This is a genomic window from Azospirillum isscasi, from assembly GCF_030849505.1.
GTDB classification, from domain to species: Bacteria; Pseudomonadota; Alphaproteobacteria; order Azospirillales; family Azospirillaceae; genus Azospirillum; species Azospirillum isscasi.
On record NZ_JAUJFI010000024.1, the window covers coordinates 1 to 45956 of the forward strand.

The following is a 45956-nucleotide window of genomic DNA, read 5'->3' on the forward strand; positions in this document are numbered from 1 at the left end:
CATCAGCGCCGCCAGCCGCTCGATCCCGGCGACCTGCGGCGCCCGCGGCCGGTCGAACGCCACGGCGGCCCACAGCACGGTTTCCGGTGGCGGCAGGTCGGGCGCCAGGACCAGGAAGCGCCGCTCGCAGGCGCCGTCGGCGATCACCACATGGAGACCGTCCGGCGTCGCCAGCACCGCCCGCCGCCCCGGCCCGGCCAACGGATCAGCCGCGGGAGCCACGGGGATCGGCTGCGTGGGAGCTGGGATCAGCCGCACCAGGTCCGGCAGCAGGTCGGGCGTCCAGAAGATCGCCGTGTCGTGGGCGGTCCGGTCCGGGTCCTCGGCGAAAGGACAACCCCCAGCGCCGGCCGACGGCGGCGTGCTCCGCCGAGCGCGGCGCGGCGGCCCGCGTCGCGGCCCTGTACTCGGGGTTGCGGCGCAGGAACTCCCACGCCCAGCCCGCCACCGGCAGCGATGCCGTGTCGGCGTAAGCGGCGGCGGACCGCCAGTCTCTCGTGCCTGTCATGAAACCGTCCTCGTCATGGATGAAGGGACGGATGCGCATCCAAACGCTCAGGTTGTGAAGCGCCGAACGCGCCGGTAGGCCGGCGCGGCGTATCGGGGGATCGATGCAACCGGCACACCCCGATCGAAAGGGGAGGAAGCGCTTGATCGGACAGGGAAAGAGCCGCCCAGCCGGCGTTCGGCGATGCCGGACGGGCAATGCGGCGATGGCGGCTTAATTCAAAACGAGCAGATGGCGGTAGCCGCTTTCGGTCATCCAACGGGCACGGGCGAGATGGCTGGCGTGGGCACGCCGGGCGCGCTCGGGTTCCTCGTCCGGGTCGATGCGCAGGACGATCCGGGCGACCTCGTCGGGGTCGGCGCCGTCCGCCGCGGCGTCGAGCAGGCGCAGGTAGGTGACCAGATGCAGCCGGTCGTAGTCGGTGAGCGTCTCGCCGGTGGGCGCCACGTCGAACACCGGCGCATCGATGCGCGGCTTCCTCATGCGCAGGCTCCTTTCCGTTCGGCGATGCAGACCACCCGCAGGCCGTCGGCTGGCATCGGAATGGTATATGTATCCCGTGGAGACTTTTCCCGCAATGGGGCTCCATCCTGGCGATGGAGGACCTGCCCGATATACTCGCCGCGAACATCCGGCGCCTGCGGCGTGAGCGCGACATCACGCAGGAGGAGCTCGCGCATATCTCGGGCATCGACCGCAGCTACGTCGGCCAGATCGAGCGGGCCGAGCACAAGGCGAGCGTGGTGACGCTCGGCCGGCTGGCGCGGGCGCTGAAGGTGCTTCCCGGCGATCTGCTGGCGCTGCCCCCCGATCACCCCTTCCTCTCCGAACTGGCCGGTTCCACCCGGGACGGCGATGGCGGTGCGTGACGACATACGTGGGTAGGACGCCACAGTTCCGCCACCATTGCTTTTGGGGTGAAAGGGTTGGCAATGCCAACGGTTTCCGGGAGAGGTGCGTGACTTTTTAGGCATATGCCAGCCAATCGGGGCGGCGGCCGAGGGTGCATTCCCATGTTCACGGCGATCCGGAGTCCCGGATCGGCGGATGTCAGGATCAATGGACAGCCGGATATCCAGATCACCGGTTCTCCTTAAATCCGGGTGTGGAAGGGGCCGTGCTCCTGAGCAGCGACCGAGGGTAATCATCGGCACGCCGCCGGATAGACCCACGTCGATGGCGGCGCACCAATGCACGAGTCCACGAATAAAAGAAAATCCCGTTCAACGATTAAACCCGAATTACTCGCCGAAGCGGCGCTATCGAGCATGCGACTTGGCCCCAGGAATTTAGATATATCTAAAACGCATTTGCCAGATAGATGTCACAATAGAGATGCGCTGATCGCGCCCGATCGGCAACGCCGACGCCCCAGTCACTGTACTTTACTTTTTCCCGGGCCTGCCAAAGAGGTGTAACTTACCCGTTCGAATCAGCTCGGCATGGAGAGAAACAATCTCACTAGCAAGCGCATGTAGTTGTTTTACCACACGCCAGAAGTGATCCGGCTGCGTGATCTCCCAATCTTGGGGTATCCAACGGCGATCAACATTCATTTCCGTTGAAGACGTCTCAGTGGCGATGACATCAAGATATTCGTCCGCTTTCGCCCAAAGCTTCAGCTTTGCCGTTTCGATCTCTGGTGTGAGGAACTCACGCTCCGGCTTGTTCCATTCGTAGTAAAACTCACGCAGGGGATCGAGCTTTGCATCGGAGAACGAGAACCCGGCCATGTTGTGCTGATCGATGAAGCCGATAACACCGTTCGATGATAGGAGCTGAGATATTTCATCGAACAGCTTTTGGTCGTGCTCCCGCGCCCGGTCGGCAGACGGCCTGAACTGCGGAAAGTGCTTAAAGAAAACCGCGTCGTCAGCCGCCAAGTCCTGACAGATGTCCTCCCAGAACAGGACAGCCACCGGAAACTGGCCCGCCTTCTTTCTGCGCTGAGAAATGAGCCGAACTTGTTTCTGAATGGCAACGTCACGCTTCGCCGTAGTGGCGATGTAAAGAGCGTCGATAGGAGGCTGAAAGGTCTCAGCCTGCTTAATTTCAGCTTTTATAGTGGTGATGGCGACGCCATCTACCGTGTTTTTGCCCTGGACACCGATATGCCGCCCGTCAGCAGCATGCCCGAAGATGTCAACGCCATCCTGGCGCTGGCCCTGTCGGCCGTGGCGGTACAAGTCGGTCGAGTTCCATCGCAGCTTGGCTGCCGAAAGCGCAATCTCCTCGAACTCATCCCATGAGCGGGGCGGCGGCAGCACCAATCCTGCGAGCGTCGGCATCAGGCTAGCGCCCATACTGCGAGCACAAGCCCGACGATGCTGGCCAGACCGGCCACCACCTGAAACGTCCTGTTCTCGGCCATCCAGATCAGCGCCGTCCGCACCCTGCCGCCGTGCATCTCCCACCAAGTGGTGTTGGTCTTCAGATTGCGGTCATGCGCGCGGCCTGCGATGTTGGCGATCACATCGACCTTGCGCAGCGTTGATTGGTGGAGCGCGGCGAAGTTGCGCTCTTCAAATGCTTTCGCCTCTTCGGCCCCGTTCAGGAAGTCGCGCGGCGCGATATGGTTCTTGGCGAGCAGCTTCTCCATGCGGGGATGATCGATATAGCCGACGCCATAGATGTCGATCAGCAGTCGGGACAGGTCGTACTTCTTGTCGTCCTCGACGAAATAAGCAGGATCTTCGCCCAGCACCCGGAACCGGTGCTCGATGGCCTGAAAGCCGTAATTCACGTCCCGCATGTTCCAGTGCAGGTACTTCATGCCCCGGTGGCTGCCGAGATGGACGAAGAAGGCCGCGAGCATCTCCTTCTCAAGATCATCGTAATGCTGCTCGATTTGGTTGAACGGAATGCGCCGCCGCTCGGCCACCTGATGGATCGAGAACGAGACCGTCTGCGCGGAATCGAGTTTGCGCAGCGCTACTGACGTGATCCGTGGAGAACGCCCTTCAACCCGGTCGTAGAAGCTCTCGCAGGAATAATGGATGACCCAGACATTCGCGGCGTCTGCGAAGAGTCTGTCGAGCGCGGACAGGGCGACCCTTTGCCTTGCCGGGTTTGGCGCTGTCATGACCGGCCCTGCTTTGAGAGGAACGTGCACACGGCGCAGGCCACGCTGACAACAAGCTCGGCCTCTTCCGATGAAACCGCCTGCCCCTCGCGGACATGACGTGCGCGTTCCGACGCATAGCCCCAAAGCTTCTCGACCGCCGTATCCAAGGGCGGTGTGAGTGCAAGGCGCGGCACGAGACGCCCCAGGGTGAGGTTCGGCGCTCCCGTCACATTGCGGGCGGTGCATTCGAGCGCGGCGATGGAATGCTGGATTGCGCCGGTTACATCCGGCTTCGGCCGCCGCGAGATATCGGCAAGCGCTTCGTGGACTTCATTCGCCGCCGCGCTGCGCCCGGTCTGCGCGAGGACGGCAGCGGCCTCGCGGGTCGCCTCAGTAAAGACCTCCGAGCCCCGGTAGACGATCCGGCCATCCGTCATCTGCCAGCCGATACCGTTCTCCCGGAGATACCCGTTAAGCCTCTCCTGAAAGATATCGGCCCCGCCCGAATACTGCGCCGCGAACGCGGCGTGGATCGCCTCAGCGATGTCGTACACCTTGAACCATGGGCAGTCCTCGATGAGGCCGTTCACCTCATCCCAGATGTTCGGATACTCAGACCAGTTCGATGGGTCGGGGCGGACCAGCAGGACCGCGCAGATTACCTTGCGCATCGCGCCGGGACTCATCCCCGCGTCCTGCGCGATCAGCGGAATGGCGAAGCGCAGCCCTTCCGGCGCGTCCTCGCGGACGACGATCTCCTGCTCCGTTCTGCGATATCCGTGGCGATCTGAGAAACGTCCCTGCATGCACTGCTCCGCGCCGTCAGATAAAGAGACGGTAATCATAGGAGGAAGCACCGAACCGCTGGAGCAGCGAACCAATGCGGGCGATTTCACCGGACGATTGAAGGGTCGCCGGGAACTTGGTGTAGAGGTCGAACGTGTTCCAGTTCATCTTGGAAAGGCCGAGTATCTCCGCCGCTAACTGGTCGAGCAGTGTTGCCCCGGCGTGCTGCCGCAGCGCGAGCGGGGCGGGAATCCGCCTTTTGCCTTGAAAGTACTTGAGGCTCGGATTGACGGCGGCGGTCGCGCCGTGGACCCACAGCAAGGCCGAAAAGTCGTCGAGATTCATGACAGTCCCGCGTCTTACTGGGTAACCGACATTCCCCAGATGGACGGACCATCCACCCATCTGGCCGCGAATTATATCCACTCCAATGGGGCGCAGGAAGCGTGTGCCGCGCCCCTCTTCGTCCAAAACGTCGCAGATGGTGGTCGCTCCAGCTTCTGAAGCCCGCCTTTGGGGCGCTGGCAAACCATTCTGCAACACGCCGGACGCACTTTGCCTTTCGGGAGACACCGCCGATCCACCCGGCTGCCGTCACCATGGTGCGACAGGCCGTGGTCGGAGGTTGCCGATTCGCTCCAGCAAGTCCCGGAACAGATCGCGGGGCACCGCCACCTCGGCCATCTGGAAGACGGTGTAGCGGGCATGCGCGATCACCTTGGTGCCGATCTTCACCACCTTCTCCCGGATCGTGGTCAACGACCAGCGTGCCATCTCGTCCGGCAGGACCAGAGTGCGCAGGAAGTTGGCGAGATTGTAGGCGAGCGCGTGGAGTTGCAGGTGGACGGCGTTGGCCTTCATCGCGTGGCAGGACAACCGCATCCACCTGACCGCGTTCTTGCCCTCCTTGATCCACTGCTCGGCCGTACCGCGCTGGTTGTAGAAGGCCACCGCCTTCGAGGCGGGCCGGGTCAGGTTGGTGACCAGGAAGCCGACGGGGGGGTAGAGTTCGCCCGGATGCCACTCGACCGCCACCACCACCCGGCGCTTCCGGCTCCACGATCCGGTCTGGTAGGTGAAGCTCGCGTGGAAGCGCCGAAGATGGTTCGGCGGACGCCCGACGGGCCGCTTGAGCAGATGGGCGATGCGCCCCTGGAGCACGCTGTTGGCCTTGAGGCGGATCACGCACTTATAGCTCTCGGCCTCCAGGAACTTGCACAAGTCCGGCAGGGCGAAAGCGGCGTCGCCACGGAAGTAGCGCCGCTTGGTCGTCTCCCGGTACCGCGCGACCACGGGTTTCAGCACCACCCGCCAGCCGTCGGCACTGTGAACGTTCCCCAGACGCAGGGCGCACCGCTCCAGGTCGCCGAACTGGTTGAACACGAACAGCGGATGGTAGCAGGTACAGCGAAGTGGCCGTTGTAGGCGGTCCCCTCCTGGTCTCCGTGGGTCGGGCTGACGCTGGAGTCCATGTCCAGCACCACAGCCGTCGTCGGGCGGCGGGCGTGCACGGCGTCGATCCATCGTCCCGACAAATCGGCCAGCGCCATCAGATTGGCCTCGCTGGTCAGCGTTCCGGTCTCGAACCGCCCCATCTGGCTCGTGGAGGCGGCCTCCTCGGTTGTTACTCACCCGCCGACGATCCAGCGCATGGCCGGATCGCGGCCGAGGCGGTCGGCGTCGTTCACGTCCTCGTATCCGGCCAGTGGCCCGAACACGGCATGTCGGAACTGGGCAAGCAGGGTGTGGCGGCCGTTGCGTCCCGTCCGCACATCGGCAAGGTTCACGATTTGGGGAGCCATGCGACCGATAGTGGCGACCGGCGGTGACGGGAAGAGCGCGCCGGCAGGCGTCCTCCCGCCACACGACGAGGCTCCTGGCCGCGACGCACGGCGCCGCCTCAGGCGGGCGGCGCCTCCTTGATGAACACCGGCGCGTCGGTGGCGCGGTCCATCCCCGCCTGCCGGGCGAGGAGCCGGTCCAGTTCGGCCCGGGCCTGGGCGCGTTCGCGGCGGGTCAGGGCACAGGATACCAGCTCGGCCCGCAGTTCCCGGACCTGGTCGTGAATGGTGAGCATCGTCCCCTCCTCTGGTTTTGAAGACGAGGGGGCGTCACGATGCCGGAACGGTCCGGGTCGAGGATCGCCGCAGGCGACCGGCCTGCCGGCGAGCGGGGGAGCCAAAAGGCGCAGCCTTTTGGGGGGACCGCTCGTCCTCGAGGCGGGCCGCTCCGGCATGGTAGGCTGGGACGTCCGAAGAGACAGACGGACTTTCGGGAGCGCAGGGACTCCCCATCTCGGCCCGCGATCGGTCGCACGGCCATCACGAGCGGCGGCGATGGCCCGGAGCCGGCCGCGGCGCTCCCCCGGGGCGCCGCAACCGGCGGCCGGCCTCAGCGGGACCAGATCAGGGCGTAGCCACCGTCGATCTCGACCAGGCTGGCGTAGATCGGCGCGGGGAAGCTCGGGTCGTCCAGCTTGACCGAGTGGTAGTCGCGACCGGTTTCCTTGGCGGTCTTGCGCCAGCCGGCGCCGATTTCGATCCCGTTGCTCTGGGCGCGCAGGTCGGGAGCCTTGTCGCTGTCCTTGGCGGCCGGGACGAAGCGGGCCTTGATGTTGAGGGTGAGCGTCCGGATGATCCCGGTGAAGGTGCCGTCGTCGTTGCGGGTGAAGGTGCCGATCTGAGCCATAGTCGCCTCCTGCGGGGTTCGGCCGCGACCACCGCGGCCTTGATGGCGATCACAAGGGCGCCGGGCGACCGGCCTGCACCCGAAGGGCCGCAGCGCAGCGGAGGACGGCCGGGGGCCAGGCTTCTTGCCTCGCGAGGAAGCCGCACACAGGCGCAGCCGAGCACGGCGGGGAAGAAGGCCGGCTCCCGCCGGTTGCGGGATCGAGGTCGGGCTGCTCCGCAGCCGCACCCGGCGTCAGGGTCGCCAGCTGGAAAGGCCGCCGTGGTCGAGCCGCGAGCCGTTCCGCCGGAGACGACACCGCTCACGGCGCCGCAGCGCAACGCCGGATGCAACCGTGCCGGAAACTGGGCAGTTTCCCGGTCACATGGCCTCGGTCCCGGAGAAGGACCATGAACGGCTCCCACCCGCCGTGGTAGCGTCGCCTGATAGAGCGATTCGGCGGAGATGGATGCATGACCCCGGAGCGGTGCCGGTTCTTCCGGCGTCAACTGGGATGGTCGCAGGAAGCCCTCACCGAGAAGGCGACGCTGTCGGTGTCGGCGGTGCGCGCCTTCGAGCTCGGCAGGGGCTCGTCGCGGGGCTACGTGCCGGGCAGCCTCCGGCGGGCCTTCGAAGCCGTGGGTGTCCGCACGGACAGCGACGAAGCACCGCGAACAGCCACGGCGGATTGAGACCTTCAGGCACAGGGAATGGCCGGTGGCGGGTGATCGCCATGGGAAAGGGCCAAAGATTGACGGTGATGGATCGTCATCGGAGGCGCCCGACGTTCCCGCCGTGGTTGGGATCGCCCTGCGCCCGGAATCGGGCCCCGCCGTCGCCAGCCTTGCAGGAGGAAGGCACGTCGCGGGAGATGCGCCAGGGATCGACGGTCGTCAGACTCGAGACACCGCAGGTGACTCGATTCACGAGAGCCCGGCGCGCGGGCCTGCCCGCGCGGGCGCCACATCGCCTCGGTCACGAAGGACCCCGGTCATCCTTTGCCGGATAATGGGAGCAGCAGCTTTGTGCCATCATGCGGGAACGTCCGCAGGGCGTGCATTCCTGGAGATGCCCCCTGCCCACGGCACGGCTTTCGGCTGACGGACACCATCATCCGCGGCATAGATTGGCACGGCACGGCCCCGCCGATGTGACCTATACGCCGCCCGGGAGTTTGGACCGCATCGCCTCTCTCCGGTCGAAACGCCGGCCATCCGCCACGAACGTGCCGTCGCCGACGGCGTGGATCAGTCTCTTCTCCTTGCGGCCGCCGTCGATATGGGCGGCCACCCCCCGGAGCACCACGATGTCGTGATGCCCGATGACGTCGGCGACGCGGCATTCGATGTTGGCAAGGCACTCGGCGATGAGCGGCGCCCGGACGTGCTACGCCGTCACACGGGTCAGCCAAACCTCGCGAACTTGTCCGTGTCCCTCCCAGAACAGGTTCCCCCCCGACGACGGTGTCGAGAAGATCCACCGTGGGGACCGCGATCACGCACTCCTTCGTCCTGGTGAGCGCGGCGTAGGAGTGGTTCCAGGCTCCGGTGGTGATGGCGAACTTCGCCGTGAAGTCCAGCACCGTCGTCCAGGAGATGGTCATCACGTTGTCCGTGCGGCCGTCGCTCGTCGTCACCAGGACGACCGGCCCCGGCTCGATCAACGTGAACGCCCTGCTGATCGACAGATCTTCCAACCCTGCCTCCCCCCGCAGACGATGCATTCCGGCGAAAGCCGCAAGGTGGAGAAGGCGACGGACTCCGTGGACACGGGAGGGCCGCTGCACATGGTGCCTTGACTACGCCGGCATACACCGTCTTCCAGATGGCCAAGGAGCGGTACTACAGGAGATGCTTGGGGCCTAATGATGCGAATGGACGCCCCCGGCCAAGAACGACGACGCGATGCTGACGACGGAGGCCACACGATGAGGATGGGCGCTCGACACCCGAAGTGCGCCTTCGGTGTTGCGGAATGGACCGCCATCGTGACTTCCGGCACCGGGTTGGGCACGCCCCCCAGTTATCGTAGCTGATGCCGCACCATCGGTCACGCTTTCGCTTCCCGACAGGACGTCGCTTGGTCTATCCTGCTCTCAGCAGTTGCCGAAAGTTGCGCCAATCTGGGAAATGGCGGATTATTCATAAGGTGATCTCGCGGAGAGGAGGCAATACGTGAGCACTATCACCGCCAACGTTGAAGATTTTCTTCAGCTTCTGGCTCAGGCATCGTTTGGATGGTTGGCCGAAGAGATTCGAGACTTCATTGAAGATGGCCTGATCACTGTGCCGTCCACCGGAATGCTAAAATCAGGAGACGAGCTTGAAGGACAATCACGCCCCTACATCCCCTTAGAACAGGCCGATATCGTCTGTCGCTTTCTGACGCTTCGACTGATCGAGCCTTTCAAAAAATTCAAAGAAGGGGAAAAAATTTTCTGGGAAATTGCAGGTAGAAACTCCAACATCTTGATTTTAACATCGGCAAGCACTGTCAATTTTTATGATGGCAACGCAGAAGGCCATATCCAAATGCTGGAACGCAAACTCCCCGAAATCAGGCGAGAATTGTCGGTCTAGGAGACAAACATGCCACTCCCTATCACCTTAGTTTCGGATCTGAACACCATATTTTCCGGATTGGCAGGAGCTGGTTCCTCATATTCAACGCTTAGAGGGCAAGGAAAGCAATTTGAATTCTGGTTGACAATGCGTTTTGCCCAGCGATGCATCGCCGAAGGGCATACCGTCGAAGTGCGTCGTGGTGACGATACCGTCATCGATGCGGCAAATCCTGGTGTGTTTTACGTACGAGGCGGACCGGGGGCTATACACGGGCTAAACCCCAAGGCGCCTGGATTTATCTGGGTAAAAACTTCATCTGACGAATATGAAATTCACGGTAGTCTTCAATACATAGGACGCAGCGGAGCTCGCCATGAATATGACATTTCTGTCCTGCCCCGCTCGATCGGCGACGCTCTGAGAACCGCGCCAGGGGGGCGAGCACAAGGAGGACGGCCGTATGGATTGCCGATCATCGGCATCGAATGCAAGGATAAGGCGAACAACGCGCCTTTGGATGAAATGCGCGCCTGCATTGCTCGCCTGTTCGACAATACCGTGCTGAACAAAGGAATGTGCTGCGCAGATAACCAATGGACGTCCTTAACCTATGGTGCTGCACAGGTTCGATACGTTGATGCCTTCAAGGCCGGTTTCTTTGCAGTGGCAAGGGTGGGAGGGTTTCAAAAAGGAGCGGAGACGCTGGCATCCCACTTCCATATCGACACCCTCGAGAACATGTACGCGCCAAGTGCCAGTGATCTCGTGGCATTGGAAGACGGTATTGCCAAACACCTGCCTTGACGCCCCGCGAGTACCGCGGAAGCGACGGGCCGCGGTGCTCTACACTTCGAACGCCCGGTCATGCGTGACCGACGGCACCATGCCATACGCGCCCTCCATCGCATCTAGTGACGCGAGTCAAACAGGGGGTTACGTTCTATAAGGGATGTCGGCACGCTGCGGGGCATGGATGTCTCCCGCTGGGCCATTTACCTGAAGCTCGCTCCCGCCGACCGACGTCGGCTGGAGGATCTCGTCCACAGCGGCAACACCCCGCAGAAGCTGGTGCCGCGTGCCCGCATCGCGCTGCTGAGCGACGGCACGCGCCTGAACGGTGCCATTGCTCAGGGAGCGCACCCAGCCGGGGTTGCCGATGGCTGAGGGCCAGCCCGCCACGCAGACCAACGACTATACCCGCCATGGCAGGACGACGCTGTTCGCGGCGCTGAACGTGCTGAACGGCACGGTGCTTGGACAGTGCGGTACCCATCCGGTGAGAGACGCGGATGCTCAGCGGCTCGGTCAGGAATCCATCCTGAGGGTGTGGATCAGGTCCTTGAGGTTCTCGATGCCGTGTACGCCTCCGGTGAGCGCCGCCTTGGCAAAGTGGGGTGCGACGTCTGAGGTTTGCGTGGCGCGTCATCGCGCGGACGCAAACGAGTTGCAAACGTCATGGCTTATCAGCGGGTCGAGGTTCTGACGGGAACGGAGCGGCGGCGGAATTACACGCCGGCGGAGAAGGTGCGGATGGTCGAGGAGGCGTTCCGCCCCGGCATGGTGGTGACGGACGCGGCCCGCCGGCTGGGTGTGCACGAAAGCCTGCTGTATCGCTGGCGGGGGCTGATGAAGGCCACAGGGACTGCCGCGGCCGAACCGTCCAGTTTCGTAGCGGTGACCATCACGCCGGAGCCGACCGTCACGGAACCGCCGGTCGCAGAGCCCCCTGGACCGGTGCCGCCTCCGGCGACGGCCACGAGCCCGGCGATCCTCGAGGTCATTCTTCCCAGCGGGGCGCGCCTGCGCCTAGAAGGGCCGGTTGACCCGGCCCTGGCGGCGGCCGTCGTCGGTGCCCTGGCATGATCCCGGTGCCGAGCGGGGTGCGGGTATGGCTGGCCAGCGGGCACACCGACATGCGCAAGGGCTGGGCGAGCTTGGCGTTGCTGGTTCAGGAGCGCTTCGCCCAAGACCCGCACAGCGGCCATCTCTTCATCTTCCGTGGGCGCCGCGGCGATCTGGTGAAGATCATCTGGTATGACGGCCAGGGCAGTTGCCTGTTCATGAAGAGGCTGGAACGGGGCCGTTTCATCTGGCCCACGCCGGCGGACGGCGCGGTGTCGATCTCGGTCGGGCAGATGGGTTATCTGCTCGAGGGCATCGACTGGCGCAACCCACAGAAGACCTGGCGCCCCGAGGCCGCGGGGTGACTGCGACACGGTGAATCGACGGGGCGGTTCAGGGGGGATTGCGGCGGCTCGCCGGCGCGATCCCAGGTAAACTGGCGCCATGACCGCCGCCCCGCTCCCCTCCACCTCGGCCGACGACATCGCCAGCCTGCGCGCCGCCTTGGTGCAGGCCGAGGCGCGGGCGGACGCCGCGGAAGCCGAAGCGGCCCGGGCCAGGGCGGTGGCGTCGAACACCGAGGCCCTGATCGCCAGCCTGAAGCTGGAGATCGAGAAGCTCCGGCGCGACCTCTACGGCACGCGCTCCGAGCGCAAGGCGCGCCTGCTCGACCAGCTGGAGTTCCAGCTCGAAGAGCTGGAAGCGACGGCCAGCGAGGACGAGCTGGCGGCCGAGCAGGCCACCGCCAAAACCACGGCGGTGGCGGCCTTCACGCGCAAGCGGCCATCGCGCCAACCCTTTCCCGACCACCTGCCGCGCGAGCGCGTGGTTGTGCCGGCCCCGGCGAGTTGCCCGTGCTGCGGCTCGGACAAGCTGTGCAAGCTGGGCGAGACGATCACCGAGACGCTGGAGGTGATCCCGCGCCAATGGAAGGTGATCCAGACGGTGCGCGAGCGGTTCTCCTGCCGGGCCTGCGAGACGATCAGCCAGCCGCCGGCGCCGTTCCATGCCACCCCGCGGGGTTGGGCCGGCCCCAACCTGCTGGCCACCGTTCTCTTTGAGAAGTTCGGCCAGCATCAGCCGCTGAACCGGCAGGCCGAACGCTTTGCGCGCGAGGGCGTGCCGCTCAGCCTGTCCACCCTGGCCGACCAGGTGGGCACCGCCGCCGCGGTGCTGAAGCCGCTGCACGACCTGATCGCGGCGCATGTGATGGCGGCCGAGCGGCTGCATGGCGACGACACGCCGGTGCCGGTGCTGGCCAAGGGCAAGACCGACACCGGGCGGCTGTGGGTGTATGTGCGCGACGACCGGCCGTTCGCCGGCCAAGCCCCACCGGCGGCGCTGTTCCACTATTCGCGCGACCGCAAGGGCGAACACCCCGAACGGCAGCTGGCCGGCTTCATGGGCTGGCTGCAGGCCGATGCGTTCGCCGGCTACAACCGGCTGTACGAACCCGACCGCCAGCCGGGGCCGATCCGTGCCGCGCTATGTTGGGCGCATGCACGGCGCGGCTTCTTCAAGTTGGCCGACATCGCCGCGAACACCAAGCGCGGTAAGGATGCCCCGCCGATCTCACCGCTGGCGCTGGAGGCCGTGACGCGCATCGACGCCCTCTTCGATCTCGAGCGCGCCTTGAGTGGCAAGCCGGCGGCCGAGCGGCTGGCGGCCCGCCAGGAGCACGGCGCCGCTCTGGTAGGCGCGCTGGAGGACTGGATGCGGGCGGAGCGCGCCCGGCTCTCCCGCCATGCCCCCGTGGCCAAGGCGATGGACTATATGCTGACGCGCTGGGACGGCTTCACCCGGTTCCTCGGCGATGGCCGGCTGTGCCTGACGAACAACGCCGCCGAACGCGGCCTGCGCGGGATCGCCCTGGGCAGAAAGGCGTGGCTGTTCTGCGGCTCCGATCGCGGCGGCCAACGGGCGGCGATCATGTACGGCCTGATCACCACCGCCAAGCTCAACGATGTCGACCCGCAGGCGTGGCTGGCCGACGTGCTGGCCCGCATCGCCGACTTGCCGCAGAACCGCCTGCCCGAACTGCTGCCTTGGAATTGGAAGGCAGCCTGACCGCGGCACTCACCGGATGCTTACGATGCCGTCGTCGGTGAGGGCGTAGAACCACTGCTCGCCTGGGCGGGACCGACGGTTCCGGCGTCGGCACGGCTGAAGTCTCCGCCGGCGGCTCGCCGGTGGCGACGGTGACCGGCAGGAAGGCGGGCAGCCGCGGCTGCGGACCGAAGAACTGGCGGCGCCAGCGGTACAGCAGGCTGACGTCCACGCCCAGGCGCCGGGCGACCCCCGTCGCCTTCGCGCCCGGCCGGAACGCCTCTTCGACCAGCCGCAGCTTCTCCTCGTCGCTGAACTGCCGCCGCCGCTCCACTCCCGTGATCACCTCGACGCGCTGGATAGCCATAGGGACTGCCATAGGGATAGCCATAGGGACAGACCCGATGATTCAGCTTCCGGCTCCGGTCACAAGGCGGCACTCGGCGGAGGGGTACACAGTGCGCCGCGTGCCACCGGCATCAGGAGTTCCTTCGCTTCCTCAACGCCGTCGAGACGGCGGTGCCAGTCGGCAAGGTGGTGCACGTGATCCTGGACAACTACGCCACCCACAAGCACCCGAAAGTCCGCGTCTGGTTGGAGAAGCACCCGCGGTGGGTCTTCCACTTCACGCCGACCTCGGCGTCCTGGCTGAACGCGGTCGAGGGCTTCTTTGTCAAACTGACGACCAAACGCCTGCGCCGGGGCAGCTTTCGCGACATCGTGGACCTGCAAGCCGCCATCCACCGCTTCATCAAGGAACACAACAAGACCGCCAAGCGCTTCGTCTGGACAGCTGACCCCGACCACATCATCGAGCGCATCAACGAAGCGAAACAGGCGTCAGATTCGATCCACTAGAGTTCCACCGCGACCGGCGCATCCTCTTCTGGAAGTCCTGTCTCGGCGGCTTCCTTTTCATGGCTCACGAGGATTTGGCACCATGGGATGCTTCCTTTTCGTCGCACGAACTGTAGGGTTGTAAGGATGCCGAATGCTTCCTCTCCATCAAGCTGACCATCTCGACATAGTTTGTCGACGAATAGCATCTGGTTGCCCGGTTGCTTAAGGGAGCCGACCTGAGTCTTGGCATCGGCGTCCAGCTCTTTGTCCGGAATGGTCAGCAGCGCATCCAAAAGCGCGGAGGCGAAGCTGCGGTGGTAGATGACTCGGGGCTTGTCGGAGGATCCCCGCTTGGGAATGACGGCGCAGGACGCGGTATCGGGCATCGGCAACCGGAGTTCGACGGGCTCGCCTTCATCGCGCCTTACAACCACTTTCGCTTGGGCGGTCATCGCCATGGCGGGGGCCACAGCCAGCCCGACCCGCCCAAGATCTGCCAACACGCGCCGCTGCAATTCATAGGCATAAAGTGGTCGCAGCGTACCAACGAGGCGATAACCATCGTCTCCGATATCGGGATAATCGATCGTCCGAATATCCTTGGCATTCCAAACGATGTTGAGTGGTTTGTTGTCCAGCATGAAGAAGTCGGCAATTGAGCTGTCCGGAGCGTCAATCGCCTGAAGTATTCCTGAAACGACCGTCAACCTCTTGGCGCTTCGCTTGTTTCTGCGCAGGACGAGGTCACACTCGGGGGTGACCGTGGCAAGGAGTTCGTCAGGACGATCCTTGTGAACGTATAAGTCGCCCGTTCGAAGATCAGTGCCTTGACGGGTGGGCCTGGCGTCCACCCGGGCGCGAAAATAGAGCTCGGCGATATGAAGCGTCGGGCCGTCGAATGCGCCTTCGATCTGGCTTCCGGGCTTGTTCTTGAATGCACCATCATCCAGCGTCTTAAAACTCTGATCTCCCCATTTGACGGACCGCGCTATACCATCGATCAGGACTTCTCCAAATAACCACTCAAGGTAGGAGCTGAGCGGCTGACCTTCCTCGGCCAAGCGGAACCGTGCAAGATAGGCGAAGTCCTTCAACTCCAGTTCGGTGATCAGGTCCCAGACCGTGGCGGCAGCCTGATCGAGACCACTCTTCCACTGGGCCAACCCCTCCTCGACAGCCCCTGCGAATCTATGGCGTTGCGCAATATCGAGAAGGGCATCGACTGCATCGCCAGACACTCTGATCGATCCATCGTCCTCTTCGTCGAGCTCCTCCTTGGAGAGATAATGAAAGCGGCTGGCGAATACCTTTCTTTCTTCCCGAATTTCGCGCCGGAATGCATGCGCTTCCTTCCGCACAGAATGCGATGACATCAGCATAACGGAGGGGCCTATGCCCGGCTTGTTGAGGAGAACCCGGCGAAGCATCTCGAGGGAACCTCGCCGCGCCGCCTGCCCCTGCGCTTCGTCCGGATTGCCGTCGGGGGACAGCGTTGCATCGAGATAATAGTCGACAAAGACGACGTCGGGTTTCAGCGCGTCGAAATCGACACCGCTTGCGTCCGAGCCGATACGCGTGACCGTCAGCTTGCTACACGTAGCAAGAAGGAGAAGCAGTGGGCGGACACGGCGGAGATTGTCGCCCTTTAGGACCGAAAAGCTGCCCGCAGGATCGAACTTGTCATCGAATTTTTCAACATATTTGGCATAAAGCTTGGAAACGACGATCTGCAGCTCGTCCGCGGTATACTCCGATGCCGTGATTGCATCTCGGGCAGCCTTCGCCTCTTCGGGGGTCACGCCAGCCTTTTTAAGCACCGCAGCGCTTGCCTCTTTCTCAAGCAGATCGAGAAACTCGCCGGCCACCTCGTCACTTAGGGCCGGCGGGTCGAACGCATCATCAATGATGACGACCTTGCGGATCTCGCCCTTCTCTATGGCTGCCCGGATACGCGCCTCCTGCTTCATCCCTCAGCCCCCCATGTCCAAGACGAACATATTCAGGCGTCCTGGCCGCATGCGGCCCGCCACCTGATCCATGTAGAGCTGCCAGTCATGATGGTTAGCAAGCTCGCGCGAGATATAGAGTCCCAGCCCACGCCCCTGCGCGGCCGGCTTCGAACTAATGAAGGGCTGAAAAATCAGTTCCCGGCGCTCCGGTGCCACCCCAGGCCCATTGTCCTCGATTGTTAGGGTGCGTTCGTCCGGATCGATCCTGACCCAGATCTTGGGCACAAATCCAGTCTGACACTTTTCTTGTTGCTTGAGCCAGTACATTGCATTTGTGAGCAGGTTCTCAACGATCTGGATCACCATGCCCCGGACTGCCCTGATGACTAAGTGATTGCGCTCGAATTCGATGGTGACGCCGTGCCGCTCGAACTCGTTTTGATGGGCCGCCAGAATGTCGTCGACGACTGCTTCCAACTCGAAGCGGCTCTTGGATTGCCGGCGTTCGCCGGTCAGCTCGTCGAAGGCCGAAATGCGCTTCTGCAAGGTGAGGAGCTGCGCCTGGAGCGAGCGAAGTGCCGCGTCGCGGCCTTGTCCCTGACTATCGGCGAGCACCTTCAGCGTATAGGAAACCGAGCGATCGAGTTCGTGGAAGATGAAATCGGTCATCAGGCCGATGCCGGCGAGATATACAAATTTCTCCCGCTCGTCGGTGACCTCCTTCACTGCCTCGTCGATGCGGCGCACGAGCCCCGCACACTGATCCGCGAGCCTGTCGACGCCGACGGCGACCCGATCGACCAGCGACCTCGCCGACGGATCGACCCGGGATCGCAGCTGATTGATGACGTCCTGGACCTGATCCTGAGTGTCGCGGAACGCCAGGGCCCGCTCTTCAGCTTCCCGCTTCGAGATCCGTTCCTGCTCGTCGATGTCGTTAATGAGTGAGCGTAGCTCGACGTGAAGCACCCACATGAGAATCGTCTTCAGCGCCGTGGCGGCATCAGAGTCGACAAGGCCTTGGCGGTTGGTCTGCTCGCTAAGGGCGGTATGCGGTGCTCGGACACGGACACGGCCGATGACCTGCTGACGATTGAGTTTAAAGCCCGACAGACCGAACGCCGTCGCGTCCAGGGCGAGCCAGTCGTCGGAAGGCTCACCATAAGGCAGCACCCTGAACCCGTAGCGGTACAGCATCGGCCCGCCGGACCATTGCGCGACCTGTTCGCGGGTTTCGGATGACGTGAGAGTAAGACCCGGGACTTTCTCGACGATACGCCGATTGAACCAGTAGATATCGAACTCGAATGGTCCCAAATCGCGCAGAGCTTGCGGGCGCAGCGGGACGTTCTGAATGGCGGCATGCCCGCGCTTCCCCCGCCGCTTGATGGCGTCCTGGGCAAGCGAGTAGATTTCGGCTCCGCGCTGGTTGATTGGCCTGTCGGCACCATAGCGGTGGTAGGCGATCGTTCCCTCGAGGACGGGCTCGTTGCCTGCAAAGTATAGCTTTCCCTTCGCGGACGCATGAGCGGCATCCAGCAAGGTCTTCGGTACCGAAGGCACCACCAGACGCGTCGTGTTGTGATAGACGGTTAGCAGGCGATTGGCGGCTCCCGATTCGAAAGGATCCACCATTCTCGCGATCTTGCCTTGGAGCAGGTCGCGGAAGCGATCGATGTCCCAGTCACCATGAAGACCTAGGATGCGTACCAGCGTGCCTTGCTGTGCGGTGTCATCCTTCGCCGCGCCATCTTCCGGATTGAACGAGATTTCGTCGATGTCCATTTCGCGATCGTGCGAAAATAACGACCAGTCAATGTCGAGAAAATGCCAGTGTGTTTCGCCGGTCTTGGTCGTGACGACCTCTAGACGATCGCCCAGCCGCATCGTCGAGAGGCGACCCACACCCTTGTCCCCGAGATATTCGGCACCGCCTATATTGGCGGCCCGGCGGGACCGTGTGCCGATCCGCAGGAACACGCTGGAGAGTTCCCCCAGCAACATACCAGTGCCGTCGTCATCTACCTCGATCCAATTGCGCAAGGCATAGGCGGAGGCGAGAGCTGTCGCAAAGTCATTACGGGAGCTCGATGCTTTCCGGAGTTCCTGCATGAAAGCTTCTGCATCGTCGGCGTCGGCATTGGAAGGGATCGCAGCCTCGATCTGGTCGAGCACATATGCAATCGTTGCACGCTTACGATCAGGCGTAAGAGCATCACCTGCCAGCAAGTCAAGGGCACGTTGATAGTCCTTGCGTGCCAACATGATGTGCGCATTGATTCTTACGGTTGGCGAGCCGGCATCGACCGCATTCTTGATCAGCTCATAGAGTGCAACCTCGTCGGAACTGATAAGCTCCTTGCCGAGTTCAAGAATTGTCCTAGCGGAAAATGTAAAGGAAGCCATTAGCCCGATGCCTCTCACTTCTACCACAAATTGATAGGGCGTTGAACCATCGGAAGCCGTGCAGACAAATCGCCTTCGAGATACGACAGCTCACCGCAGGGTGCAAGCACTGTCAGAGGCTGCAAATCAGGCAACCTTCCGGTTCCTCCTCTTCATGCTCAGCTCCTCCCAGCACAGCTGCCAGAGGAAGATTCTCCCGTCGGGCAGCGCGACGCGCGGAAGAAGCTTCCCAGTTACGCTCAATCTGTGCCATGCGTTCGGGGCGTTCCAACTCGGAAAGCGACTCCCTGCTGCACCAAGTGAAACCTTCGCTCACTAGAGCACTACGTTCCTCGTATTCCTTGGCCCGCTCGAAGAGATCCGGATGGCGCCGTTTCAGACGCACCCATTCGACCTTCTGTTGGTAGAAACAGAAGTAGCAGCCCGATCGCGATCTGCCCCATTCCATGTAGGGTGGAAGCCCTAGGCCGCTGTCTTCAAGAATCCTAATGATGTCAGCGCGCACCAGTCCGTCTTCTTGAAAAGGATACACTGCCGTGATGTTGGGCTTCGTACTGATGTAACCGACCCGCTTCTCGTCAGCCCGGAGCCCAACATAGTTAATGGTTGGATCGTCGCCGATGTACGCCTCGAATGGCTTGAGCTTCAGCATCTTTGTGCACCAGCGCCGGTGGTTCGACGGCAGCATGTCACCGTATACGGCTAGCCAGTGATCGAAAGTATCTTCCGGCGTGGTGCGGGTGACGGGACGGCCGAGGATGCTTTCGAGACGCGCCATATAGTCGTACGTCTCGGGAAGTTCCTTGCCGGTATCGTGGAATATGTACTCCATGTCGGGCACGCGGTCGCGCAAATAGACGGCCAGCGCCGCACTGTCCTTGCCACCGGAGAGACTAAGAACGTGCCTGATCATGCGCGATCCCGCTTCTGTTCTTCTGCATCGAGCAGACTGTTTTCTTTTTGCATGCTCTCTATAGACAGTAGTGCCGCAACGGTATCTAGGTTCAATTTTGCGTCTGCCGCCATGCGCTCAATGGCCCTCAGCGCCTTCATCTGATCTTCGTTAAGATTTACAATGTCGACGATCACCGATCGCTCCTGCCCATCCGGGCGGGTGAGAGATATCCGCACGGCATCGCGCTTTGAACGTGCCCCGCCGAAGGCTGCAGCCTCGACACGGAGGAACTGCCCGGCCAGTTCAGCAAGCTGCGACCGCCATGCGTCAACATCATGATCGAGCCAGCGCGTAGGCTGCTTCCCAATCACAGCACCGCCCAGTGCCTCGGCCCACTGGTCTTCACCAAGCGCTCCATCTGCCAGCCGCATCGCAAACGTCCGCAGCTTCTGCTCGCGCACCCGGAAGCCCAGCGCAGCCGCCCGCTCTCCGATTGCGGCACGGTCTGGAGCTACCACCGCTTCAAGTACGCCTACACGGATATCCTCGAGAAGTTTCGGATAGCAACCCCGCAGTTCCGAAACTGCCGCGTCAAGGCGGTCAACAAAGAGGCTCGCCCGATCGGCGTCTGGTGGCGCGTCCGGGGCGAACGGTTCCATGCCGCAGGCAAGGGGAAGCTCGGTGAACACAAGGTTGACCGGGCTGGGCGACCGGGCAAGCGCCCGCCTCACAGCGCGCGCCTCGGGTCCGAGCGCCGATGAATGCTGGACGTAAAACGGAAGCTCCACGCCGAAGCGGATAAGCGGATCTACGACCAGGCGGATCCCCGACTCCTCAGGAGGTTGGTGGAGCAGGATGGCGAGTCGATGGAAGACTTCCGCTCGCACCCCCTCGAGCGCAACCCATTGAAGCGCGAAGTGCTCGGGCGCCTTAAGGATGCGCATAAATGCGGCGCCGTCCAGTTTAGTGCAGTACGTGCCCCGTTCAAATAGCGCGACACGATGACCAGCCGCGACCAGCGTGATGGCGAGAAGGAGAGGAGCGAGGCCGCGACGCACGCCGTAGGGGCGCGCTTCGATCAAAGCGTAGAGTTCGGGCAGCGGTACCCGCTCTCCATCCTGGCCGAGACGGGCCTCGATCGCGTCGAGCGCGGGCTTTAGCCTGAGCGGATCGTCACCCTCAATCGGCGGCAAGATCTTCCACTCGCCTTGCTCCTGGCGATGTACGCGGCCGCGACGAAGAAGCGAGAGGTAAAGAGCTCGTTCTGGCGGGTTCTTGCCGGTCCTGAATCCAAGTTCCGAGTCGTGCGCGTGATCGAACATGCGCTCGATGAGCCGCTGTCGTGCTCCGGCACCGGCGCTTGTTAGCGCATGCCGATTGACAAGCTCGTTCTCGACCTTCGGCGCTTGGTTGTAGATGCGGTCGCACAGTGTCGAAACAATCGAATGGATCGGCGCGTCCAGAGTTATAGCGTCACCGTTCCAGAAGGCGTCCAACTGTACCGTAGGTTCGTATCCCCGCAGACCGAGTGTGGCTTCGATTGACGACACAAGCCGTGTCTCCAGATCGGCCACGGTCCTTTCAATCTCTGCCATCGCATAGGAGTCCTCCTGGAGCGCAGCGGCATTCGAAACGACCCAACGGTGGCGCAAAAGATCCACCATCTGAGGTCCGAGCTCTGGCCTTGGTGGAACCACGATCGTGAGCATCGTCGGACATTGCGCAGTGACTTCCGCTGACCATGCACGCGCGATCCGCAGATCCTCAGTGTCGCCGCACATTACTGCGACCACGCCGCCGTCCGCTTCGCCGTGCCCGCCATAGCCCGCCAGGGCCGACGGATGGGTGCACCTCACTGCGAAACGGCGGCTGGTGCCCGTGGTAACAGAGTGGCGTCGGGCGAGCACGTGCGGTCGGAGCGGTACGTTAGCCAGATGCCGCGGGAGGTTCCGAAGAATCTCTCGCGAGTCCACTTCACGTTCCGCATCTGTCCAGATCACAGCGAGATCGACACGCCGACTTGTCCAGAGGCGGAGTTCCGAACGTCCCGGCCGTCGAAAGACCATTCCGTCCGAGATGAGACGGGAAATCGCCTCGTCGGCTTGGCTCGCGTCGAAGGAAGGAACAAGCGCTTCGCGGACGCTGTCGGCCGTCGCCGTAAGTTCGGGCGCGTCCAGAAGATTCAGGATGCCGATGGTCTTTAAAGCGGCGCTCTCGACCGGATCAGCGTCTGCGGCACGGTCAAGCACCGCGCCAATACGGTCCCACTCCCCGACGCCCGCTCGGGACGTCAGTCGATGGCCGAATGAGGAGGCCACATAGTCGAATAGGTTGTGGATCCCGTACAATCCCGCGTCCACCCCGGTCTCAGCGGCGAACGCCCGCAGGCCATTCGGTTCCTCGCTCGCCGCGAAGCCGAACAGGGAGCGCTCGTTCTGGCCAAACCCTGCGAAGAAGCGGGCCATGACCGGAATCGTGGCAGGGTGTACCGGCCAGCATCCAACATCGCCGACGCCTTTACGGGGGCCAAGCCATCCAAGAGCGCGAACGCGCTTGATTGCTTCCTCGTGAGCTTTGCGGACTTTCAGGGGGATCGACGATACGTCGACCGCAAGAGCAGCGGACAGCAACGCAGCCGTGTGAGAGAGGGGATGGTCGAAGACCATCTCCTCGAAGCGCTCGGCGACCTTCTCCCATTCGCCGCGGCGTGCGGTGCGCCAGTCTTCGGCATACGATTGGAAGCCCTTGTGTAGGATGAGCAGAACGCCGAGCGGAGCATCTGCCGAGCGCGCGGCAGCCTCAGCGAGCGATTGGAGGCGGAAGATGTCGAAACCCTCTTCCTCGTCGGCTGCCTCCAAGAACTTGCCCATTTCGTCCACGACGAGCAACAGGCCGTCGAAACGCTTTGTCGCTCGCAGCCCGTCACGGAGCGCGATGATCGCGTCGAACGGATCGGTGATCGCCTGGATCTTCCTGGACCAAACCGCCGAAATATCTTTATTAGATTTGATGGCGTGGGCAATTGCGGCTGATAGACCCGCCGCGAGACCTTTGCGGGAGCCTGTGACGAGTAATGGAAACATGCGCGGCATGGCGCCGAGACGCTCGACCAGACGCCGCATTGGCATCTCGGCGTCGCTGGTTCTCGGATCGAGTGCTTGGACGAGGGCAAGCGCGAGGGCCGACTTCCCCACGCCGAAATCGCCGATGATGCGCCATGCACGCCGGGTCGAGCCTTCAAGCATTCCGGAGAGGATCTCGGACGCCCCCCGCTCAAGCCATGGAGTGAGCACGAATGACCTGCCCGCCGAGAGATCGTTGGCGTCACGCTCGAGGGCAACGGAGCGGTAGAACAAGCCGGAACGACCGAAAAGCTCAGCAATGGTCGACGGGCGTTTCATGCGTAGACCTCCCGAAGCAGGCGGTCTGGGTCAGGTATCACCACTGAGCTGACGTTCCCGGCGTCGCCCGACAGACGATAGGACCAGAGCCCCGAAGAACGCTCCAGATGGTCGCGGAGGTCATCCGGCTCGAGGCGCAGCGTCGAACCTGGCGAACCCTCGCCGTATGCGAGATCTCGAAACGTGATAACTGTTTCACCAGCGCGCCTCGCGCGCCAGAAGCTCGCGATTGCGTAGTCAACGACAGTGCTTCCGATGTCGGCAAGCGGAATGCGAGAGAGTGCGAACACCGGCTCTATCCTATCTGCGCCGCCGCGACGGCGGCCAAGTCGGCGCACTAGGCCCAGATCTACGAGCGGACCATCGAGCGCATCTTCAGGCGATGCAGAACTTAGGGATCCAACATAACTGTGGAGGAAGACGTCGGCGTGCTGAAGGAGAGTGACATCCGAATGGTCGTAGCCTAGGCGTTTTCCTTCGTCCCGCATCTCAGCGAGCAGTTCGGACCGCGTGAAGTCGGTGCGCATGCGACGATAGAGGATGTGCCGCCAAGCAAAGAGCGGGTTCTCGACGGCCGTGCTGAGTTGCCAATGTAGCAGCCACTGCGTTTCAACCCGTTCAATATAAGGGTCAAGCCCGTTTTCGCCGAATACCATCTTCCCGAAGGGAAGAAGTGCCCACGAGCCGTCACGCGCCGAAGCGACGTCGAACGCCTCAAGCCAGAATCGCAGCGCACGGACCATATTCTTTCCGAGCCCAAGCTCCAGGATAGCCCGCTCGTCGTCGCTTAGGGCTAGCGGATCGCGGGCGATGAGCCTGACTGCCTTCGGCAACCATGCGAAGCGACAAGCGAACGTCTCGTGCCCGCTGAAGCGGGGGCGGATGGCGAGGGCCGCGCTCATGCATGCCTCCGGGCTGGTTCGGTGGCGTTCAGGGCGGCTGCGATCAGTTCGCCCGCCTCCTCGACTTCGCTCTCGGTGTTGAACCGTCCAAGCCCGATGCGTACCGCGCCTTCGCGAGCCCACTTAGGAACGTCCATAGCCGAAAGCACGTGCGAAGGGCCCGGCACGCCCGACCGGCATGCTGCTCCGGTGGACACCGCGACGCGTCCCCATAGGCGGCCGACAGCTGCTTCACCTGGGATATGAGGTGTCGACACGTGAAGACTACCGGCAAGTCGCGAATTGAGGGCGCCGTTGACACGGATGCCGGGTACGGCTGCGACGAGTTGTGCCTGCAAGGCGTTACGCATAGCGGCGAGCCGCGGCTCGTCGATGATGCGCTCCACCGCGCGGAGTTCCATTGCGAATGCAAGCGCGACGGCGGCGGGTGCGTCCGGGCTGCCGAAGAGGTCGTGGGCTAGGCTTACCGCCTGCCTACCGAGCGAGCCGATGAGCGCTCCGGCGCGGCGCGGGCCGTAGATTTTGGCTCCGCTCACAACGACGAGGTCGGCAGCAGCCGCACCCGGCATCTCAATATGTCCTGCCGCTTGGCTTGCGTCGACGAGATGGCGCGAACCAAAGCGGGCGACCATCGTGGCGACTGCCGTGAGATCGGTCACGGTCCCGACCTCGTTATTCGCGGCCATCGTGCACAATAGGTCGACGCCTTCCGCGAGCGCGGCCTCAATGGCTTCAAGCCGTGGCGAGGCAGATTCATCGACGGAAATCAGCGTAAGCCGGATCCGGCCTTCCCGTTCGGCCCGTCGAAGCGCGGCAAGGAGAGCGGGATGCTCGACGGCGGTTGCTGCGATACGTGCTGGCCGACCGGCCACCCGTGCGATTGCGTCCTCGACGGCTATCCACAGCGCGGCGGAGGCGCCAGGCGTGAACGTAACTTCTTCGGCTTCGCTTCCGAGCGCGTGAAGAAGGGAACGGGCCGCATGATCGATAGCGTCCTGCGCCTGAGCACCCACTGAGTGTTCAATGCTATGCGCGTTGCCGGGATGATCCATCATTGCCGCGCGATGGCGCTCCGCAACCCGGGAATCGACCGGCGTAGCGGCCATGTTGTCAAGGTAGATCGACAAATTATGCTCGGATCAGTGGTCGTTTTTTGGCAGGATACACCACGGGGAATCGCAGGTCACCAGACTGTTGCGGATGCCGTGCGCCTTCTCAGGGGGGTATCACGGCGCGATGCGGGGGCATTCAATCAATGACAGACGCTGGGCGAAAAGCGGCGCCCAACCGCGGGCGGAACCCGAATTGGTCACGCGACGAGACCGTCCTTCTTATGGACATCTACCTAAGCGCGCCTCGGGCAGAGAAGACCAACCCGCAGATAGTCGCGTTGTCGGCGCTCTTGCGGGCAGCGGGCAGACGGGACGGACGCGCCGCACTCGCCTCGTTTCGCAACCCTGCTGGCATAGCGATGCGCCTACGCAACTTTGGCCGGCATGATCCCAATGCGCCTTTGGGCCGCGATTCAGGTTTGCGGCCTGGCGGAGCAATCGATGCCGAGGTCTGGCGCGAGTTTATCCATGACCGTGTCGCGCTGAAGACCGAGGTCGAACGCATTCGGCGTTCTATCGTGGCAGACGATTGGCGACCCGGGCCGACCAGTTCGCGGGGGCCAGTCCCGTCCTTCGGAGCGCGCACGACGGTGACTACTGATGGCAGGACGGGCGCATACCTGCTACTAGTTGACGGACCAATCAATGTCCTGGTGCCGAGTGTCGACATCGTAGATGGCCGATCGGTTATGAAAATCGGGCGCACAATTGATCTAGATCGTCGTATGGCGGAATTGGCTGGTGGTCTGCCGCCATATGCCTCGATCCGGTATGTGCCTATCGCCTTTCGCATGTTTCATTCCGCGGCCGAGGCCCATACTTTTGAGCGAGCGATTTTGGACCTTTGTGATGCCGAGGGCTGGTCCGTTGGTGGAGAGTTCGCATACGCTCCACTTGATGATCTTAGGCGTAGATTTTGCGAAAATTGGGATAACCATGGAAAATCTCGCCCCCCGACTCCCTAAACATGCAAGATATCTGCTGGAATGCCGATGCTATCGGTTTTCCGACGATTCGCTTCGGAAGGCAAATGCCAAGCGGTTTCAACTCGTCTGGCAATGCACCTCAGCATGCATTATGTTGCTATGACATGGAGAGCACAGCCCTCAATTCCGAACCTACCTCTCAAGGAGCCCTTTGGCGGGGGGACACTTCTGCCGGCACGGCCGCCGAGCGGCGTGCGAGTACCATTGCGTACTACGAGCAGAAAGCGGACAGCTATGCGGCGATGACGGTCGCCATCGACACTGTCGATCGGATCACGAGGTTCACCGCGCTGCTGCCAAGCGGCGGGCACGTGTTGGACGCGGGCTGCGGTGCTGGTCGAGACCTGATCGGCTTCAAGGCGGCCGGCCTAGAGGCCAAGGGCCTTGATATTTCACATGGACTCGCAGCGATTGCCCAGAAAAACTCGAGGCTGCCGGTGAGCGTGGGCGATCTTCACTATCCGCCCTTTGCACCGGCATCGTTCGACGGCATCTGGGCGATGGCTTCGCTGCTGCACATTGAGCGCGACAACATCCAAAGTGTGCTCTGCAGCCTGTACGACCTTCTGGTTCCCTGTGGGGTGCTTTTTGCTTCCGTAAAGCGGGGGGCGGGACTGGTTTGTGATCGGAAAGGGCGCTGGTTCACGCTGTACGACGAAGCGTCCTGGAGTTGCTATCTCAGGCTGGCAGGCTTCGAGATCATAGAGGCCTTGGACGAACCGCCGATGATCGACGGTGACGTTGGGTCGGTTGCTCCAGGGTGGATATCTAGCCTCGCGCGACGACCAAAATGAGAACATTTTCCTATCGTAGCGCAATTCTGCTGATCCTACTCCTGATCGCGTCTGGTACGGCGACTGCGCAGTCGCCGGCCGTTAATAGAACATCTCAGCCCAACGGAGCCGAACTCGTCGCCAACATCACGACTGCTGCGACCCAACCGGAGGCGCCTCCGGCCCCATGGTTAAACCCTCTGATTTCGGCGTCGGCTGCACTTCTAGGTGCGTTCATCGGCGGCTACTTTGCGTCTCGAAATGCGAAGGCCGCGATCATTCAAAAGACTAATGAACTCGAAATCGAGGAGATCGAAAAACGCATCGGCGACTTCATCGCGCCATATGAGCAGTTGAGTCTTGAGAACTTGAAGCTCTCTCGCGAGCTCAAGCGGCGGCACGGGGGAAACGGTTTCCGAACTCTCTCCGCATTGCTTGACCCAAACTGGAAGACGGCACTATCGCCAGGTGACAGGGCACTCGTAGATGCCATCGTGGAGAACGGGGTCGCCCTGCGCCGACTGATCCTGGAGCATGGCGGCGCCGTTTCCACGAGCATCCGCCCTCATCTGGCTGCGGCCAGCATGCACTTTCGCATGCTCGCACTCGCCAACGCTGGAAGTCTCGATCCAGATTCCAAAAGGTACGAAGCATACGTCTACCCCCGTCAATTAGACGATGTGCTGGCTCGCGAGCGGAAACGACTCGAGGCGCGCCGCGAATTGTTGCGGAGCAAGCCGGATATCGCTCATGCTGAGATTGAGGAACTCACGATTCCGCAAGAGCTGACATTGCCTGATGCGTGAGCGGGCAGTTCGCTTGCGCGACAGCACTGCTTCTGTCGATTGTTCAATAAGGAATATTTGGTAATGAGAGCTGCTCGTATCGGGCAGATGACAGCATTTTGCCTGGTTGGCTCCGAAAAGCCACTCAACCGCTAACAGCCCAATTCAGCCATGCTGGTCATCTAACAGCCGCCGATTCAGCTGTCCGGAGCAACGGATTTACGGAAAGTCGGCGATCCGCCGAAACGGATCGCCGGAACGACGGCGCTCAGGCGCCGCCGTCGCCGAAGCGCCAGACCGGAATGCCGAGGCGCCGCGCCTTGTCGGCGAGGTTGGCGGCGATGCCCGAGCCGGGAAAGGCGACGATGCCGATGGGCAGCGCCTCCAGCAGCCGGTCGTTGCGCTTGAACGGGGCGGCCTTGGCGTGACGAGCCCAATCGGGGCGGAACAGCACCTGCACCACCTTGCGGTGCTCGGCCCAGCAGGCGGCGATCCGCTCGGCCCCCTTCGGGCTGCCGCCGTGCAGCAGCACCATGTCCGGGTGCTTGGCGCGGACCTTGTCGAGCACCGCCCAGATGCGGTGGTGGTCGTTGCACTCCACCCCGCCGGTGAAGGCGATGCGGGGACCGGCCGGCAGCAGCGGCTCGGTCTCGGCCCGCCGCTTGGCGGCGAGGAAGTCGCGGCTGTCGATCAGCGACGCCGTCAGGGTGCGGTGGCTGACCAGCGAGCCGGCGCGCGGCCGCCAGCTTGAGCCGGTGTGGACCTCGAACAGCTCGGCGGCGTGGTCGCGGAAGGCCTCCATGGCGGTGCGGCGCTCGATCAGCGTCAGCCCTTCGGCCAGCAGGCGCTCCAGTTCGACCGAGCGGATCTCCGAGCCGTCCTGCTCGCGCTGGCTGCGCTTCTGGGCGTCCTCGTTGTCGTCGAGCTCGCGCTGCACGCGATCGGCGGCGCGGTGGAACAGGTTGACGGTGGACCACAGCAGGTCGGCCAGGTCGGGTTCGAGGCGGGTGTCGGTCAGGGTGGAGACCAGGGCGTCAAAGACGTCGGCCAGGGCGGCGCGGATGGCGGTCTCGCCGGGCAGCGGCCGGGGATCGGGATCGTCCTCGAAGGGCCGGTGGCCGTAGAGCTGGAGTTCGGTCAGGGCGTGGTCGGTGGGGGAGGAGGCGTGGTGGCGCCCGGCGGCGTCGGTGTCGGTGACCATGGCGGCTGCCCTTCGGCTGGAGGATCGGCCGCGCCCACCGCGGCCTTCGTGGCGATCCCCCTGCGGCGGGCGGGGCGGGTCCGCACCCTCTTGGGCCGCAGCGCCAGCGGAGGACGGCGGGGGGCGGCTTTCTTGTCCCGCGAGGAAGGCCGGCTCTGCCGGCCGGGGAAGAAAGTTGCTGCCCGCCGTTGCGGAACCGGCCCGGCTGCCGCCCGATCGCCCGCTGGAAGGCCGTGGCTGCGGCCTCCCGTCGGCCGGACCGGCATCCGCCCGTTCCGACCGGCGCCCGTCCGCCGAGGCTCAGGCTCCCCATGACCGATCACGGCCGGCCCAGAAGCGCGCCACATCCTCCGGGGCGAACTGGGCCCGCAGGTGCGCCCGCAGCGCCGCCACGCCGAACGCCAGCAGGTCGTCGTTGAGGTCGCCCAGCACCGGTGCCAGGACCAGCGCCTCAATGCCGAGGGACTCGGCGCGGCTCCCCAGCCGGTTCACCGCCCGGCGTCCGGCGGCGTCGTTGTCGCGGGCGATGTAGAGGCGGCGCAGCGTCGGCGGCAGGCACAGGGCGGCGAGGTGGCCGGCCGAAAGCGCGGCGACCATGGGCAGGGCCGGCAGGACGGTGCGCAGCGCCAGGATGGTCTCGACGCCCTCCCCCGCCGCCAGGACGTCGCGGGCCACGCCAAAGCGGACGCCGTTGCCGAGCAGGTGGCCCAGCGCCCGGCGCGGTGACGGCATCGCCGCCTTGCCGCGGCCGGACGGGTCGAGCCAGGCGCGCTGCACGCCGGTGAGGCGGCCGTCCAGAGCGGTGACCGCGGCGATCAGCGCCGGCCCTTCGGCGAGCCGGTCGTCGGCGTCGCGGTACCAGCAGCGCGGCTGAAACCGCAGGGAGCCGTCTTTCCGGACATCCGGAATGCCGCGGTTGCGCAGATACGCCTCGGCCAGTGTGCCGGCGAGCGGCCGGGAGCGGGCGAACAGGCGGTGGGCGGCCTCCGGCGATCCCACCGGGGCCGCGGGTTCCCGGTGCCACTCCGGCGGCGCCCGCGGCAGGCTGAGGAACGCCCGCGCCTCGTCGAGCACCGCGGCCAGCCGGCCGAGGCCGCGGTTGAGCCCGATGAGGTCGAGCAGGTCACCGTGTTCGCCGGCGGCGGGATCGGCCCATCGGCCCGCGGCGGTCCCGTGCAGCCGGACGTAGAGGCTCTCCCCCGGCGTGCCGTGGACGTCACCGACCCGCCAGTAGCGTCCCTCCCGCCGCCCATGGGGCAGGTAGTGGCGGCACACCGCCTCGGCCTCCCGCGCGAGGCGCTGCGCCATCTCCGACGCAACGGACATGGCGCCGGCCTCTCACGGCCCCGTCCGGTCGACAGCACGGAGCAGCGGGTGGCGGGTCAGCAGGGCGGCGAACACCGCCGGTCCGCGCTCGCCCACCGGCACGAACAGCCGCAGCGTCCAGGCGATGATCTCCGACATCAGCCCCAGCGCCTTCAGCCGCTCCACCATGCCCTCGGTGAAGCCGGACAGCTCGATCCGGTGGGCACCCATCACCGTGACCCGGCGCAGCCGCAGCCCGTCGGCCAGATGCAGCACCGTCCGCCCTTCCAAGAGCGCGGCCCAGGCCTGCTCCGCCGACGGCGCCGGCACCGCACCGGTGCCGGCACCGAAATTGCGCTCGACCTCGGCCAAGGCGTCCGGCGCCACCACCCGGCCGATGATCCGCTCGCCGTCGTCGGTCTGCAACCGCACCACCCGCAGGTTCGTGTCCGGCAGACGCTGCCACACCGGCAGCAGCAGCCCGGTCACCAGGTGCAGGGTGCTGGTGGCGAACTCCGGCACCGCGGCGGCCTCCGTCTCCCAGACGGCGGCGAGTTCCTCCGGCTTGGCCGGGCGCCAGTGGCTCTGCGCCAGCTCGGTCACCGTCACCGTCAGGCGTTCCAGCGGGCGCAGCAGGCGCACCCGGCGCTCCACCGTACCGTCGTCCAGCATCAGCCCGGCGGCGGGCACCGCCACCGCCGCCCGGCCCGAGCGGGCGTTGACCAGCAATGTGGCCTGGCGCTCCAGCGCTTCCTCCAGACCCATCGGCCGGTTGCGGTCACGCCGGGCGAGCGTGAACAGCCGGGTCTCCGCTCCGGTCGCCGCGTGGGTGTAGAGGGTGCGCCGCGCCGTGACGGTGAAGCTGTCGGCCACCAGCGTCTCGACGCCGCGGTCGTAGGTGCCGGACGCGATGGCGCCTTCGATCTTCGCGGCGAGCAGCTGCTCGAACACGGTGAACAGCGTGTTCTGCAAGCCGATGGTCAGCGCCAGCAGCCGGTTGAGGAAGGTGGTGATCGGCGGCAACTCCTCGCGCAAGGTCCCGTCGCGGTCACACAGCGCCAGCCCGGTCACCGCCTCGAACTCGCCCAGCGAACAGCCCTCGACCTTGCCGGCGTGCAGCAGACCGTAGAGCTGGCGCAGAGCGGCGCGGGCGTAGACGGATTCCAGGTTGTCGTCGGCGCGGAACAGCCCCTGCCCGCCGGTCTGGCGCTGGCCGCGGGTGATGGCGCCAAGCGTGTCGAGCCGGCGGGCGATGGTGGACAGGAAGCGCTTCTCCGCCCGCACATCGGTAGCAACCGGGCGGAACAGCGGCGGCTGGGCCTGGTTGGTGCGGTTGGAGCGGCCCAGCCCCTGGATGGCGGCGTCGGCCTTCCAGCCCGCCTCCAGCAGGTAGTGCACCCGCAGCCGCCGGTTCTTCACCCCGAGATCGGCGTGGTAGCTGCGGCCGGTGCCGCCGGCGTCGGAGAAGACCAGGATGCGTTTGTCGTCGTCGAGGAAGGCCCGGGTCTCGGCGAGGTTGGCCGAGCCGGGGCGGCTCTCCACCGCCAGCCGCTCGTCCCCGCCGGGATCGGTCTTGCGCACGATGCGGCGCGAGCGGCCAGTGACCTCGGCGACCATGGCGGCGCCGAAGCGCTGGACGATCTGGTCAAGCGCCCCCGGCACCGGCTCCAGCGCCGCCAGCCGCTCGATCATGCGGTCGCGCCGCTCCACCGCCTCGCGGCAGGGCACCGGTTGGCCGTCCCGCCACACCGGCCGCGACGACAGGGTGCCGTCAGCGTCGGTGAAGGGTTCGTGCAGCTGGGTCGGAAAGGAGTGGGCGAGGTACTCGAGGACGAGTTCGCGCGGCGTGACGTCGATCGACAAATCGTCCCACTCTTCGGTGGGGATATCGGACAGGCGGCGTTCCATCAGCGCCTCGCCGGTGGAGACGAGCTGCACCACCACGGCGTGGCCGGCGGCAAGGTCACGTTCGATGGATTTGAGCACGGTCGGCGTCTTCATCGCCGAGATCAGATGGTTGAAAAATCTTTGCTTGGCGCTCTCGAAGGCGGAGCGGGCGGCGGCCTTGGCGGCGCGGTTCAGGGTGCCGCCGGCCCCGGTGACGTTGGCGGCTTCCAGCGCCGCGGTCAGGTTGGCATGAATCACTTGAAAAGCAGCGGCGTAGGCGTCGTAGATGGCGACCTGCCCCGGAGTCAGCCGGTGCTCGACCATCTCGTAGCGGACCCCCTCGAAGGACAGCGAGCGGGCGCTGTAGAGGCCGAGGGCCTTGAGGTCGCGGGCCAGCACCTCCATGGCGGCCACACCGCCGGCCTCGATGGCCTGGACGAACTCGGCCCGGGTGGCGAAGGGGAAGTCCGCGCCGCCCCACAGGCCGAGGCGCTGGGCGTAGGCGAGGTTGTGCACGGTGGTGGCGCCGGTGGCCGAGACGTAGAGCACGCGGGCGTCCGGCAGGGCGTGCTGGAGGCGCAGGCCGGCCCGGCCCTGCTGCGAGGGGGTGACGGGACCGCCATCGCGGCCGAAGCCGGCGGTGCCGCCGGCGTTGCGCAGGGCGTGGGACTCGTCGAAGACGATCACGCCGTCGAAGTCCCGGCCGAGCCAGTCGACGATCTGCCGGACGCGCGGCACGGCGCCCTCGCCACCGTCGCCGCGCAGGGTGGCGTAAGTCGTGAAAAGGATGCCCCGCTCCAGGGTGATCGGCACGCCGGGGCGGAAGCGCGACAGCGGGGTGACCAGCAGGGGCTCCTGGCCCAGCGCCGACCAGTCGCGCCGGGCGTCCTCGATCAGGGTGTCGGACTTGGAGATCCACAGCGCCCGTCGGCGGCCCTTCAGCCAGTTGTCGAGGAGGATGCCGGCGACCTGCCGGCCCTTGCCGGCGCCGGTGCCGTCGCCAAGGAACCAACCACGGCGGAAGCGCACCGCGTCCTCGGCATCGTCCGGCGCCGCCGAGACGACGTCGAAGGTGTCGTCCACCGTCCAGCTGCCGGCGAGACGGCCGGCGTGCGCCTCGCCGGCGAGGATGACGCTTTCCAGCTGGGCGTCGGAGAGGGTGCCGCCGGTGACCAGGGCGGCGGGCAGGTGCGGGCGGTAGCCGGGCTTGGGCGGGGCGACCGAAGCCATGGCGGCGGACTGCACCAGCGGCGTCGGGTGCGGCTGGGCGCCGGGGATCATGATGGACTGGAGCGCGTAGGGCTCGTAGAGCGCGGCGGTGAGGCAGGCGCCCGCCTCCGGTGTCCAGTCGCGCCGCTCGTAGACCAACTCGACGACCGCCGGGTCGGATGCCGGCACCGGGACCACCGGCATGGTGGCCGCCCGGCGCACAGGCTGTGCCACCGTGGGGGGGGCCAGCACCGACAGCGGAGCCACTGCCGAGGCGGAAGCGCGCGGCGGCACATCGCGCCGGACCCAGTCCAGCAGCGTGGCGGCATCCGGGGCAATGCCCGGCGAGGCCGGGAAGACCGCTGGGTCGGCGGCGGGCACGCGGTCGATGACGGTCAGCCGGGTGTCGACGGTGGTGCCGTGGCGGGCGTAAACCGTCCCGTCGATGGCGGCGGAGAAGACGACGCGGCCCCGCTCCTGCAAGCGCACGAAGGCGTCGCGCCACGCCGGATGATCCGGCGCCAGCCCGGCGCCGGTAACAGCGACGAGGCGTCCGCCCTCGGCCAGGCGGGCCAGGGCCGAGGCGAGGTGGCGGAGGGCGGTGTCGGCCACCCGGCCGTCCACCGCCGCCAGCGCCGAGAAGGGCGGGTTCATCAGCACCACCGTCGGCCGGACCGCGACATCAAGATGGTCGTGGATGTTGGCGGCGTCGAAGCGGGTCACCGGGACGCCGGGAAACAGGTCCGCCAGCAGGCTGGCGCGGGTGTCCGCCAGTTCGTTTAGGACAAGGTTCGCGCCGGCCAATTCGGCGAAGACGGCGAGCAGGCCGGTGCCGGCGGAGGGCTCCAGCACGCGGTCGGCCGGGGTGAGCACGGCGGCGGCGGCCACCACGCCGACCAGCGGCAGCGGGGTGGAGAACTGCTGCCGGGTCTGGCTCTCCTCGGAGCGGCGGGTCTGGCTGGGCAGCAGCGCCGCCACCCGCTCCAGCATGGCCAGGAACGCCGCCGGGCTGGCGGCGCGGGCCTGCATGGCTGGGCCGAAGCGGCGCAGGAACAGCACCTGCGCCGCTTCGCCGGCATCGTAGGCCAGCTTCCAGCTCCAGGCGCCCTCGGCGTCGGAGCCGCCGAACGCCGCGGTCATCGCGGCGCGCAGCGTGCCGGCGTCGATGGCCCGGCCGTGTTCGAGGCCGGGCAGCAGCCGCTCCGCGGCGGCGAGCAGGGCCGCCGGGGTGTCCACCGGGGGCGGAGGACAGGGGGCGGCGGCATCGGTTCGGAGGTCGGCGGTCAGGGTCATGGCGGAGGATCCGGGAGAGCGGGGAGACCAGCAGCCGGTGGACGCTCTCTCGATCCGCTCCGGCTCACCCCGCCCCCTCCCTCCTCGCCCTCTACCCGCCGCCGGGATCGAACGGCGGGTGGTAAAGCTCATAGGGGTCAGCGTCGGCGAGGTGCCCGAAGGGGGTGAGCACCACCTGTCCACCGTCCCGACCGACAGCGCACAGAATGAAGCGGGTCTCGCCGGTGCGGGCGTCGGTGCCCTGCACCAGCGCCAGATCGCCGGCCGCCGCGGCGCGCAGCAGCGTCTCGAAATTCGCCTTCACGAAGTCGGGAATCGGCATGGTGGTTCTCCCAGAAGACAGGAGCCCGGCACGGCGGCCGGGCTCGACAGTGGACAAGACGGCGGACGGTCCGGCGGGTACGGATCAGGGGGCACCGCCAAGGCGGCGTTCGGCCGCACGGATGGCGGCCAGCGCCGCCCGGAACCGCGCGGCGCCATGCTCTTCGCCGATGTCGGTGTCGCCGACCATCTCCGGTGCCAGCCGAGTCAGCGTGTTGTCGGCCTCGATCACGGTGCGGATCTCTTCCCGGACCTCCTCCTCGGCCAAGCGAAGCAGGACGTGCTCCCGCGGGACGTCCGAGTCGAGAAGAACGGTTCCCTGGCTGGCCGGCATCACGACGAAGGCGGCCTCGGCGGTGATCACGAGGACCGGGACGCCGTCGGCGAGAGCGGCGGCCGGCAGACGCACGACCATGGTGACGAAGGGCTCGGTCATGACGAACCTCCAGCAACGAGGACGAAGGCGGAGCGGCCGGAGCCGCTCCGCGGCGTGCGCGTCAGGCGGCGGCCGCCTCGGTGCGGTCCGCGTCGTCCCCGGCACCGGTCAGGAAGGCCGGCAGGGAGGCGTCACCGCCCTCCGCATCGCCGTCCGCACCGGCATCAGCACCGGCCGCCGGCTCCAGCGGCCGGCGCAGCGGCTCAGGCAGCCAGCCGCTGCCGGCCAGCAACCGTTCGGCCTCCTTGGCCATGTCGGGCTTGCGCAGGTGGTCGATCAGCTGCGCCGCCTCCGGACCGCGGGCCTCGCGCACCGCCTCCAGGATGCGCGCCTTCGGCACCCGGCCGAGGTAGCTGTCCACGGTCGCCGTCCAGCCGGCCGCCGCCATGTCGAGGCCGACCGCCCCGGCCAGCAGGTCGGCGTGGGCGACGCGCTGCGGCGCCCGGTTCCACGGCTCGTGCACCGCGTTGACGCCGAAGGAGACGCAATGGGCGAACAGGGCGGCCCGGCTGTCGCCGTCGAACCCCACCAGCGTCTCCCACAGTGCCGCCGGTTCGCTCGGCAGCTGGGTGCTCCAGGCGCGCTGGCGGGCGTCGATCGCCCGGGCCGCGGCGCTGGCGGCGAGATCGGGCGGCTGCACCCCGAAGCTGGCGCTCTTCAGCTCCAGCTCCAGGCAGGAGGTGCCGGGGCGCTGGGCGAAGGTGCGCAGGCACAGCGCGTGCAGCGCCGCCAGGAAGGCGGTGTCGGGATCCTGGGCCAGCGCGTCGCGCAGCGCCAGCGTACGGTGCACGCTCAGCTCGATCAGCAGCCGCTCGGGCAGCGGGCGCAGCCCCTCATCGTCGTCCGACATCGCAGTCCCGGCGACCGGCACCGGGGCGGACACGCTGGCACCGCCGGCGATGGCGGCCGGCTGGGCGGCCACCGCTCCGCTCCCGCCGTTGGCCGGGCCGGCGGACGTCTCCTCGCCGCCGGCCGGAAGCACCGGCTCGACCGGCGCCTCGTCCTCCGGGCGCACATAGCCGCGATCGACCTGGAGCCTGCCCTCGACATCGACGCTGACGAACACCCCGGCCCGCGCCACCTCGGCGGTCTCGTAGACCAGCGGCCGCTCCTCCAGCGCCCGCAGTTCCACGTCGATCTCGGCGAGGCGGTGCGCCACCCGATCCAGCTCTTCCGCTTCCGCCGGCTCGCTCGCCTCCAGCCGCTCGTACTCGGCGTGCAGCGCGTCGTAGGCCGCCTGCTCCGCCTCGCTCAGCGGCACCGGCTCGCCGGCCAGACGGCGCAGCCCCCGGCTGTGCCCGTAGGGGAAGGCCAGCGCCACCTCCACCCACGTCCAGCCCTCCGCCCGCACCGTGGCGGCCTCGGCCTCCAGCTTCTCGGCGACCAGCCGGTCGAGCAGGGCCGGGTCCTGCAGCCAGCCGCCATCGTCGTGCTGGAACAGGTCGCGCATCACCGCCCCGCCGGCCGCCTCGTAGGCCTCCACGCCGACGAACAGCGCCCGCTTGTCCGATGCCCGCACCGCCCCCTCGGTGAGCAGCCGGCGGATCTGGTAGGGCTCGCGGCTGTAGGCGCGCGACAGCGCCTCCCACACCTGCTCCTGGCGCGCGTGGTCGCCGCTGACGGTGAAGGCCATCAGCTGCTCCAGCGTCATGCGGTCCTCGGCGTAGGCGTCGAGCAGGGCCGGTGCGATGGCGGCCAGCTTGAGGCGCTGCTTCACCACGCCGGGGGCGACGAAGAAGCGGGCGGCGATCTCCTCCTCGCCGAGCCCGGCCTCGCGCAGGGTCTGGAAGGCGCGGAACTGGTCGAGCGGGTGCAAGGGCGCCCGCTGCACGTTCTCGGCCAGCGAGTCCTCCTCGGCGAGGCCGGCGGTGCGCACGACGCAGGGCACAGGCTGGGTCCGGCTCATGCGCTTCTGCTTGACCAGCAGCTCCAGCGCCCGGAAGCGGCGCCCGCCGACCGGCACCTCGAAGACGCCGGTCTCGGCGCCCTCGGCGTCGAGCACCGGGCGGACGGCGAGGCTGTGCAGCAGGGTGCGCCGGGCGATGTCCTCGGCGAGCTCCTCAATGGAGACGCCGGCCTTCACTTTGCGGACGTTGGCCTGGGACAGCACCAGCTTGTTGAAGGGGATGTCGCGCGAGGTGTTGAGGACGATCTTGGGCCTGGCCATGTCGAACTTCTCCGCGACGGACGGCCGGGAGCCTCTCTCCCAACCTCCTCATCCGTCGTCCCGATGTCCGCCCTCCTCTCCCTCTTCGGTGCCGAGCGTGGCTTCGCAACGGGCCGGTACTTCGTGTCCTGCCCGAACAGCCGCTTGCCGGGAGAGCACCGCCACGCGCATCATCCCGGCCGGGGCAACAGAAGCGTTTGGGAGATCCTCCGGTGTTCGTGGTGGACGAAGCGATGGCCGAGGCGGTGCGCCGGGCCTTCGACGAACGGAGCGAATGGCCGGCGGTGGCGGAGCTGCGGCACCACGTGTGCATCGACGACAACGTCGAGGCCCTGCGGGCGGTGCGGACTATCGCCTCGTGGCGCCGTTCCCCGGCCCCATCAAAGTGACCGTCCGCCTGAACGCATGGTCCCCGTCATCACGGTGCCATGCTGTACGCCGGTTCCGGCGCAAGGCACCGCGGGAGGAGCGCGGCCATCACATGGCCGCCTGCCCGTCATCGGTCATGGCGGCTTCGGGCGCAAAGCCGAGGAGGTAGTCGGCTGCCTTGCTGGCCAGGCTGGCGGCCCGGACGATGGCATGATCATCCCCGCGCAGAACCTCCAACCAGGCGCCGATGTAATCGGCGTGACGGACGGTGGGGACGATGCCGAGCGCCGCACAGAGATAGGCGGCTGAAATTTCGGCAACCAGCTCCTCGAAGGCGTACTTGCGGGAGCCGAAGGACCCGGACAGGTCGCGATTCAACCGCGATGCGTGGCCTGTGCTGTGCCCCAGTTCGTGCAGCGCGGTGCGATGCCAGTTGACGGGCTCGAAGAAGGCCTCCGGAGACGGCACCTGCACGTAATCGTGCTGGGGGCTGTAGAAGGCCCGGGTGCCGCCGATGCGGACATCGACGCCGCTAGCCTGGATCAGCGCCTGGGCCCGTGGCAGGATCAGCCTCTCCGGGATCGGCGGCGGCGCCACGGCGCTGCCGTCGGACAGGTTCTCGCATTGGGCGCAATTGAAGACCGTAAAGCGTTTCAGGAAAGGGATAGCCTGAGGGGCTTCCCCGGCATCCCTTGCGCGCCGACGTTCATCGTCGGGGATGAAGCGGTCGGCATAGACGACGGTGGTGCCGCGTTCACCCTTGCGGACGTGGCCCCCCAGAGCCAGGGCCTGACGGAAGGTGAGCCAGCCTTGGCTGGAGAAGCCGCAGGCGACGACGGCGCCCCACAGGATGAGCACATTCACGCCCGTGTAGGCGCGGCCGGTGGCGGCGTTGCGGGGCAGGCCGAGCGGGGCGGCAGCGGCCGGGGTTCCCCAGGGCTGCACCCAGGGCAGCCGGCCGGCCTCCAGTTCGGCGATGATGCGGGCGGTGATCTCGGCGTAGAGGCTGGTCCGGTCGGAACCGGCGCGGACGGTTCGCGCAATGTCGGGCATGGCGGGTCTCCGCGACGGGCCGGCCGGAAGCCTGTCCCCCAGCCCCGAAACCCGTCGCGAACACCGTCAAGCCCTCTCCCTCTTCTCCGAGCGCCTGCTCCCAGCCGCCAGACGAAACGGCCCGGCGCTGACACCAAGTCGCTGGCAGTGCGGAGCGGAAGGGTCCACAGCCACCGCCGACGGGATCGACGCCACGATGAAGGGGGTGAACCCGGCTCATCCGGAATACCGACCGAATGCAGGGCACCCGCTTGGTGAAGCCAAAAACGAAGAAGGTCATCGCGGACGCGGCATTCCCCGATCAAGGGCGAAACCGACGGCTTCCTGTTGACGCCTCACGCCAGCCACGCTGAAGTGAGGGTGATGATGTCCAGGCAGGCTTCCCAGTTCCACTGCACGGCGGAAACGGTCCCTCCCGTCGCCGGCGCCTACGTTCTGCTCGTAAGGCTGACGGAGGCGGTGGACGTCACCCTGCCCGGCCGGACCAAGGTCATACTGCCGCCGGGGCGGTACCTGTATTGCGGCAGCGCCCACGGCCCGGGTGGACTGCGTGCCCGCGTCGGCCGCCACATGCGCCGGGACAAGAGCATCCGCTGGCACATCGACCGCCTGACCGCGGCGGGCACCGTGACCGGCTGCTGGATTTTTCCCACCGGCGACGAATGCGCGCTGGTGGCCCGCCTCGCCGCCCTGTCGGTTCCGGTCCCGGGGTTCGGCAGCAGCGACCGCACCGTTTGCCGAAGCCATCTTCTGGCATGGCCCGGTGCCGTCGCGCTTCCCTTCGATGTGGCGGACGTTTTCCCGGCCGCCGCTGGACCGGACGTCGCCCGGGTGCTATCGGTCGCGGCCATGACCGATACCGTGGACTTCACCCCCGCCGAACGCGACCTGATCCGCCGCGAGTTCATGAGCCGCTGGTCGGAACCGCCGCGGCTGGCGGACGGCATCCTTCTGAAGCGGTGGGCGACTGGCCCGCGGAAAGGCGAACCGAAACTCCCGGCCACCGTCCAGAGCCTGCTGGAGCGCGGGCTGGTGAAGATCGCCGAAACGGATCAGGGATTTCCCCGCGCCCATTTCACCGCGGCGGGCTACGCTGCGCTGCGGGCCTTGGCGGCCAGCCCGCGGCATCTTCCGCCGGAGCGCTACGGTCATCTCATCGACGAGCTTGCGCGCCGACCGGAGGAGTGCTGATGTTCGGGCGTTCGGCAAGCGTCTCGGTTGGTGACCGCTTCACGAAGGCCGGCCAGCCGTCGCGGGTGTTCATCGTCATAGCTCTGGACGGCCGTCCCGGTCGGCCGCCGCACGCGTTCGTGTCCGCGGCGTCGAACGGTGGAGACCGCCTGCTGATCGCGGTTTCCGCGCTCACCGATTCAACCCTGTTCAGTCGATTGTGAAGGGGGTGAGCGCTACGCTGTTCACACAGCAAGCGATGCAGCCGATCGGGACACCTGGACAGCCGACACGTTGCTGGAGAAGCGCAGCGTGCGCCGGACCGTCCTCCCCATCTTGGAGGAGACCTTGGTGAGGCTCCGCGTGCCTCGCGGTCGGGAACGGAGACAGTGCCCGGCCACAGCTCCATCTCCATTCTCGGCATCCGCAAGACGCTGATGATCCTCTTCAGCTCGGAGTTGGCCGACCTGACTGGCTAACCGGCCCCCACGACGGACCGTCGTTTGAAGGTTGTCCGGACCGCATCAGGGCAACGCGGCCCGGCTGGTTTGGCCCTGGTTCGCCCCGACCGGGACCGACGTCCATCTGGGGCACTGGGCTGACCGCGCGGCAATAATAGTCGTTGGATTTTTGCTTCCGAGCCAGGAGGCCCGCCTCGAAGCAGGGTGTGCGGGGGACATACTGCGCGAAAACTCCCCTTTTCGCGCAGTAGCGCTCCCACTACCCTTCCGGCGCACGTCTGGGGTTTCCGGACGCCGACCCCGCCGGAATGCCCCCGATGCCCTATGCAGAGCTCGACCGCCGCTTCGAGATCCTGTCGCCGGAAGAGGTCGAGGACGGCCCCGACTGGTCGGCGTGGCCGACCGACGGCGCGCGCGGCTGGGCCGACCTCCTCCGGGACCCGGCGATGCGCCTGACGGTGATCCTCGGGCCGGGCGGCATCGGCAAGACGAGGGAGATGCGGGAACAGGCCCGCCGGCTGCGCGCCGAGGGACGGGTGGCGGTGTTCGTCGCGCTGGACCAGCTCCTCGACCAGCCGTTCGCGGAGGCGCTCGCCGGGGAGGAGGCCGCCGCCTTCCGACGTTGGGACCCGGCGCGGGCCGAGGCCGTCTTCCTGCTCGACGCGGTGAACGAAGCGAAGCTGGCCAAGGCGCACGCTCTTCCCCGAGCGCTGCGGACGTTCGCCGCGGCGATCCGCCAGGGCGCGGGCCGCGTCCGGGTGCTGCTGTCCTGCCGGCCGAGCGACTGGCTGCACGGGGCCGACGCGGGCATCGTGACCGAGGCGCTGGAGGGGCTGTTCCCCGCACCGTCCGCCAGCGGGACGGAGATCTCCCACTCTGGCTCCCCTGTGCCGCTCCATACGCCGGATCCGGCGGCGCCGCTCACCGTCACCACGGTGCGCCTAGTGCCGCTGGACAAGGAAAGGATCCGCCGGATGGCGCACCATTTCCACGTGGACGATGCCGACGCCCTTCTCGATGCCCTGAAAAAGACCGGCGGTATTTCCATGGCCGGGCGGCCGCGGGATATGGAATGGATCGCCGCGTTCTGGAACCGCGAGCGCCGGCTTGGCTCGCGCTGGGACATGCTGGACCGGAACGTGACGGCGAAGCTGACGGAGCGCAACGAGGCATATCGGGAGACGGACACCCTCTTGCCGGAACAGGCGTTGCGGGGAGCCGCGCGTCTCGCCGGCGCCACCGTCCTGTGCCGCCAGCCGGCCATCCGCCTGCCGGAGCCGGGCCTGGAGATCGCCCCAGAGCGTCCGGCGCTCGATCCGGCGGTGCTGCTGCCCGACTGGTCGGCGGCGGAGATCGCCGCTCTGCTCCGCCGGCCGGTGTTCGAGGAGGCACCGGGGGGCCGGGTGCGCTTCCATCACGCATCGACCCAAGCCTATCTGGCCGGGCGGTGGCTGCTGGGCCTCCTGGAGGCCGGCTGTCTAGTTAGCCGGGTGGTGGAGCTGCTCAGCCGGGAGGTCTATGGGCAGCGGCATCTGATCCCCTCCATGCGGGAGGTGGCCGGCTGGGTCGTCTGCGGGCACCCCGGGGTGCGCGGCGCTCTGGTCGGGGTGGCCCCGGAACTCGTCCTGCTGGGCGGGGATGCTGCGCGAATTCCGGTCGAGGAACGGAAGAAGGCCCTGCGTGCCTTTGCCGAGGCCCACCGGGACGCGTTGTGGCTTCCCTGGACCATCCAAGACGACGATCTGGTGCGCTTGTCCGACCCAATGCTTGCGCCCACCGTCCAGAGTCTGCTCGCCGGAGCGGACAAATCGGTCGCGGTACGCCGGTTCCTGCTCAATCTCGTACGGGTTGAGGGAGTGCCAGCGGCCGGGATCGCCTTGGCGATTGCGTTCGACGAGGCTCAAGATCTGCGGGTCCGGATTGCCGCAGTGGATGTGGTCGACGCCACCAACGAAGCGGCCCTGCGCGCGCGGCTGCGAACCTCTGCGCTTGGTGCACCGGACCTGCCCAATGCGCTTCTGGCGCGGATCGGGCTCGCTCTCCTTCCTGAAACCCTGTCGGTGGAGGATATGGCCGCACTGTTGGAGAAATTCACCGCGATGCCGACCGATGTCCTCACGAACACGGTCCGTACCGTCGGATGGGACTGGGTCGCCGCCTGCCCGCCGGACCATCGGCAAGCCCTCCTGGCGGCCTTGATCAAGCTGGCCACCAGCCTTCCCCATGCACCCGACCAGCAGCAGGCTCCAGAGTTCCGCTTGTCGGATCGCTACGGTTGGCTCGTTCATACCGTGAGCCGGATGGTGACGCTCGAGGTGAAGCGCACCTCAGGCTTGGGCAGGGAGCCGGCACCGGTCCTGGTCTACGGGTTGCGTCTGCTGGAGGCGTGCGCAAGCAAGAGCGAGGTCACGCTGCATGACCAACTCGCTCTGGCGCCGGCACTCGCCGAGAACGGCACGGTGCGTCAAGCACTGTACGCCGCAGTCTTGCTGTCCACCACCGGAAACCCGCGGGCGGACTTTACAAGGCTGGAGGGAACGTTCTGCCAGTCACGGGCGGAGGATGCGGACGGGCTGCTGGCGAGGGCGGCGGAGGTCGAGGCGGCCGATGACCATCAGAAGCTGGAGTTCGGTGCCCGAGTGATCGCCGACCGGCATGCCAAGGCCGCCGGGCTGCAGAGCCGATCTGAGAGCGTAATCATAGCTACTGGGCTGCTAGCCACCGGGTCGGATGAACGGCCGTGGGGGATCGCACCGCCACTGGTTGGATTACTTTTCCCAGAGATCTCCCAGGATAGGGCGGAAGCGAAAATGGCAGCAAGTAAGGCTGCACGATTGGCACAAATTACGGCGATCCGCACCGGCGCCGCGTTTCGCACCGACGACGTGTTTGACACTCTCTGTTTTCTGACTGGCCTGATGCGTCACCTCCCTGGCTCGACGACGCGATGGGGCCAGAGCAATATCCAGTCGCTGCAGGACAGCTTCGGTGTCGAGAGCGCGGACGCTGCTAAGAAAGCCCTTGTGTCGTGGTGGCGCCGCTGGTGCCCGCTGCTGCCATCGGAACGCAGCAGTTTCGTTCCAGTCACGCCCGAAGTCCGGGTCGGACTCACTGGCCTTGCGGTCTTTGCCTCCACGGGCAGTGACCTTGCTGGGCTGCCGCCCGAAGAGGCACGGATCGCGGTACATTACGCCTTACATGAACGCGACGGGCTCCCGGACTGGTTCGGAGCTTTGCTCGACGCGAAGCCCGATGTGGTAGAGAAGGTTCTCCTCACCGAAATCCATACGGCACTGGGGAACCTGTCGGCGACGATGCGTAACTGGCACAGCCTGGATGCCATTGCCGCCCTGGAAGCGACCGCCAAGCTCGTCGCTGGCGCAGTGCTGGCGCTGCTAGAGACAGACCCCCGCCTGGACGCAGAGGCCCTGACCAAAGCTTTGGCTATCGCTGTTCACGTCAACGGCGAGGACGCCGTCCGTTTCGCCGATCTGTGCGCCCGGCAGACCAGAAGCCTCGGGAAGACTGATGGTGAGGCGGCTTGGCATTGGCTGTGGGCATGGTTGCGCAGCGACGTCGCGGCCGCCTGGAGCTTCGTGGAGTCGGTCCTGACGGCCAATCCCGCCAATGCCCGAGACCTTATTGTCAACATTCTCTGTGGCGAGGATGATTACACCCAGACTGATTGGCATGCCGTGTTCCGGCAGCCATCGCAGCTGGCGACGTTCATTTCCACCGTCTACCGGCATTTGCCGCCACGCAATGATCCGTACCGGGAAACCGTCCTCGGCAGCGTCACCCTCAAGCCCGAGGATCGGGCTGTTGAGAGTCGTGATCGCCTCGTAGACTTGCTCGGAGAGATCGACGGGTCCGAGGCACATGCGGCCCTGACACGCTTGGCCGCTGATCCGGACATTGGGGAGGCCCAGCATCTCTTTCGCGCCGCCATCCGGCGGCACGGCGAGAAAGCCGCCGAATTTGTCGTTTGGAAGCCGAGCGAGATCGTGGCCTTCGCCGACGAACACGAGCGCGATCCAAGGACCCCCGACGATCTGTTCCGCCTAGCATGCAACCGGCTGCAAGCCATCCGTCACGACATCGAGGAGCGAGCCTTCGGTGATCGCGGCATCTTTCCTCCCGGCACCAAGGAGGAGATCCTGCAGCGCTATTTCGCTGGACGGCTCGAGCGGGAAAGCCGCGGCCGGTACGACGTGACGCGCGAGGAGGAGGTCGCCGACCACAAGAAGCCGGACATCCGCCTCCGCACCCCTAAGGCCGGGGTGGTCAGCATCGAGATCAAACCGCTGAAGAAAGGCCGCTATACGGTGGCCGAGCTCAAGAGCACGCTCAAGGACCAACTCGTCGGCCAGTACATGCGGGCGGTCGGATCCCGTCATGGCATCCTGCTGCTGTGCCTGATCGAGAAACGCACGTGGAAGATCGAGAAGCCGGACAGGACCACGGAACGGTCCGGTGCATTCGCTGACCTCCTCCGGATCCTCAACGACTCAGCGAAAACCCTTGAGAGGAACGATCCCAGGGTCCATGGGCTGAGGGTGATCGGGATCGACATAACCCCGTGGGACAAGGACAAGGCGGCCAAGCTGAAGGCGCGGGCGGGAACCGCGCCTGCCCCGGGCAGAAAAAGGTCGACACGGACCAGAATGGCAAAGGCCTCCGAATGAGAACGTGGCCGACGGACCACGTGCGGCTGCCCAATCCACGGCGCCGAAGCCCGGGTGCCGGGACGACACGCCGATCCGGACGAGTGTGAGCCATGGCCCAGCCCCCACCCCGACCGCACGCTCCTTCCCGCCGGACCAGCCGACTGCCGTAACCGAGGGCATGCTGCCAGCCACAGCCTGCGCGCCGACTTTGTCACCACCGCAGCGATCAAGGGACAGGACATCCTGCTGGCCACCCTCCACGCTGAACCGAGGACGCTGATCGACTACGTCCGCACCGAGCGGCTCGCCGGGCGCAACGCCGCGCGCGGGGCCCTCGCCCAATCGGGCGAACTCGCAGAGGCTGGGGAGCCACGGAATGGTTCGCCGCAAGGTTGATCCCTTTCGCCGTTTCCAGACGCGCTTGCGACCCCCATACAGGGCGAGGGGCGTCATTGGACGAAGCTGCGCGACTGGCTGGCGAGTCGCTGATCAAGCCCCGCCGCTCTCCCCTCTCCGAAGCAGATTCCCCCGACCAGCGCCCGGCCGTCTACGCCAAAGCGCGCGGGAATTTCCGCCCAAATGATTCCGATTTGATTCCGGAAGCGGTCCGGGGAGGGATGATTCCGGATATGAAAAGCCCCTGAAAACCGAACGTTTTCAGGGGCTTAGATTTGGTTGCGGGGGCAGGATTTGAACCTGCGACCTTCAGGTTATGAGCCTGACGAGCTACCGGGCTGCTCCACCCCGCGGATGTCCTGTCTGGTGGAACCAGGAGGTGTGGGACGATTGTCGGGTGAAGTGTGTTGCGGACCTGGGCCCTCCGGGATACCGGTGTGGTTGGTCGTGTGCCGTGGTGACCTGGCGGCGACCTACTCTCCCACGTCTTAAGAC

General features: G+C 65.8%; 37 protein-coding genes, 1 tRNA gene and 5 pseudogenes. 16 read left to right on the plus strand and 27 right to left on the minus strand.

Annotation, left to right across the window (positions count from 1 at the left end):
- The 3 genes and pseudogenes from QSG27_RS07350 to QSG27_RS07360 form a co-directional block, all read right to left on the minus strand.
- Positions 1–222, minus strand: a pseudogene (locus QSG27_RS07350) (DUF2285 domain-containing protein); the annotation flags it as partial.
- On the minus strand, positions 206–547 hold the full coding sequence (locus QSG27_RS07355) for a transcriptional regulator domain-containing protein (RefSeq protein WP_306704693.1): 342 nt from the start codon (positions 545–547) through the stop codon (positions 206–208). The gene QSG27_RS07355 and the pseudogene QSG27_RS07350, both read right to left, overlap by 17 nt.
- A gap of 174 nt (positions 548–721) precedes the next feature.
- On the minus strand, positions 722–991 hold the full coding sequence (locus QSG27_RS07360; protein WP_306704695.1) for a DNA -binding domain-containing protein: 270 nt from the start codon (positions 989–991) through the stop codon (positions 722–724).
- 113 nt (positions 992–1104) lie between these two features.
- Here QSG27_RS07360 and QSG27_RS07365 point away from each other — a divergent pair, with 113 nt between their 5' ends.
- Positions 1105–1377, plus strand: a complete 273-nt coding sequence (locus QSG27_RS07365; protein WP_306704697.1) for a helix-turn-helix domain-containing protein — start codon at positions 1105–1107, stop codon at positions 1375–1377.
- A 516-nt stretch (positions 1378–1893) separates the two neighbouring features.
- On the opposite strand, the gene QSG27_RS07370 is transcribed toward QSG27_RS07365, so the two are convergent.
- From QSG27_RS07370 to QSG27_RS07400, 7 genes and pseudogenes are all read right to left on the minus strand, one after another.
- Complete coding sequence (locus tag QSG27_RS07370) at positions 1894–2796, minus strand: hypothetical protein (protein WP_306704699.1); 903 nt, start codon at positions 2794–2796, stop codon at positions 1894–1896.
- Positions 2796–3590, minus strand: a complete 795-nt coding sequence (locus tag QSG27_RS07375; protein ID WP_306704702.1) for a hypothetical protein — start codon at positions 3588–3590, stop codon at positions 2796–2798. Before QSG27_RS07375 ends, QSG27_RS07370 begins: the two co-directional genes overlap by 1 nt.
- A complete protein-coding gene (locus tag QSG27_RS07380; RefSeq protein WP_306704703.1) occupies positions 3587–4378 on the minus strand; it encodes an AbiJ-NTD4 domain-containing protein in 792 nt (263 codons plus the stop codon). Before QSG27_RS07380 ends, QSG27_RS07375 begins: the two co-directional genes overlap by 4 nt.
- Before the next feature lie 16 nt (positions 4379–4394).
- Positions 4395–4703: an argonaute/piwi family protein gene (locus tag QSG27_RS07385; RefSeq protein ID WP_306704705.1), complete on the minus strand. Its 309-nt coding sequence runs from the start codon at positions 4701–4703 to the stop codon at positions 4395–4397.
- Positions 4704–4952: 249 nt separating this feature from the next.
- A pseudogene (locus QSG27_RS07390) lies at positions 4953–6160 on the minus strand (IS1380 family transposase); the annotation flags it as partial.
- A gap of 98 nt (positions 6161–6258) precedes the next feature.
- A complete protein-coding gene (locus QSG27_RS07395) occupies positions 6259–6435 on the minus strand; it encodes a hypothetical protein (protein ID WP_306704707.1) in 177 nt (58 codons plus the stop codon).
- A 314-nt stretch (positions 6436–6749) separates the two neighbouring features.
- On the minus strand, positions 6750–7046 hold the full coding sequence (locus tag QSG27_RS07400) for a DUF736 domain-containing protein (RefSeq protein WP_306704709.1): 297 nt from the start codon (positions 7044–7046) through the stop codon (positions 6750–6752).
- 452 nt (positions 7047–7498) lie between these two features.
- Between QSG27_RS07400 and QSG27_RS07405 the strand changes: the two genes are divergently transcribed.
- On the plus strand, positions 7499–7717 hold the full coding sequence (locus QSG27_RS07405) for a helix-turn-helix domain-containing protein (protein WP_306704711.1): 219 nt from the start codon (positions 7499–7501) through the stop codon (positions 7715–7717).
- 463 nt (positions 7718–8180) lie between these two features.
- Here QSG27_RS07405 and QSG27_RS29215 read toward each other — a convergent pair whose 3' ends face one another.
- Together QSG27_RS29215 and QSG27_RS29220 are read right to left on the minus strand one after the other, a co-directional pair.
- Positions 8181–8393 carry a hypothetical protein gene (locus QSG27_RS29215; RefSeq protein WP_326522683.1) on the minus strand — a complete coding sequence of 71 codons (213 nt, stop codon included), beginning with the start codon at positions 8391–8393 and terminating at the stop codon, positions 8181–8183.
- A 172-nt stretch (positions 8394–8565) separates the two neighbouring features.
- Positions 8566–8748, minus strand: a pseudogene (locus QSG27_RS29220) (hypothetical protein); the annotation flags it as partial.
- A gap of 451 nt (positions 8749–9199) precedes the next feature.
- On the opposite strand from QSG27_RS29220, the gene QSG27_RS07410 reads away from it, so the two are divergent.
- From QSG27_RS07410 to tnpC, 7 genes and pseudogenes are all read left to right on the plus strand, one after another.
- Complete coding sequence (locus QSG27_RS07410; protein WP_306704713.1) at positions 9200–9604, plus strand: hypothetical protein; 405 nt, start codon at positions 9200–9202, stop codon at positions 9602–9604.
- Positions 9605–9613: 9 nt separating this feature from the next.
- On the plus strand, positions 9614–10393 hold the full coding sequence (locus QSG27_RS07415; RefSeq protein WP_306704715.1) for a hypothetical protein: 780 nt from the start codon (positions 9614–9616) through the stop codon (positions 10391–10393).
- Positions 10394–10558: 165 nt separating this feature from the next.
- Positions 10559–10753, plus strand: coding sequence for a hypothetical protein (locus QSG27_RS07420; protein WP_306704717.1), 195 nt, complete (start codon positions 10559–10561; stop codon positions 10751–10753).
- Positions 10722–10853, plus strand: a pseudogene (locus QSG27_RS07425) (IS630 family transposase); the annotation flags it as partial. The gene QSG27_RS07420 and the pseudogene QSG27_RS07425, both read left to right, overlap by 32 nt.
- A 191-nt stretch (positions 10854–11044) precedes the next feature.
- Positions 11045–11452 carry an IS66-like element accessory protein TnpA gene (tnpA, locus tag QSG27_RS07430; protein ID WP_306704719.1) on the plus strand — a complete coding sequence of 136 codons (408 nt, stop codon included), beginning with the start codon at positions 11045–11047 and terminating at the stop codon, positions 11450–11452.
- Complete coding sequence (gene tnpB / locus QSG27_RS07435; protein ID WP_111065522.1) at positions 11449–11796, plus strand: IS66 family insertion sequence element accessory protein TnpB; 348 nt, start codon at positions 11449–11451, stop codon at positions 11794–11796. Before tnpA (QSG27_RS07430) ends, tnpB begins: the two co-directional genes overlap by 4 nt.
- Before the next feature lie 79 nt (positions 11797–11875).
- A complete protein-coding gene (gene tnpC / locus QSG27_RS07440; RefSeq protein ID WP_306704723.1) occupies positions 11876–13498 on the plus strand; it encodes an IS66 family transposase in 1623 nt (540 codons plus the stop codon).
- On the opposite strand, the gene tnpA (QSG27_RS29240) is transcribed toward tnpC, so the two are convergent.
- Entirely contained in the window at positions 13389–13868 is a 480-nt protein-coding gene (gene tnpA / locus QSG27_RS29240; protein ID WP_407653183.1) for an IS66-like element accessory protein TnpA, read from the minus strand. The genes tnpC and tnpA (QSG27_RS29240) overlap by 110 nt on opposite strands.
- 65 nt (positions 13869–13933) lie before the next feature.
- Between tnpA (QSG27_RS29240) and QSG27_RS07445 the strand changes: the two are divergent.
- A pseudogene (locus QSG27_RS07445) lies at positions 13934–14335 on the plus strand (transposase); the annotation flags it as partial.
- Here the strand turns inward: QSG27_RS07445 and QSG27_RS07450 are convergent.
- The 6 genes from QSG27_RS07450 to QSG27_RS07475 all read right to left on the minus strand — a co-directional run bounded on the left by QSG27_RS07450 (position 14332) and on the right by QSG27_RS07475 (position 24997).
- The gene (locus QSG27_RS07450; RefSeq protein WP_306704725.1) at positions 14332–16284 is read right to left on the minus strand and encodes a hypothetical protein; all 1953 of its coding nucleotides are present in this window, start codon (positions 16282–16284) and stop codon (positions 14332–14334) included. The pseudogene QSG27_RS07445 and the gene QSG27_RS07450 sit on opposite strands and share 4 nt — an antisense overlap.
- A 3-nt stretch (positions 16285–16287) precedes the next feature.
- The gene (locus QSG27_RS07455; RefSeq protein ID WP_306704727.1) at positions 16288–18672 is read right to left on the minus strand and encodes a sensor histidine kinase; all 2385 of its coding nucleotides are present in this window, start codon (positions 18670–18672) and stop codon (positions 16288–16290) included.
- Positions 18673–18784: 112 nt separating this feature from the next.
- A complete protein-coding gene (locus tag QSG27_RS07460; RefSeq protein WP_306704729.1) occupies positions 18785–19585 on the minus strand; it encodes a phosphoadenosine phosphosulfate reductase family protein in 801 nt (266 codons plus the stop codon).
- Positions 19582–22968: a hypothetical protein gene (locus QSG27_RS07465; RefSeq protein ID WP_306704731.1), complete on the minus strand. Its 3387-nt coding sequence runs from the start codon at positions 22966–22968 to the stop codon at positions 19582–19584. Before QSG27_RS07465 ends, QSG27_RS07460 begins: the two co-directional genes overlap by 4 nt.
- The gene (locus QSG27_RS07470) at positions 22965–23870 is read right to left on the minus strand and encodes a DUF4007 family protein (protein WP_306704733.1); all 906 of its coding nucleotides are present in this window, start codon (positions 23868–23870) and stop codon (positions 22965–22967) included. The genes QSG27_RS07465 and QSG27_RS07470 overlap by 4 nt, the downstream gene beginning before the upstream one ends.
- A complete protein-coding gene (locus QSG27_RS07475) occupies positions 23867–24997 on the minus strand; it encodes a cysteine desulfurase family protein (protein ID WP_306704735.1) in 1131 nt (376 codons plus the stop codon). The genes QSG27_RS07470 and QSG27_RS07475 overlap by 4 nt, the downstream gene beginning before the upstream one ends.
- A gap of 952 nt (positions 24998–25949) precedes the next feature.
- Here QSG27_RS07475 and QSG27_RS07480 point away from each other — a divergent pair.
- Together QSG27_RS07480 and QSG27_RS07485 are read left to right on the plus strand one after the other, a co-directional pair.
- Positions 25950–26762, plus strand: coding sequence for a class I SAM-dependent methyltransferase (locus QSG27_RS07480; RefSeq protein WP_306704737.1), 813 nt, complete (start codon positions 25950–25952; stop codon positions 26760–26762).
- Positions 26759–27547: a hypothetical protein gene (locus QSG27_RS07485; RefSeq protein WP_306704739.1), complete on the plus strand. Its 789-nt coding sequence runs from the start codon at positions 26759–26761 to the stop codon at positions 27545–27547. The genes QSG27_RS07480 and QSG27_RS07485 overlap by 4 nt, the downstream gene beginning before the upstream one ends.
- A 247-nt stretch (positions 27548–27794) precedes the next feature.
- Here QSG27_RS07485 and QSG27_RS07490 read toward each other — a convergent pair whose 3' ends face one another.
- The 6 genes from QSG27_RS07490 to QSG27_RS07515 form a co-directional block, all read right to left on the minus strand.
- Positions 27795–28727 (minus strand): DUF2493 domain-containing protein, encoded by a 933-nt coding sequence (locus QSG27_RS07490; protein ID WP_306704740.1) that lies wholly within the window; start codon positions 28725–28727, stop codon positions 27795–27797.
- Between the two features lie 300 nt (positions 28728–29027).
- Positions 29028–30053, minus strand: a complete 1026-nt coding sequence (locus QSG27_RS07495; protein ID WP_306704742.1) for a DUF7146 domain-containing protein — start codon at positions 30051–30053, stop codon at positions 29028–29030.
- Positions 30054–30065: 12 nt separating this feature from the next.
- On the minus strand, positions 30066–34421 hold the full coding sequence (locus tag QSG27_RS07500) for a strawberry notch-like NTP hydrolase domain-containing protein (RefSeq protein ID WP_306704744.1): 4356 nt from the start codon (positions 34419–34421) through the stop codon (positions 30066–30068).
- 91 nt (positions 34422–34512) lie between these two features.
- Positions 34513–34743 carry a DUF6117 family protein gene (locus tag QSG27_RS07505; protein ID WP_306704746.1) on the minus strand — a complete coding sequence of 77 codons (231 nt, stop codon included), beginning with the start codon at positions 34741–34743 and terminating at the stop codon, positions 34513–34515.
- Between the two features lie 84 nt (positions 34744–34827).
- The gene (locus tag QSG27_RS07510) at positions 34828–35178 is read right to left on the minus strand and encodes a hypothetical protein (protein WP_306704748.1); all 351 of its coding nucleotides are present in this window, start codon (positions 35176–35178) and stop codon (positions 34828–34830) included.
- 61 nt (positions 35179–35239) lie between these two features.
- Positions 35240–37345, minus strand: a complete 2106-nt coding sequence (locus QSG27_RS07515; protein ID WP_306704750.1) for a ParB/RepB/Spo0J family partition protein — start codon at positions 37343–37345, stop codon at positions 35240–35242.
- Between the two features lie 212 nt (positions 37346–37557).
- Between QSG27_RS07515 and QSG27_RS07520 the strand changes: the two genes are divergently transcribed.
- A complete protein-coding gene (locus QSG27_RS07520; protein ID WP_306704753.1) occupies positions 37558–37734 on the plus strand; it encodes a hypothetical protein in 177 nt (58 codons plus the stop codon).
- Between the two features lie 88 nt (positions 37735–37822).
- Here the strand turns inward: QSG27_RS07520 and QSG27_RS07525 are convergent, their stop codons facing one another.
- Positions 37823–38767 (minus strand): ArdC family protein, encoded by a 945-nt coding sequence (locus QSG27_RS07525; RefSeq protein WP_306704755.1) that lies wholly within the window; start codon positions 38765–38767, stop codon positions 37823–37825.
- Positions 38768–39130: 363 nt separating this feature from the next.
- Between QSG27_RS07525 and QSG27_RS07530 the strand changes: the two genes are divergently transcribed.
- From QSG27_RS07530 to QSG27_RS07540, 3 genes are all read left to right on the plus strand, one after another.
- Positions 39131–39958, plus strand: a complete 828-nt coding sequence (locus tag QSG27_RS07530; protein WP_306704756.1) for a GIY-YIG nuclease family protein — start codon at positions 39131–39133, stop codon at positions 39956–39958.
- Positions 39958–40161, plus strand: a complete 204-nt coding sequence (locus QSG27_RS07535) for a hypothetical protein (protein ID WP_306704758.1) — start codon at positions 39958–39960, stop codon at positions 40159–40161. The genes QSG27_RS07530 and QSG27_RS07535 overlap by 1 nt, the downstream gene beginning before the upstream one ends.
- A 554-nt stretch (positions 40162–40715) precedes the next feature.
- Positions 40716–45083 (plus strand): hypothetical protein, encoded by a 4368-nt coding sequence (locus QSG27_RS07540; RefSeq protein WP_306704759.1) that lies wholly within the window; start codon positions 40716–40718, stop codon positions 45081–45083.
- Between the two features lie 654 nt (positions 45084–45737).
- Here the strand turns inward: QSG27_RS07540 and QSG27_RS07545 are convergent.
- A tRNA-Met gene (locus tag QSG27_RS07545) sits at positions 45738–45814 on the minus strand.
- Positions 45815–45956: the final 142 nt, after the last annotated feature.

What these genes read in the sequence shown, in the direction of transcription:
- QSG27_RS07385 (WP_306704705.1), bottom strand. Translation starts at nt 4,703, where the DNA reads ATGAATCTCGACGACTTTTCGGCCTTGCTGTGGGTCCACGGCGCGACC.
- QSG27_RS07480 (WP_306704737.1), top strand. Translation starts at nt 25,950, where the DNA reads ATGCAAGATATCTGCTGGAATGCCGATGCTATCGGTTTTCCGACGATT.
- QSG27_RS07485 (WP_306704739.1), top strand. Translation starts at nt 26,759, where the DNA reads ATGAGAACATTTTCCTATCGTAGCGCAATTCTGCTGATCCTACTCCTG.
- QSG27_RS07465 (WP_306704731.1), bottom strand. Translation starts at nt 22,968, where the DNA reads ATGAAACGCCCGTCGACCATTGCTGAGCTTTTCGGTCGTTCCGGCTTG.
- QSG27_RS07495 (WP_306704742.1), bottom strand. Translation starts at nt 30,053, where the DNA reads ATGTCCGTTGCGTCGGAGATGGCGCAGCGCCTCGCGCGGGAGGCCGAG.
- QSG27_RS07375 (WP_306704702.1), bottom strand. Translation starts at nt 3,590, where the DNA reads ATGACAGCGCCAAACCCGGCAAGGCAAAGGGTCGCCCTGTCCGCGCTC.
- QSG27_RS07420 (WP_306704717.1), top strand. Translation starts at nt 10,559, where the DNA reads ATGGATGTCTCCCGCTGGGCCATTTACCTGAAGCTCGCTCCCGCCGAC.
- QSG27_RS07360 (WP_306704695.1), bottom strand. Translation starts at nt 991, where the DNA reads ATGAGGAAGCCGCGCATCGATGCGCCGGTGTTCGACGTGGCGCCCACC.
- QSG27_RS07460 (WP_306704729.1), bottom strand. Translation starts at nt 19,585, where the DNA reads ATGATCAGGCACGTTCTTAGTCTCTCCGGTGGCAAGGACAGTGCGGCG.
- QSG27_RS07455 (WP_306704727.1), bottom strand. Translation starts at nt 18,672, where the DNA reads ATGGCTTCCTTTACATTTTCCGCTAGGACAATTCTTGAACTCGGCAAG.
- QSG27_RS07540 (WP_306704759.1), top strand. Translation starts at nt 40,716, where the DNA reads ATGCCCTATGCAGAGCTCGACCGCCGCTTCGAGATCCTGTCGCCGGAA.
- QSG27_RS07505 (WP_306704746.1), bottom strand. Translation starts at nt 34,743, where the DNA reads ATGCCGATTCCCGACTTCGTGAAGGCGAATTTCGAGACGCTGCTGCGC.
- QSG27_RS07415 (WP_306704715.1), top strand. Translation starts at nt 9,614, where the DNA reads ATGCCACTCCCTATCACCTTAGTTTCGGATCTGAACACCATATTTTCC.
- QSG27_RS07500 (WP_306704744.1), bottom strand. Translation starts at nt 34,421, where the DNA reads ATGACCCTGACCGCCGACCTCCGAACCGATGCCGCCGCCCCCTGTCCT.
- QSG27_RS07490 (WP_306704740.1), bottom strand. Translation starts at nt 28,727, where the DNA reads ATGGTCACCGACACCGACGCCGCCGGGCGCCACCACGCCTCCTCCCCC.
- QSG27_RS07525 (WP_306704755.1), bottom strand. Translation starts at nt 38,767, where the DNA reads ATGCCCGACATTGCGCGAACCGTCCGCGCCGGTTCCGACCGGACCAGC.
- QSG27_RS07365 (WP_306704697.1), top strand. Translation starts at nt 1,105, where the DNA reads ATGGAGGACCTGCCCGATATACTCGCCGCGAACATCCGGCGCCTGCGG.
- QSG27_RS07395 (WP_306704707.1), bottom strand. Translation starts at nt 6,435, where the DNA reads ATGCTCACCATTCACGACCAGGTCCGGGAACTGCGGGCCGAGCTGGTA.
- tnpA (WP_407653183.1), bottom strand. Translation starts at nt 13,868, where the DNA reads ATGGCTATCCCTATGGCAGTCCCTATGGCTATCCAGCGCGTCGAGGTG.
- QSG27_RS07450 (WP_306704725.1), bottom strand. Translation starts at nt 16,284, where the DNA reads ATGAAGCAGGAGGCGCGTATCCGGGCAGCCATAGAGAAGGGCGAGATC.
- tnpB (WP_111065522.1), top strand. Translation starts at nt 11,449, where the DNA reads ATGATCCCGGTGCCGAGCGGGGTGCGGGTATGGCTGGCCAGCGGGCAC.
- QSG27_RS07400 (WP_306704709.1), bottom strand. Translation starts at nt 7,046, where the DNA reads ATGGCTCAGATCGGCACCTTCACCCGCAACGACGACGGCACCTTCACC.
- QSG27_RS07515 (WP_306704750.1), bottom strand. Translation starts at nt 37,345, where the DNA reads ATGGCCAGGCCCAAGATCGTCCTCAACACCTCGCGCGACATCCCCTTC.
- tnpC (WP_306704723.1), top strand. Translation starts at nt 11,876, where the DNA reads ATGACCGCCGCCCCGCTCCCCTCCACCTCGGCCGACGACATCGCCAGC.
- QSG27_RS07405 (WP_306704711.1), top strand. Translation starts at nt 7,499, where the DNA reads ATGACCCCGGAGCGGTGCCGGTTCTTCCGGCGTCAACTGGGATGGTCG.
- QSG27_RS07535 (WP_306704758.1), top strand. Translation starts at nt 39,958, where the DNA reads ATGTTCGGGCGTTCGGCAAGCGTCTCGGTTGGTGACCGCTTCACGAAG.
- QSG27_RS07370 (WP_306704699.1), bottom strand. Translation starts at nt 2,796, where the DNA reads ATGCCGACGCTCGCAGGATTGGTGCTGCCGCCGCCCCGCTCATGGGAT.
- QSG27_RS07355 (WP_306704693.1), bottom strand. Translation starts at nt 547, where the DNA reads ATGCGCATCCGTCCCTTCATCCATGACGAGGACGGTTTCATGACAGGC.
- QSG27_RS07510 (WP_306704748.1), bottom strand. Translation starts at nt 35,178, where the DNA reads ATGACCGAGCCCTTCGTCACCATGGTCGTGCGTCTGCCGGCCGCCGCT.
- QSG27_RS07470 (WP_306704733.1), bottom strand. Translation starts at nt 23,870, where the DNA reads ATGAGCGCGGCCCTCGCCATCCGCCCCCGCTTCAGCGGGCACGAGACG.
- QSG27_RS07380 (WP_306704703.1), bottom strand. Translation starts at nt 4,378, where the DNA reads ATGCAGGGACGTTTCTCAGATCGCCACGGATATCGCAGAACGGAGCAG.
- tnpA (WP_306704719.1), top strand. Translation starts at nt 11,045, where the DNA reads ATGGCTTATCAGCGGGTCGAGGTTCTGACGGGAACGGAGCGGCGGCGG.
- QSG27_RS07530 (WP_306704756.1), top strand. Translation starts at nt 39,131, where the DNA reads ATGATGTCCAGGCAGGCTTCCCAGTTCCACTGCACGGCGGAAACGGTC.